We start from the raw sequence: 53,625 nt of genomic DNA, 5'->3' as shown, positions 1-53,625 counted from the left end.
CACTCCGTCAACCAGAGTGCCAACGGCGCGCCCGGAACCCTCGCATTACGGATGAGTAGTCGTACTCATGTGCGGGCGACGCCCCCTCGGACAGACTCCTGCCATGACCGACACCCCGGTACGCATCGGCCCGTCCAACGCCAAGGATGCCGCGCTCGCGCTTCTCCTGCTGCCGTTGCTGACGGCCCTTCCGCTCATCGCCTTCTGGCTCGGCGGAGCGATCGCCGACGCCGCCGGCTCCGACACGGGCGGCGACGTCCTGTACGGCGCGCTCTCCGCGGTGGTCATCGGCTACGGAGTGCCCGTCACCGCCGTCCTGCGCAGCCACCGGAGAGGCTACGAGCTCCTGCCGCTCGCCGCCGGGGTCGCGCCCTTCATGCTGCCCGTGCTGCTGTGCCTGGGGGTGTTCCGATGAGCGTGCCGCTGATCCGGGATCCCCTGCGCCCGCGTGTCCACTGGCTGACGGACCTGCTGCTGGCCCTGGTCGTGACCGTCGCACTGGTTCCGGTGCTGATCGTCGGCTGCCTCGTGACCTTCCTGATCGCGATGTCGCTGCACGCGTCCAGGCCGGTCGGCACCCTGATCCTCATCGCGGTCACGCTCCCGGTGCCCGTGTGGATCATCCGGACCAGTCGGCGGATCGGGTACCGGATCGTCCCGGTCGTCACCGGGGCGGCCCTATTCGTCGTCACGCTGTCGGGCCTGCCCGGCGTCCACCTCCTCTGACCGGTCAGAATGGGCCCGTGGACACCGAGAACCTCCAGCCCCTGCTGACCCCCGAGGGCCAGGCCCTGCTCGCCGAGTTGCGCGAGTTCACGCCCGAGGAGGAGCTGGCGCTCGCCACCCGGCTGCGGCGGGAGCATCCGGCGGAGCTGGTGTCGGCGGCGTTCGGGCAGGCGCGGTTGCGGCAGCGGGCGCGGGCGAAGTTCGGGGCGGACGCGGACCTGATGTACTTCACGCCCAACGGGGTCGAGCAGTCCACCCGGCGCAGTGTGGCCGAGTGGCGGGCGCGCCGGTTCGCCGAATTGGGGGTACGGAGGCTGGCGGACCTGTGCTGCGGCATCGGCGGGGACGTGCTGGCGCTGGCCCGGGCGGGGATCGAGGTGCTGGCGGTGGACAAGGACCCGGCGGCCTGCGCCGCGACCGCGGCCAACGCCGCCGCGCTGGGCCTGTCCGAGCTGGTCGAGGTGCGCTGCGCGGACGTCGCCGAGGTGGACGTCACCGGCTACGACGCGGTGTTCACCGACCCTGCCCGCCGGACCTCGCGCGGCCGGGTGTTCGACCCCGAGGCGTACGCCCCGCCGCTGTCCTGGGCGATCGAGGCCGGGCGGCGGACCCCGATCGGCGCGCTGAAGGTGGCACCGGGCATCCCGCACGAGGCCGTCCCGGCGGACGCCGAGGCCGAGTGGGTCTCCGACCACGGGGACGTCAAGGAGGCGGTGCTCTGGTTCGGCACCAAGGCGGCCCGCCCTCACCGCGCCACCCTGCTGCCGCAGGGCGCCAGCCTGGCCGGCGGCGACCTGCCCGACCCGCCGGCCGGACCGGTCGGGCGGTACCTGTACGAGCCGGACGGCGCGGTGATCCGGGCCCACCTGGTGGCCGAGGTGGCCGAGCGGGTCGGCGGCCGGCTGATCGACCCGAAGATCGCCTACCTGACCTCGGACGAGCTGGTCGCCACCCCGTACGCGCACGCCTTCGAGCTCACCGACGTGCTGCCCTTCCACATCAAGAAGCTGAAGGCGCTGCTGCGCGAGCGTCAGGTCGGCACGGTGGTGATCAAGAAGCGCGGGATGGCGATCACCCCGGAGGAGCTGCGCCGTCAGCTCAAGCCCTCCGGGCCGAACACCGTCACGGTGATCCTCAGCCGCACCGACCACGGACCGCTGATGATGCTCGGGCAGCCGGTCTGAGCGGTCACGACGCCGGCGCCTGGATGTAGTCGTCCAGCCGGGCCACCGAGAAGCCCTGCTCCTGGATCCGGGCCAGCAGGTCGGCGAACATCTGGGTCATCGTGGCGCCCTTGAGCTCCTTGGGGCCGCGGAAGTGCGCCAGGATGATGTCGCCGGGCTTCAGCTTCTTGTCGGCGGCCTGGTACTGCATGTCGTGGATCTGCATCGACTCGCGCCAGAGCACGATCGCGCGCGGGCCGCACTGCTGCACCGAGGTGTTGAGCATCGGGGTGTTGGCGCCGTCGCCGAACGGCGGGCGGAACAGCAGCGGGGCGGTGCCGTACTGCTGGGTGAGCGCGGCCTGGTCGTCGCAGATCTCGGCCTTCTGCTTGTCCGCCGGGAGCTTGCTCATCACCGGGTGGGTGACGGTGTGGTTCTGGATGTGGTTGCCGAGCGCCTGGAGCGGCTTGAAGTAGCCGTAGTCGTTCTTGACGATGTCCTTGGTCAGGAACATCGTGATCGGCACCTTGAGGTCGGTCAGCATCTCGACGAACTTCGGGTCCTTCTCGGCGCCGTCGTCGAGGGTGATGAAGACGACCTTGTCGCTCGTCTTCACGTCGCTGATCACCGGTACGGTGCCGGTGCGTTCGAGCTTGATCGGCTTGTCGGCGGGCGGCGCGGGGGCCGGGGCGAGCGGCTTGAGGTTCCACTTCGCCCAGGCCGCGGCGTCGCCCGCGGCCGGGGCCGCGCCCGGCGTGGTGGCCGCGGCGGTCGGCGCGGCGCCGCCGCCGGACGGCTGGGACGCGGCCGCGGCGGTCTTCGGCGCGGCACCGCCGCCGTCCCCGTTGTCGCCGCACGCGGTGGCGAAGGCCAGCAGAGCCAGCGCCCCCGCCGCGTACGTCCTGGTCCTGCTCCGCCCGTCCCTGTTCACCGCACCGCGCTCCCGATCCCGTCCGGCTTTCTCTCAGCTATGCACGGTAGCGGGCACGGCGGCGGTTCCCGATCACCGTCTACTCGACGTACTCGCTGGTGAAGGACCAGCGGTGCACCGGGCGGCCGAGCAGCTCGGCCGGCGGGTCGGCGACCGGTACCGGATCGCCGCTCCACCAGGTGATCAGCAGCACCCGCTCGCCCGGGGCGGAGAGCAGCTCAAGGCGCTCCAGGCCGGCCGCGCCGCGGACCGCGGGCAGCGCGGACTCCCGCACCCAGGCGACGAGTTCGTCGCCCCGGTGGTCCGCCGCCCGGGCCTCCCACATCGCGGCGACGGTCATGCCGCGCCACCGCCGAGGGCGTCGTAGGCCTGGCCGTGGAAGTCGCCGTGCCCGATGTCCGCAGCAGGGACGTGGACGTCGGTGACGGGCAGCGAGGAGTCGGCCGACAGGTCGAAGGCGGAAGGCGCGCGGTCGCGCCACACCATCTCGGCGCCCAGCGCGGCCACCATCGCGCCGTTGTCGGTGCACAGGCCCGGCCGGGGCACCCGCAGTCGGATGCCGGCCCGGTCACAGCGCTGCTGGGCCATCTCGCGCAGCCGGGAGTTGGCCGCGACGCCGCCGCCGATCATCAGGTGGTCGACGCCGTTGTCCCTGCACGCCTTGACGGCCTTGCGGGTGAGCACGTCGGTGACCGCCTCCTGGAAGGAGGCCGCCACGTCGGCGATCGGCACCTCCTCGCCGGCCCGGCGCTTGGCCTCCACCCAGCGGGCGACGGCGGTCTTCAGGCCGGAGAAGGAGAAGTCGTACTCCGGGTCGTTCCTGCCGCTCAGGCCGCGCGGGAAGTTGATCGCCTTGGGGTCGCCCTCGCGGGCCGTCCGGTCGACGATCGGGCCGCCGGGGAAGCCCAGGCCGAGCACCCGGGCGACCTTGTCGAAGGCCTCGCCGGCCGCGTCGTCGATGGTCGCGCCGAGCGGGCGGACGTCGCTGGTGATGTCCTCGCTGAGCAGCAGCGAGGAGTGCCCGCCGGAGACCAGCAGGGCCATCGTCGGCGAGGGCAGCCGGCCGTGCTCCAGCTGGTCGACGCAGATGTGCGAGGCGAGGTGGTTGACCCCGTACAGCGGCTTGTCCAGCGCCCAGGCGTACGCCTTCGCGGCGCTGACGCCGACCAGCAGCGCGCCGGCCAGGCCGGGGCCGGCGGTGACGGCGATGCCGTCCAAGTCGCTCGCCTTGATCCCGGCGGTGTCCAGGGCGCGTTGGATGGTCGGGACCATCGCCTCCAGGTGGGCGCGGCTGGCGATCTCCGGGACGACGCCGCCGAAGCGGGCGTGGTCGTTGACGCTGGAGGCGACCGCGTCGGCCAGCAGCGTGGTGCCGCGCACGATGCCGACGCCGGTCTCGTCGCAGGAGGTCTCGATGCCGAGGACGAGCGGTTCGTCAGCCATGGCGGGTGTCCTCAATGTCCTTCGGATCAGTGCTGTCAGTGCTCGGGTGGTCGAGGCGCATCACCAGCGCGTCGACGTTGGCGGGCTGGTAGTAGCCGCGCCGGATGCCCACCGGTTCGAAGCCGTGGCGCTCGTACAGCCGCTGGGCGCGCGGGTTGTCCACCCGTACCTCCAGCAGCAGTTCGGCGCAGCCGCGCCGGGCGGCCTCGTGGATCAGGTCGGTGAGCAGTGCCGCGCCGAGGCCGGCGCCCTGGTGGCGCTCGTCGACGGCGATGGTCTGGACGTCGCCCTCGCCGGCGATCTCCATCAGTCCGGCGTAGCCGACGATGGCGCCGTCCCCGGTGGCGGCGACGGTGTAGTGGCGGGTGCCGCCGGGGTGGGCCTCGGCGAGTTCGGACCAGTACATCCCGTGGGACCAGGCGTCCTCGGGGAAGAGCCTGAGTTCCAGTTCCATCACCGGCTCGATGTCCCACCAGCGCATCGGGCGCAGGGTGGTGCCGTGGTTCACGCCGGGAGCACCGCCTTGCCCCCTAGAACGGTCTTGTAGGCGGCGGGCACCTGGGCGTCCGGGCGGCGCAGGTACAGCGGGAGGTTCGGCAGCAGCTCCCGCCCGGCGGCCAGCTCGGCGGCGGCGAAGCCGGCGAGGGCGCCGGCCGAGACGTGCTCGGGGCCGTGGGCGCCGGGGAAGGCGTCGGGGTAGAGCAGCGCGCCGGCGCCCACCGAGCGGGCCCGGGGCGTCAGCTCGGCCGGGCGGTCCACGCCGGGGCCCTCGGTGCGGCGGCCCTCGGCGTCGTAGGAGGCCCAGTAGACCTCCTTGCGGCGGGCGTCGGTGGCCACCGTGAACGGCTGCCCGGTCAAGCCCTCGGCGCGGGCCTGGAAGGCGATCGCGTCCAGGGTGCAGACGCCGTGCACCGGCAGCCCGAGCGCGTGGCCGAGCGCGGCGGCGGTCACCAGGCCGACCCGCAGGCCGGTGTACGGGCCCGGGCCGACGCCGACGGCGATGCCGGTGAGCTGGTGCTTGTCCACCCCGGCAGCCCGCAGGACCTGGTCGATCGCGGGCAGCAGCAGTTCACCGTGGCGTCGGGCGTCGACCTGGTGGGTCTCGGCGAGGACGGCCGTGCCGTCGTGGACGGCGGCGGTGACGGCGGGGGTAGCGGTGTCGAACGCGAGCAGCAGCACGGGTCAAGGTTAGACCGACGTTGAGCCGACCAGACGATCGAGCTGGTGTCCCCATCCGGAACACACGTGCTGGGCGCTGCCGACCGGCCGGGGGGACCTGGCACGATTAGGGCGGTACGTACAGAGGACGGCGGCGGGAGCGGCACGTGGCGAAGATGGGTCCTGGAGTGGTGGTCACGGGGTTGACCCTGGGGGCCCTGGCGGTGGTGAGCCTGCTGGCCTTCCAGGCCAACGGCGCGCAGGACCGCGCGAGCGGCGCCCGTCCCACCACCGCGGCGACATCGACCGGGCCGGCCGCCTCGGCGACGCCGAGCGCCTCGGCCACCCCGACCGCCCCGGCACTGCCGGCCAGCTCGGGCAGCGGCACGCGGATCGTCTACTCGGTGGGCAGCCACTACGTCTGGTTGATCGACCCGAAGAAGAACCCGCAGGTCGCGGCCACTTTTCTGGTCACCCCGGGCACGGTCGAGCCGACGCCGGGCAGCTACTCGGTGTACAGCCGCACCCCGGTCGGCACCGGTACCGACGGCCGACAGATCGAGCACGTGGTGCGCTTCGCGCAGCAGAACGGCGTGGTGTTCGGCTTCAGCTCGGCGATGGACGGCGCGACGCCGACCGCCGACCCGAAGACCAAGACCGGCGGCATCCGCAGCGGCCGCGCCGAGGGGCAGCTGCTCTGGGACTTCGCGCCGAACGGCACCAAGGTGGTCGTGGTCGCCTGAGCCGGGCGTCAGGCAGCCCGGGGTGTCTTTGCCTCGGGCTCCTCGGCCTGCCGCGGCTGCGGTTCGGGCGGGGTGGACACCGCCTCGGCGGCCGCGCAGGCGGCCAGCAGCGCCCGCATCGGCGCTCCCGGAGCGCGGCGGGCGGACTCTCCGGTCCCGGTGCCGCGCGGGGCGCGCTCCGGGGCGGGGGTGGGGCTCGACATGGCGCCTCCCTAGTTAGGCAGACCTAACCGCAGCACCCATCCCACCACGCCCGGCGCCCCGCCCGCAACACCATGCCGACAGGCTGTCGGCAAAACGGGGGACGGCCGGGGCCCGCCCACGAACACCCCGCGGGGGGCGAAGACCGGACCTTCAGGCGAGCTTCTCCAGCTCCACACCCGCCCAGCGCTCCCCGATGCCGGTCAGCACCACCCGGCGCGGGTCGTGGTCCTCCCCGGCGGTGTCGCCGATCGCCCGCTCGATCCGTACCTCCAGCCGGTCCTCGGACAGCCGCTCGACCTTGCCCTCGCCCCACTCGACCACGATCACCGAGTCCGGCAGCGAGACGTCCAGGTCGAGGTCCTCCATCTCGTCCAGGTTCCCGCCCAGCCGGTACGCGTCCACGTGCACCAGGGCCGGGCCGCCGACCAGCGAGGGGTGCACCCGGGCGATCACGAAGGTCGGCGAGGTCACCGCCCCGCGGACCTGCAGCCCCTCCCCCAGGCCCCGGGTCAGCGTGGTCTTCCCCGCCCCCAGCTCGCCGGAGAGCAACACCAGGTCACCCGGCCGCAGCAGCGCGGCCAGCTCCCGGCCGAGCCGGCCCATCCGCTCCGGAGTGGGGACGGTGAGAGTGGCGTGCGAGCCCATGCGCGTGTCTTGCCCTTCGATCCGTAGCGGCGCGCCGACCACCGGCCGCCACCGCTACCGTGCCACATCGCCGCACCCCGGCGCGGCGGGCGGGGGGGTCAGGCGGGGTCGGCGACCGGGTTCGGCTCCGGTTCCCGGGGCCGCTCGCTGGCGAGCTCCAGGACGGCCGCCGGCAGCGGCGCGGCACCGGCGAACCCGGCGGCCCGGCACAGCAGCCGCGCCAGCTCGTGGTCGACCAGCCCGGGGCGCTCCAGCAGCACCAGGTGCCCGGCGTCCTCGACCAGCACCAGCTCGGCGCCGGGCAACCGTTCGGCCATCGCCTCGCTGTGGGTCGCGGGCGTCAGCAGGTCCTTCGTCCCGGCCAGCACCAGGGCCGGCAGGCCGCGCAGGGCGTTCAGCGCCTCGTACTTCTCGTGCGCGCCGAACACCGGGTAGAACTCGGCGACCACGTCGATCGGGGTGGCGTCCAGCAGCTGCTCGACGAAGCGCACCACACCGGGGTCGACGTCCTTTCCGCCGAAGGAGAACCTCCGGTAGAAGACGGAGGCCACGTCCGAGCCGACCCGCCTGGTCGCCTCCACCAGCTCCACCTGACGGCCCAGCAGCCGTATCACGCCGGGCGCGACCTTCTTGAACAGCTTGGCGCCGACCCTGGGCAGGCCGAGGCTCACCTCGTCCCAGTCCCCCGCCAGGGTGCCGACCAGTGCGACCCCGGCGACGCGGTCGCGGAACAGCTCCGGGTGCAGGTCGGCCAGCGCCATCACCGCCATGCCGCCCATCGAGTGGCCCACCAGCACCAGCGGTCCGGTCGGCGCGACGGCGTCCAGCACCGCCTTGAGGTCGCCGCCCAGCTGGTCGATGCCGGCCGGCTCGCCGGCCAGGTACGAGCGGGAGCGCTCGGAGCGGCCGTGGCTGCGCTGGTCCCAGAAGACCAGCCGCATGCCCTCGCGCAGCGCGGCGCGCTGGAAGTGCCAGCTGTCCTGGTTGAGGCAGTAGCCGTGGCAGAACACCACGGTCAGCGGCTCGGGGCTGTCACTCGCCCACTCGCCTCCGGGGCGCTCGGACCCGGTGTCGACGGTCGTCGCTCCGATGCCCTCGTTCCTCGGGCCGCCTCGCTCGCCCTCCTTGCCCGCCGACGGGCAGGAGGGGCCCACCCTTTCGACGCCGGCGCGCCCCTTCGGCTCGGGGCGGAGCCCGTCCGGCTCGGCCCAGCCGGTGCCGTCCAGCTCCACGTACAGCTCGGTGCCGTCCGGCGCGGCCACCGTGAGCGGGCGCCCGCGCAGCGAGCCGTACGGGGCGGCCGCGTCCAGCTCGGCGCGCGCCCGGTGGCGCATCGCCCGGCCGACCGTCAGCCGCTCGATCGCCACGCCCGCGGCCGCGCCGGCCGCCAGCACGCCGACGGAGATCCCGATCACCCCGGCCCGGCTCACCCCGGTGGCCGCGCCGGCCGCCTTGGCCACCGCGGCGACCGGGGTGCGCTCGGCCGGCGTGTCGGTCATGCCGACAGGCCCTCGGCGTGGCTGCCGCCCAGGTAGCGGCGGGGCACCCGGGCGCCGATCCGGGTGACGATCTCGTACGAGATGGAGCCGCAGGCGCGGGCCCAGTCCTCGGCGGTCGGCTCGCCGTGCTCGCCGTTGCCGAACAGCAGCACCTCGTCACCGATCCCGGGGGTGTCGCCGCCCAGGTCCACCACGAACTGGTCCATCGCGACCCGGCCGGCCACCGTGCGCCACTTGCCGCCGATCTGCACCGGGCCGGTGCCGCTGGCGTGGCGCGGGATGCCGTCGCCGTAGCCGACCGGGACCAGCCCCAGGGTGGTCGGGCCGGGCGTCACGTAGTGGTGGCCGTAGCTGACCCCGTGCCCGCCGGGGACGTGCTTGACCAGCGCCAGCCGGGCGGTCAGCGTCATCACCGGGCGCAGGCCGAAGTCGGCCGGGGAGCCCACCTCGGGCACCGGCGACAGCCCGTACGCGGCCAGGCCGGTGCGGACCAGGTCGAAGTGCGACTGCGGCAGCAGCAGGGTGGCCGGGGAGTTCGCCAGGTGCCGCACCTCGGGGCGCAGCCCGGCGGCCTCGGCGTGCGCCAGCGCGGCGTGGTAGGAGTCCAGCTGGGCCTGGATCGACGGGTGGCCGGGCTCGTCGGCGGCGGCGAAGTGCGACCAGATGCCGATGACCTTCAGCAGTCCCTCGGCCTCGGCGCGCCGGGCGTTCGCCACCAGCTGCGGCCAGTCGTGCGGCTGGCAGCCGTTGCGGCCCAGTCCGGTGTCGGCCTTCAGGTGGACCCGCGCCGGGATGCCGGTCTCCCGGACGGCCGACAGCAGCTCGTCCAGCGCCCACTGGCCGCTGACCGAGATGTCCAGGTCCGCGCGCAGCGCCTCGCGCCACGGCCCGCCGGGCGTCCACAGCCAGCACAGGATGCGGGCGTGCTCCGGACGGATGCCACCGGCCCGCAGCGCCAGCGCCTCGTCGGGCGTCGCGCAGCCGAGCCAGCCGACGCCGTTCGCGACCGCCTCCCGGGCGCACTCGAGCGCGCCGTGGCCGTAGGCGTCCGCCTTGACCGCGAGCATCACGGCAGAGCCGCCGACGCGCTCGCGCAGCGCGGCGAGGTTGCCGCGCAGGGCGGCGAGATCGATGGTCGCCTCGGCCCGTACGCCGTCGGTGAGGGTGGCTGTGCCGGTCGTGTTCGCAGTTGTCATCAGGGTCAGTCTCCCAGACGTCCCGGAGTCCTCGCCGAACGGCCCATCGGCGCGGCGGTCGGCACCGGGGCACCGGGCACCCCGTCGACCTGCGGCGGACGGCTCGTCCGCCCTGTCTGGGACGCCTGGAACGGATGGTCCGGTTCCGATCGGACTGTAGGGCCCGTCTTCGAACTCCCGCCTGCGGGAGACGGGCCCTACCCCTGACGCACCGCCCGCCAGACCGTCGGGAGCGCCTGGGCGACGCCCGTCGCGGTCACCGGCGCCCCCGGGTCACCCGCCGCCGCACGGCCCGCCAGGCCGTGCAGATAGGCGGCCACCGAGGCGGCGTCCAGCGGCGACAGGCCCGAGGCGAGCAGCGAACCGGCCAAACCGGACAGCACGTCCCCGCTGCCCGCGGTGGCCAGCCAGGAGGTACCGGTGGGGTTGACCCGGACGGCCCCGCCCGGATCGGCCACCACGGTGGTGGAGCCCTTCAGCAGCACGGTGGCCCGGTAGGCGGCCGCCAGCCGCCGGGCGGTGGCCAGCCGGGTGGCGGCCAGGTCCCCGGCGGCGGGCGGCGCGGTGCCCTCGACGCCCGCGAGCAGCCGGGCGGCCTCGCCGGTGTGCGGGGTGAGCAGGGTCGGCGCGGTACGGCCGGCCAGCGCCTCGGGGCCGAGCCGGCCCAGCTCGGTCAGCCCGTCCGCGTCCACCAGCACCGGGACGTCACCCGCCAGCGCCTCGGCCAGCGCCTGCCGCGCCCCCTCGCCGCCGCCCGGCCCGACCACCCAGGCCTGCACCCGCCCGGCCCCGGCCGGTCCGCCTTCGGTGACCAGCGTCTCCGGGAAACGCCGGACCACCTCCTCGGCCGCCGTGCCGACGTACCGGACGGCGCCCGCGCCGCCCCGCAGCGCCCCGGCGACCGCCAGCAGCGCCGCCCCCGGGTACGTCGCCGAGCCGGCCGCCACCCCGACCACGCCGCGCCGGTACTTGTCGCTCTCCGCGCCCGGCAGCGGCAGCAGCGCCGCCACGTCCGCGTGCTGCAGGGCCGTCACGTCCGGCTCCGGCAGCTCCAGCCCGATGTCCACCAGTTGCACCGCGCCCGCGTACGAGGCCCCGGGGTCGATCAGCAGCCCGGGCTTGTACGTGCCGAAGCAGACCGTGACGTCCGCGCGCAGCGCCGCCCCCGGCACCTCGCCGGTGTCCGCCTCGACCCCGCTGGGCAGGTCCACCGCCACCACCGTGCCGCGTCGTTCGGCCCGCGCGTACGGCTCCGCCTCGGGGCGCAGCCCGCCACGGCCGCCGATGCCGACGATCCCGTCCAGCACCAGGTCCGCGCGCGAGAAGTCGGCCAGGCCGACTTCCCGCTCCGCCGTCACCCGTCCGCCGTAAGCGCGCAACGCGGCCAGCCCGCCCCGGTGGGCCTTCTGCGGCGCGAGCAGCACCGCCGTCACCCGCGCCCCGCGCCGGGCCAGCGCGGCCCCGGCGTACAGGGCGTCACCCCCGTTGTCCCCGCTGCCCGCCAGCACCACCACCCGGCTGCCGTACACCCGCCCGCGACACCGCGTCAGCAGCCGCGCGCAGGTCGCCGCCAGCCCGGCCGCCGCCCGCTGCATCAACGTCCCCTCCGGCAACCGCGCCATCAGCGCGGCCTCGGCGGCCCGGACGACTTCCACCCGATGGGCGTGACGCATGGCAGGACTCCTTCGGCGGTCGGCTACCGCCGACGCTATCCCGCACCGAACACAACGGCGCCCCTGCGGCAGGACGCAGCCGCCGCAGGGACGCCGTGAGAGGCCGAGCGGTTACTCGACGGTGACCGACTTCGCCAGGTTGCGCGGCTGGTCGACCTCGTGGCCCTTGGCCGTGGCGAGCTCGCAGGCGAAAACCTGGAGCGGGACGGTGGAGACCAGCGGCTGCAGCAGGGTCGGGGTCACCGGGATGCGGATCAGGTGGTCCGCGTACGGGACGACCGCCTCGTCGCCCTCCTCGGCGATCACGATGGTGCGGGCGCCGCGGGCCCGGATCTCCTGGATGTTGGAGACGATCTTGTCGTGCAGGATCGAGCGCCCGCGCGGCGAGGGCACGACCACCACGACCGGCAGCCCCTCCTCGATCAGCGCGATCGGCCCGTGCTTGAGCTCGCCCGCCGCGAAGCCCTCGGCGTGCATGTAGGCGAGCTCCTTGAGCTTGAGCGCGCCCTCCAGGGCCACCGGGAAGCCGACGTGGCGGCCGAGGAACAGCACCGAGCGGGCGTCGGCCAGCGAGCGGGCCAGCTCGCGCACCGGCTCCATGGTCTCCAGGACCTGCTCGACCTGCTTCGGCGCGTCGCCGAGCTCCTTGATGACGGCGAAGATCTCGTCGCCCCACTTGGTGCCGCGCACCTGGCCCAGGTACAGGGCGACCAGGTAGCAGGCGACCAGCTGGGTCAGGAACGCCTTGGTGGACGCGACCGCGACCTCCGGGCCGGCGTGAGTGTACAGCACCGCGTCCGACTCGCGCGGGATGGTGGAGCCGTTGGTGTTGCAGATCGCCAACACCTTGGCGCCCTGCTCCCGGGCGTGCCGCAGGGCCATCAGGGTGTCCATGGTCTCGCCGGACTGCGAGATGGCGATGACCAGCGTGCCCGGGCCCATGATCGGGTCGCGGTAGCGGAACTCCGAGGCGACCTCGACCTCGCAGGGGATGCGGGTCCAGTGCTCGATCGCGTACTTGGCGATCATGCCCGCGTGGAACGCGGTGCCGCAGGCGACGATGACGACCTTGTCCACCGAGCGCAGGTCCGCGTCGGAGATGCGCAGCTCGTCCAGGGTCAGCCGGCCGTCGGTGCCGATGCGGCCCAGCAGGGTGTCCGCGACGGCCTTCGGCTGCTCGGCGATCTCCTTGAGCATGAAGTAGTCGTAGCCGCCCTTCTCGGCGGCGGAGGCGTCCCAGTCGACGTGGTACTCGCGCACCTCGGCCGGGGTGCCGTCGAAGTTGGTCACCGTCACGGCCTCGTGACGCAGCTCGACGACCTGGTCCTGGCCCAGCTCGATCGCCTCACGGGTGTGCGCGATGAACGCGGCGACGTCCGAGGCGAGGAAGTTCTCGCCCTCTCCGCGGCCCACCACCAGCGGCGAGTTGCGGCGGGCGCCGACCACCACGCCGGGCGCGTCCGCGTGCACGGCGACCAGGGTGAAGGCGCCGTCCAGACGGCGGCAGACCACGCGCATGGCCTCGGCGAGGTCGCCCTCGTACGCCTCACCCAGCAGGTGGGCGACGACCTCGGTGTCGGTCTCGGACCGGAGGGTGTGGCCGCGCTCGGCGATCTCGGCGCGCAGCTGGGCGAAGTTCTCGATGATGCCGTTGTGGACCACGGCCACCCGGCGGTCGTCGTCCAGGTGGGGGTGGGCATTGGCGTCCGTCGGGCCGCCGTGGGTGGCCCAGCGGGTGTGGCCGATGCCGGTGGTGCCGCCGGGCAGAGGGGACTCGGCGAGTGACTTCTCCAGGTTGCCGAGCTTTCCGGCACGCTTGTCCGTGACCAGACTCCACTGCCCCTCGGAGTCCTGCGTCTGCACCGCGACACCGGCCGAGTCGTAGCCCCGGTACTCCAGCCGCCGCAGACCGGCGATTACTACGTCGAGGGCGGACTGCGCGCCCACGTATCCAACAATTCCGCACATGCGTGCCAGCATAAGGGCGGTTCTGCGGCCGTATGCCCGCCGCGGGCCAACGCTGCGTGACCGACACCACAGCCACCGTGAACACCGCTACGGCTCACAATGGAGCATGTGCTGACCGAACTCTGTACGCGGGGCGCCGCCACGCCCGGCCCGTCGCCGTCCCCTTACGTGGACCTCAGCCGGGCCGAGTGGAGCGCGCTGCGCGAGCGTACGCCGCTGCCGCTGACCGCCGAGGAGGTGGAGCAGCTGCGCGGCCTCGGCACAGCGCTCGACCTGGACGAGGTCCGCGACGTCTACCTGCCGCTGTCCCGGTTGCTGAACCTGTACATCCACGCCACGCACGAGCTGCGCGGCGCGCTGGGCACCTTCCTGGACACCCCGGACACCGAGCGCACCCGCACCCCGTTCATCATCGGCGTGGCCGGCTCGGTCGCGGTGGGCAAGTCCACCACCGCCCGCCTGCTGCAGGCCCTGCTGGCCCGCTGGCCCGAGCACCCCCGGGTCGAACTGGTCACCACCGACGGCTTCCTGCTGCCCAACGCCGAGCTGCGCCGCCGCGGCCTGATGGCCCGTAAGGGCTTCCCGGAGTCGTACGACCGCCGGGCCCTGATGCGCTTCGTCGCGGACGTCAAGGCGGGCAAGGAGCGGGTCACCGCGCCGGTGTACTCGCACCTGGTGTACGACATCGTGCCGGACCAGCGGCTGACCGTGGAGCGCCCGGACATCCTGATCGTCGAGGGCCTGAACGTGCTCCAGCCGGCCCTGCCCGGCACCGACGGCCGCACCCGCCTCGCGGTGGCCGACTACTTCGACTTCTCGATCTACGTCGACGCCCGTACCGACGACATCGAGCACTGGTACCTGGACCGCTTCCGCAAGCTGCGGCAGACCGCCTTCCAGGACCCGAACTCCTACTTCCGCCGCTTCACCGAGGTGCCGGAGGAGGAGGCGATGGAGTACGGCCGCCAGGTCTGGCGCACCATCAACAAGCCCAACCTGCTGGAGAACGTGCTGCCCACTCGCGGCCGGGCCACCCTGATCCTGCAGAAGGGCCAGGACCACAAGGTCCGCCGGGCGCTGCTGCGCAAGCTCTGACACACTCCGGAAACGACTCCAGGCCCCCACTGGTCCAGTGGGGGCCTTCGCCGTACCGGGGGCTCAGCCCAGGTGGGTGCGCACCGCCTCGGCCAACCGCTGCGCGACCGCCTCGGCCTGCGCCGGGTCGGCGGCCTCGACCATGACCCGGACCAGCGGCTCGGTGCCGGACGAGCGCAGCAGCACCCGGCCGGTGGAGCCCAGCTCGGCCTCGGCCGCGGCGACCGCCCCGGTCAGCTCGACGCTGGTCTTCACCCGGCTCTTGTCGACGCCCTTGACGTTGATCAGCACCTGCGGCAGACGGGTCATCACGGCGGCCAGGTCGGCCAGCGGCTGCTTGGTGGCGGCCAGTCGGGCGCCCAGCATCAGGCCGGTCAGGGTGCCGTCACCGGTGGTGGCGTGGTCCAGCAGGATGACGTGGCCGGACTGCTCGCCGCCCAGCGCGAAGCCGTGCTCCTTCATCGCCTCCAGCACGTAGCGGTCGCCGACCGCGGTCTCCACCAGGTCGATGCCCTCGCGCTCCATCGCCAGCTTGAAGCCGAGGTTGGACATCACGGTGGCCACCGCGGTGTTGCGGCGCAGGGTGCCGGCCTCCTTCATGGCGACGGCGAGGATGGCGATGATCTGGTCGCCGTCCACCTCGTTGCCCTCGGCGTCGGCGGCCAGGCAGCGGTCGGCGTCGCCGTCCAGGGCGATACCGAGGTCGGCCCGGTGCTCCTTCATGGCGACGCGCAGCCGGTCCAGGTGGGTCGAGCCGACACCGTCGTTGATGTTGAGGCCGGTGGGCTCGGCCCCCAGGGTGTGGACGACCTCGGCGCCGGCCCGGGCGAAGGCCTCGGGGGCGACGTACGCGGCCGCGCCGTGGGCGCCGTCGATGACGACCTTGATGCCGTCCAGGCGGTTGGGCAGCACGCCGATCAGGTGGGCGACGTACTTGTCGAAGCCCTCGGTGTACTCCCGCACCCGGCCGACGGCCGCGCCGGTGGGACGGTTCCAGTCCTCGCCGCCGACCGTGTGCTTGCGGTAGTGCGCCTCGATCGCGTCCTCGATCCGGTCGTCCAGCTTGTGGCCGCCGCGGGCGAGGAACTTGATGCCGTTGTCCGGCATGGCGTTGTGGCTGGCGGACAGCATCACGCCGAAGTCGGCGCCGAGCGCGCCGGTGAGGTAGGCCACGGCCGGGGTGGGCAGGACACCGACCCGCAGGACGTCGACGCCGGAGCTCGCCAGACCGGCGATGACGGCGGCCTCCAGGAACTCGCCCGAGGCACGCGGGTCACGGCCGACGACCGCCACCGGCCGGTGACCGTCGAAGGCGCCGGCCTCGCCGAGCACATGCGCGGCCGCGACCGACAGGCCGAGCGCCAGCTCCGCCGTCAGGCCCTCGTTCGCCACCCCGCGTACGCCGTCCGTACCGAAGAGTCGTCCCACTGTCCCGTCCTCCATCACCATGCTCGGAACCCACCGATGATCCCGGCCGCCGCACGTTAGCCGGGGAACACGTCGCCCCGGAGTACGCGAGGTACTCCGGGGCGACGGTTTGCGCAACCAGGGGGTGCGCCGCCAGGGCGGACCGCACCCCCGGGGCGCGACTAGCGCTTGCTGTACTGCGGCGCCTTGCGGGCCTTCTTCAGACCGGCCTTCTTGCGCTCGACGGCGCGGGCGTCACGGGTCAGGAAGCCGGCCTTCTTGAGGGCGCCGCGGTTGTTGTCCACGTCGGCCTCGTTCAGGGCACGGGCGACGCCGAGGCGCAGCGCGTAGGCCTGGCCGGAGACGCCGCCACCGCTGATGCGGGCGACGACGTCGTAACGGCCGTCCAGCTCGAGGAGCTTGAAGGGCTCGTTCACGGTCTGCTGGTGCACCTTGTTGGGGAAGTAGCCCTCAAGGGTGCGACCGTTGATCTTCCACTGGCCGGTGCCGGGGACGATGCGCACGCGGGCGATCGCCTCCTTGCGACGGCCGAGGCCGGCGCCGGGGACGGCCTCGCCGAAGCGGCCGGCCAGGGACTCGGAGGTGTAGGTCTCCTCGGAGGTGTACTCGCCCTCGACGACGGTCTCGTCGAAGTCGACCTCAAGGGTTTCAGTGGTCTCGGCCACGGTGTTCCTCAGCTCTTTTCAGTGATGGGGGGCTTGGTGGCCGGAATTACTGCGCGACCTGGGTGATCTCGAACGGCACCGGCTGCTGGGCAGCGTGGGGGTGCTGGTCGCCCGAGTAGACCTTCAGCTTCGAGAGCATCTGACGACCCAGGCTGTTCTTGGGGATCATGCCCTTGATGGCCTTCTCGACGGCCTTCTCCGGGTTCTTGTCCAGGAGGTCGTCGTAGCGCACCGAGCGCAGACCGCCCGGGAAGCCCGAGTGGCGGTAGGCCATCTTCTGGGTCTTCTTGTTACCGGACAGGTGCACCTTGTCGGCGTTGATGATGATGACGAAGTCACCAGTGTCAACGTGCGGCGCGTAGATCGCCTTGTGCTTGCCCCGGAGGAGGTTGGCGGCCTGGGAAGCCAGGCGGCCGAGCACGACGTCGGTCGCGTCGATGACGTGCCACTGACGCTGGACGTCGCCGGGCTTGGGGCTGTACGTACGCACGGTCGTAGCCTTCGCTTTTCAGTGAGTGAGTCCTGACAGGAGCACCCGGACGGAAGAGCAGCCTGGCCAACCTTGGACGCAATTCAAGGGGGACCGCTGGTCGTCGACCTGATGTCTCCGGCGTACCGACCTCTCACGTGAGATAGAGCGAGCCAATACGCACATCAAGCGTCCAGGTTACCGGGCGGGCGGGGAGGGGTCAAAAATCGCCTGCCGCCCACCCCGTCATCACTCAGCGTTCGCGCTCCACCCGGGTGACGTCCCACACCGGTTCGGGCGACTCGTACACCCGCCCGTCCGCGCCGAACACCAGGAAGCGGTCGAAGGTCTTGGCGAACCAGCGGTCGTGGGTGACGCACAGCACCGTGCCGTCGAAGGCCTCCAGCCCGGCCTGCAGCGCCTCGGCGCTCTCCAGGTCCAGGTTGTCGGTCGGCTCGTCGAGCAACAGGGCCGTCACGCCGGAGAGTTCGAGCTTGAGGATCATCAGTCGGGCCTGCTGACCACCGGACAGCGACTCGAACTTCTGCTCCTCCTGGCGGTCCAGCTCGTACCGGCGCAGCGCGCCCATCGCGGCGCCGCGGCTGAGCGCGTGCTCCTCCTCGATGATCGAGCGGACGGTCCGGCCGAACAGCTCCGGATGGGCGTGGGTCTGCCGGAAGTGGCCGGGCACCACCCGGGCGCCGAGCTTCCAGTCACCCGTGTGCGCCACGGTCCCGTCGCCGGCCAGCAGCCGCAGGAAGTGCGACTTGCCGGAGCCGTTGGAGCCGAGCACCGCGACCCGCTCGCCGTAGAAGACCTCCAGGTCGAAGGGCTTCATCAGACCGGTGAGCTCCAGCCGCTCCATGGTGAAGGCGCGCACGCCGGTGCGCCCGCCCTTGAGCCGCATGGTGATGGTCTGCTCGCGCGGCGGCGCCTCCGGCGGGCCGGCGTCCTCGAACTTCTTCAGCCTGGTCTGGGCGGCGGCGTAGCGGGAGGCCATCTCGTGGCTGACGGCGGCGGCCTGACGCAGGGTGACGACCAGCTTCTTGAGCTTGGCGTGCTCCTCGTCCCAGCGGCGGCGCAGCTCCTCGAAGCGCTCGAAGCGGGCCTTGCGGGCCTCGTGGAAGGTGTCGAAGCCGCCGCCGTGCACCCAGACGCTGCTGCCGGCCGCGCCGGACTCGACACTGATGATCTTGTCGGCGGTGCGGGAGAGCAGTTCGCGGTCGTGCGAGATGAACAGGACGGTCTTGGAGGTGGCCTTGATGGCCTCCTCCAGCCAGCGCTTGGCCGGTACGTCCAGGTAGTTGTCGGGCTCGTCGAGCAGCAGCACCTCGTCCGGGCCGCGCAGCAGCGCCTCCAGCACCAGCCGCTTCTGCTCACCGCCGGAGAGGGTGTTCAGGCCGCGCCACTGGGACTTGTCGAAGGGCATGCCGAGGGCCGCCATGGTGCAGACGTCCCAGTCGGTCTCGTAGTCGTAGCCGCCGACGTCCGCCCAGTCGGAGAGCGCCTGGGCGTAGGACATCTGCGTCTTCTCGTCGTCCTGGGCGATCATCGCCAGCTCTGCGGCGTCCACCGCGCGGGCGGCCTCGGCGATCCGCTCGGGGGCCACCGAGACCAGCAGGTCGCGCACCGAGGCGTCGGCCGCCAGCGCGCCCGGGGCGGACTGCCGGTCCTCGCGGCCGGTGGTGCCGACGAACTGGCGCATCACGCCGAGCCCGCCGCTGATCGTCACGGTGCCGCCGTGCGGCTGGACGTCCCCCGCGATCATGCGCAGCAGCGTCGTCTTGCCGGCGCCGTTGGCCCCGACCAGGGCGACCGCGGCGCCCTCGCCGACCCGGAAGGACGCGTCGTCGAACAGCACCCGCCCGTCCGGCAGGTAGTACTCCAGGTGCGAAATCTCGACGTGTCCCATGGGAGCGATTGTCCCAAGCGGACGCCCCCGGCCAAAACGGATTACCCGGCGGCGGGCTGCCCGGGCAGGGTCCGCATCCGCCTGGCCTGGCGGTTGCGCTCGGCGAGCTGGTCGTCCGGCGGGTAGCCGACCTCCTCGAGGGTGAGCCCGTACGGCCGGATCACGTTGACGGCCGAGTTGCGCACTCCGCCGGCCAGCACCTCGCCGGGGAACTCCACCGGCCGGTGCCCGTCGCCGACCAGCAGCATCGCGCCGACCAGCGCCCGGACCATGTTGTGGCAGAAGGCGTCGGCCCGGACGGTGGCGACCGCCAGCGAGCCCTCCTGGGCGGCGTAGGTGTCCACCGGGACGCGGTCCCAGTGCAGCTCCAGCAGGGTGCGGATGGTGGTGGCGCCCTCGCGCTTCTTGCAGTACGCGGCGAAGTCGTGCTCGCCGAGCAGCAGCTTCGCGGCCGCGTTCATCTTCTCCAGGTCCAGCGGCCGGTCGTGCCAGAGCACGTGCCCGCGCAGCAGCGGGTCCACCCCGCCGGGGTGGTCGGCGACCCGGTACGCGTACCGGCGCCAGATCGCCGAGAAGCGCGCGTCGAACCCGGCCGGCGCCTCGCCGACCCGGTAGATCCGGACGTCCCCGGGCAGCCGCCCGGCCAACCGGCGCAGCAGCTTCTCCCGGTGCGCCTCCCACAGCTCGGCCGGCAGGTCGACGTGGGCGACCTGGCCGCGGGCGTGCACCCCGGCGTCGGTGCGGCCGGCCACGGTGAGCGGGAAGAGCTCCTGGCTGCGGGTGACGATCTGCAGCGCGCTCTCGATCTCCTCCTGGACCGTCCGGCGGCCGCCCTTCTGGCGGGCCCAGCCGGAGAACTCGGCGCCGTGGTAGGCGAGGTCGAGCCGGACCCGGACGTACCCGTCGGCCGGGCCGTCCTTCACCGGCGGCTGCTCGGCGCAATCACTGACCACTGCTTCTCTTCTCCCAGGGACCTCGAAGACAAGGAACGGGCCCGCTCCCCCATCGCTGGGAAAGCGGGCCCGCGGCACACCTAGAGGTGTCAGGCCTGCTCGGCCTCGGCGGCCTCGTCAGCCTTGCTGGCCTCATCAGCCTTGGGGGCCTCGACCTTGGCCTCCTCGGCCTCCTTGACGGCGCGCTTGGTGGCGGCCTCGGCCTCGCCGACGGCGGTCTGCGCGACGGTCAGCGCCTCGACCAGCTCGATCACGGCCATCGGGGCGTTGTCGCCACGACGGGGACCGATCTTGGTGATGCGGGTGTAGCCACCCGGGCGGTTCTCGTAGCGCGGCGCGATCTCGGTGAAGAGGGTGTGCAGCACGGCGATGTCGGTGATCGTCTTGCGAACCAGGCGACGGTTGTGGATGTCGCCCTTCTTCGCCTTGGTGATCAGCTTCTCCGCCAGCGGGCGCATCCGACGGGCCTTGGCCTCGGTCGTGGTGATGCGGCCGTACTGGAACAGCTCCCGGCACAGACCGGCGAGCAGCAGCGGCTCGTGGTGCGGGCCGCCGCCGAGGCGGGCACCCTTGGTGGGACGCGGCATGGATTACTCCTCGAATCTCCGACTGCGGCCGTACCAGGTACCGCAGCGGGCGTACGGGCACTGTGCCCGTACGGCTTTCATGACGACGGGGGCGGCTCCGTGGAACCGCCCCCGCGGCCAAATCTCTTAGTACTGCTCGGTCTCGGCGAAGTGCGAGTCGTCGAGGTCGTCGGCGCCGAAGGCGTCGGCGGCAGCGGTCGGGTCGAACCCGGGCGGGCTGTCCTTGAGGGCCAGGCCCATACCGGCCAGCTTCGCCTTGACCTCGTCGATCGACTTCGCGCCGAAGTTGCGGATGTCGAGCAGGTCGGCCTCGGAGCGGGCGACGAGCTCACCCACGGTGTGGATGCCCTCGCGCTTGAGGCAGTTGTAGGAGCGGACGGTGAGCTCCAGCTCCTCGATCGGCAGCGCCAGGTCGGCGGCCAGGGCGGCGTCCGTCGGGGACGGGCCCATGTCGATGCCCTCGGCGTCGATGTTCAGCTCGCGGGCGAGGCCGAACAGCTCCACCAGGGTCTTGCCGGCCGAGGCCATGGCGTCGCGCGGACGCATGGCGGGCTTGGTCTCGACGTCGACGATCAGCTTGTCGAAGTCGGTCCGCTGCTCGACACGAGTGGCCTCGACCTTGTAGGTGACCTTCAGCACCGGGCTGTAGATCGAGTCGACCGGGATGCGGCCGATCTCCTGGCCGGAGGCCTTGTTCTGGACGGCGGAGACGTAGCCGCGACCGCGCTCGACGGTCAGCTCCATCTCCAGCTTGCCCTTGCCGTTCAGCGTGGCGAGGACCAGCTCGGGGTTGTGCACCTCGACACCCGCCGGCGGGGCGATGTCGGCGGCGGTGACGACACCCGGGCCCTGCTTGCGCAGGTACATCACGACCGGCTCGTCGTGCTCCGAGGAGACGACCAGCTGCTTGATGTTGAGGATGAGGTCGGTCACGTCCTCCTTGACGCCCGGCACGGTGGTGAACTCGTGCAGGACGCCGTCGATGCGGATGCTGGTGACAGCGGCACCCGGGATCGACGACAGGAGCGTGCGGCGCAGGGAGTTGCCGAGGGTGTAGCCGAAGCCCGGCTCCAGCGGCTCGATCACGAACCGCGAGCGGAACTCGTCGACGACCTCTTCGGTCAGCGAGGGACGCTGAGCGATAAGCATGGGGAGGTTCCTCCAGTTGTCTTCGGCACCCACTATTTGATGCCGACAGGACCAAGCGTACGGGGTCCCGCAAGCAGTGACGGTTCACTACGTGGGACCCCGTACGAGGTTTACAGCAGAGACTGCGTGCCCGAAGGCGCTGCGTCAGACGCGGCGGCGCTTCGGCGGACGGCAGCCGTTGTGCGGGGTGGGGGTGACGTCCTGGATCGAGCCGACCTCCAGGCCGGTGGCCTGGAGCGAACGGATCGCGGTCTCGCGGCCGGAGCCCGGACCCTTCACGAAGACGTCAACCTTGCGCATGCCGTGCTCCTGCGCGCGACGGGCAGCGGCCTCGGCGGCCATCTGCGCGGCGAACGGGGTGGACTTGCGCGAGCCCTTGAAGCCGACGTGGCCGGCGGAGGCCCAGGAGATCACGTTGCCCGCGGGGTCGGTGATCGAAACGATGGTGTTGTTGAACGTGCTCTTGATGTGCGCGTGGCCGTGAGCGACGTTCTTCTTTTCCTTGCGGCGGATCTTCTTCGCGCCGGCAGCCTGACGACCCTTGGGGGGCATAAGTCTGTTCTCCTACTGAGGTGGTCGGTCCGCTGACCCGCGGGCCGGAGGGATGTCCGGTTACGGGACGGACTACTTCTTGCCCGGCTTCTTCTTGCCGGCGATCGCGCGACGCGGGCCCTTGCGGGTACGCGCGTTGGTGTGGGTGCGCTGGCCACGGACCGGCAGGCCACGGCGGTGACGCAGACCCTCGTAGCAGCCGATCTCGACCTTGCGGCGGATGTCGGCGGCCACCTCGCGGCGGAGGTCACCCTCGACCGTGAAGTTGGCGTCGATGTACTGGCTCAGCTTGACCAGGTCGTCCTCGGAGATGTCGCGAACGCGGACATCCGGGTTGACACCGGTCTCGGCGAGGGTCTGCTGGGCGCGGGTACGGCCGATGCCGTACACGTAGGTGAGGGCGATCTCGATCCGCTTCTCACGGGGGAGATCAACGCCAGCGAGGCGTGCCATTCAAGGCTCCTGTGGTTCTTCAGAGGTCTTGCGTGCTACCTACTCCGGACACCTCACGGTCCTGCGGACGGTGAGTGGGGAGCCCCGGCCTCTGACCGGGGGCGGCAGTCCGTCCGTTCCGGGACGGATCGGGTAGCCCGCTTATGACGTTTTCGCGTCGCGCGAAGTACTACGAGAAATGCTGGGGAGAGATCAGCCCTGGCGCTGCTTGTGGCGCAGGTTGTCGCAGATCACCATGACCCGGCCGTGACGGCGGATCACCTTGCACTTGTCGCAGATCTTCTTGACGCTCGGCTTGACCTTCATGTTCAGGTTCTCCGGGTCTAGATCTGACGTTCTTACTTATAGCGGTAGACGATCCGGCCGCGCGTGAGGTCGTAGGGGCTGAGCTCCACGACGACCCGGTCGTCCGGCAGGATGCGGATGTAGTGCATGCGCATCTTGCCACTGATGTGCGCGAGGACCTTGTGACCGTTCTGCAGCTCGACCTTGAACATCGCGTTCGGAAGAGACTCGATCACGGTGCCCTCGATCTCAATGGCGCCTTGCTTCTTAGCCATGAACTGCGAGATCCACCTTCCGGGACCGGCTACCGTATGCGGAACGCTCGTGCGAACCTGGGTTCACCCCACCCCCGAGGGGAAGAGGGCGTGCTGAAGCACGCTACGAGTGAGCCGACGGTCCATCCTACGCCAGCGCGTCCGATGGGCCAAAACCGGGACCCGGAAGGCGGTACACGTCACACCCGTACGTCAGATCCCGGTGGAGACGACCAGCGGCTCCACGTGGGCGGTGCAGGCCGAGCAGCGGCGGGCGGCCACGGGGATCTCGGTCAGGCATTCGGGGCAGGGGCGCTTCGGGGCCTTCGGCTTCTTCGGCAGGTAACGCTCGGTGGCCTTGGTGATCGGCAGCACCACGCAGAAGTACAGCACCGCGGCGGTCATGACGAACGCGATCAGCACGTTCAGGAACTGGCCGTACGGGAACGTGACCCCGGCGACGGTCGCCTTGTACGAGCTGAAGTCGCCGGCCGCGCCGACCACCACACCGACCAGCGGGGTGAGGAAGGCGGACACGAAGCCGGTCACCACGGCGGTGAACGCGGCACCGATGACCACACCGACCGCCATGTCGACGACGTTGCCGCGCATCATGAAGTCGCGGAATCCCTTGAGCACGTGCTCTCTCCTGCATCGATCGAAGGCCGGCCGAGCCGCATTGTGCCACTGCCGACCCTTAAAAAATAGGACAAAGCCCCGGAGGTCCAAACCTCCAGGGCTCTGATCCCTTGTCAGGAGCGGCGGTCGGGCGCCGCGGCGACTACGCCAGCGGGTCCGGAGCCGCGGTGATGCCCAGCTTGGCGAGCCCGGCCTTGCCGCCGTCGAAGGCGGTCAGCACCAGCGGGCCCTGCTCGGTGACGGCCACCGAGTGCTCCCAGTGCGAGGCCCAGGTGCCGTCGTTGGTGACGACCGTCCACTCGTCGTCCAGCACGGCGGTGTGCGGGGTGCCCAGCGAGACCATCGGCTCGATCGCCAGCACGGTGCCGGGGATCAGCTTCGGGCCCTTGCCGCGGCCGCGCTCGACGTAGTTCAGCACGTGCGGCTCCATGTGCATCGCGGTGCCGATGCCGTGGCCGCCGTAGCCCTCGGTGATGCCCCACTTGCCCTTGGGCGGCAGCGGCTGGCGGCGGATGTAGCCCTCGATCGCCTTGGAGACGTCGACCAGGCGGTTGTTCTTCTTCATCTGGGCGATGCCGGCCCACATCGAGCCCTCGGTCACCCGGCTCAGCATCTCGACCTCGGGGCGGACCTCGCCGACCGCGACGGTGATCGCCGAGTCGCCGTGCCAGCCGTCCAGAATGGCGCCGCAGTCGATCGAGATGACGTCGCCCTCCTGCAGCACCCGCTCGCCCGGGATGCCGTGGACGACCTCGTTGTTCACCGAGGCGCAGATCACGCCGGGGAACCACAGGCCGCCGTGGTGGGCGCGGAAGTTCGAGGTGGCGCCGTGGTCGGTGATGACCTTGTCGGCGATGTCGTTGAGCTCCTGGGTCGTCACCCCAGGAGCGACCGCCTCACGGCAGGCCTTGAGCGCCTCGGCGACGACCAGCCCGGCCGCTCGCATCTTCGCGATCTGCTCGGGGGTCTTGATCTCCACCATCAGGTCACGCCTTCCAAGTCCGGATTACCACTGCCTACCACCGTACGACGCCGAAACGGCCGGGCCGCCCGCTCCACGGGCGCCCCGGCCGTACACGCGTACTCCGCTGAGGAACTCAGCCGTTCTGCTTCAGCGCCTCGATCGCGCGCTGGGTGACCTCGTCCACCTTGCCGAGGGCCGGGATGGTCACCAGGAGGTCCTGCTCCTTGTAGTAGCCGATGATCGGCTCGGTCTTGGAGTGGTACTCCTCCAGCCGGACCCGCACGGCCTCCTCGGTGTCGTCCGAGCGCTGGTACAGGTCGCCGCCGCACTCGTCGCAGACGCCCTCGACCTTCGGCGGGTTGTAGACCACGTGGAAGACGTGGGTGTCGTGCTTGCGGCACAGGCGACGGCCCGCGATCCGCTTGACGACCTCGTCCTCGGGGACCTCCAGGTCCAGCACACCGTCCAGCTTGATGCCCTGCTCGGCGAGGAACTCGTCCAGCGCCTCGGCCTGGCCCAGGTTGCGCGGGAAGCCGTCCAGCAGGAAGCCGTTCGCGGCGTCCTCCTGGAGCATCCGGTCCTTGGCCATCCCGATGGTCACCTCGTCCGGGACCAGACGGCCGCTGTCGATGTACGACTTCGCCTCGAGCCCCAGCGGGGTGCCCTGGCTGATGTTCGTACGGAACAGGTTGCCGGTGGAGATGTGGGGGATGGACAGGGTCGCGGCGAGCAAGTGCGCCTGAGTACCCTTCCCGGCCCCGGGAGGTCCGACGAGGACGATACGCATCAGCGGAGGAACCCTTCGTAATTGCGCTGCTGGAGCTGGCTCTCGATCTGCTTCACAGTTTCGAGTCCGACGCCGACGACGATGAGAACGCTGGTGCCGCCGAACGGGAAGTTGGTCTGCTGTCCGAAGGCGACCAGGGCGATCATCGGGATCAACGCGATCAGGCCCAGGTAGAGCGAACCCGGCCACGTGATTCGGGTCAGCACGTAGTTCAGGTACTCGGCCGTCGGCCGGCCGGCCCGGATGCCCGGGATGAAGCCACCATACTTCTTCATATTGTCGGCAACTTCTTCGGGGTTGAAGGAGATGGCGACGTAGAAGAAGGCGAAGAAGACGATCAGCAGGAAGTAGGTGGCCATGTAGATCGGGTGGTCACCCTTGACGAAGTTCTGCTTGATCCACACCGCCCAGCCGGCCTGGCTGTTGGTCAGCTGGACCACCAGAGCGGGGATGTACAGCAGCGACGAGGCGAAGATGACCGGGATGACACCGGCCTGGTTCACCTTGAGCGGGATGTAGGTCGAGGTGCCGCCGAACGCCCGGCGGCCGATCATCCGCTTCGCGTACTGGACCGGGATCCGGCGCTGGGCCTGCTCGACGAAGATGACCAGCATCACAACGATGACGCCGACCGCGACCACGGAGAGGAACTCGACCCAGCCACCGCCGATGGTGCCGGACTGCTTGATGGCCCACATCGAGGAGGGGAACTGCGCGGCGATCGAGGTGAAGATCAGCAGCGACATGCCGTTGCCGATACCGCGGTCGGTGATCAGCTCGCCCAGCCACATGATGACGGTGGTGCCGGCGGTCATCGTGATGACCATGACGGCGATCCGGAACACCGAGGTGTCCGGCACGATCTGGTTGGCCAGCGGGCAACCCGAGAACAGCGCGCCGCTGGAGGCCGTCGCCACGATGCCGGTGCCCTGGAGCACGGCGAGGGCGATGGTCAGGTACCGGGTGTACTGGGTGATCTTCGCCTGGCCGGCCTGGCCCTCCTTCTTCAGCATCTCCAGTCGCGGGATCACGACGGTGAGGAGCTGGAGGATGATGCTCGCCGTGATGTACGGCATGATGCCGAGGGCGAAGATCGTCAGCTGGAGGAGCGCGCCACCGCTGAACAGGTTGACGAGCCCGAAGAGGCCGTTGTTCTTGGTCTCCTTCACACACTCGTTCACGGCCGTGAAGTTCACGCCCGGCATCGGAATGTGCGAGCCCAGCCGGAACAGCACCATGATGCCCAGCGTGAACAGCAGCTTCTTGCGCAGGTCGGGCGTCTGGAACGCCCGCGCGAACGCACTGAGCACGGTGCCTCCTGCGCCTCCCGCGCGTCGTCGGCGGGAGGGTCGGTCCTGAATGGGGAGTTTGCGGTTCGGGCTCCCGTACAGACGGCACAGGCGAGCCTACGCGCAGCCTACAAGGGAACTCCACGGACTCTAACAGTGCGCAGCCACTCGGAAGAAGCGCATACGGTCCCTCCCCCACTCACGGGGTACGGGATGCCCGGGTTTGCCACACAAAAGAACGAGCGCCCCCGCGGGTCGGAACGTCGAATACGGGAATGGCCCGAAAAGGCGCGAGCCCCGCACCTCCCGAAGGAAGTGCGGGGCTCGAAGCCGGGTGTCAGCGGGCTCAGACGAGCTCGGTGACCGTACCGCCGGCGGCCTTGATCTTCTCGGCGGCCGAGCCGGAGACGGCGTCGACCGTCACCTGCAGGGCGACCGAGATCTCGCCGGTGCCGAGCACCTTGACGAGGGAGTTCTTGCGAACCGCGCCCTTGGCGACCAGGTTCTCGACGGTGACCTCGCCACCCTGCGGGTAGAGCTCGGCCAGCTTGTCGAGGTTGACAACCTGGAACGTGATCTTGAACGGGTTCTTGAAGCCCTTCAGCTTCGGCAGACGCATGTGGAGCGGCATCTGGCCACCCTCGAAGCGCTGCGGAACCTGGTAGCGGGCCTTGGTGCCCTTGGTACCACGACCGGCGGTCTTACCCTTGGAGCCCTCGCCACGACCCACGCGGATCTTGTCGGTCTTGGCACCCGGGGCGGGCCGCAGGTTGTGGATCTTGATCGGGTTGTCGCCCATGATCAGTCCACCTCCTCAACCGTCACCAGGTGACGGACCGTGTGGGCCATCCCGCGGATCTCGGGACGGTCCTCCTTCACCACGACGTCGTGCATGCGCTTGAGACCAAGCGAACGCAGGGTGTCACGGTGGTTCTGCTTGCTGCCGATGTACGACTTGGTCTGCGTGATCTTCAGGCGAGCCATCAGGCGCTCACCCCAGCAGCACGCGCCCGCAGGAGGGCGGCCGGAGCCACGTCCTCCAGCGGCAGACCACGACGGGCGGCGATCTCCTCGGGGCGCACGAGGCCCTTCAGAGCAGCCACGGTGGCGTGCACGATGTTGATCGCGTTGTCCGAGCCGAGCGACTTCGACAGGATGTCGTGGATGCCGGCGCACTCCAGGACGGCGCGCACCGGACCACCGGCGATAACACCGGTACCGGGGGCGGCGGGCTTCAGCAGCACGACGCCGGCGGCCTTCTCACCCTGGATCGGGTGCGGGATGGTGCCCTGGATACGGGGAACCTTGAAGAAGTTCTTCTTGGCCTCCTCAACACCCTTGGCGATGGCGGCCGGAACCTCCTTCGCCTTCCCGTAACCGACACCCACGGTGCCGTCACCGTCGCCCACCACGACCAGCGCGGTGAAGGAGAAGCGACGACCACCCTTGACAACCTTGGCGACACGGTTGATCGCGACAACGCGCTCGACGTAAGCGGTCTTCTCGACGGGGGCGCTGCCCCGGTCGTCACGCTTACGGTCGCGCCGCTCGCCACCGGTGCCGCCACCGGCGCCGCTACCGCGGCGCTGGGGTCCAGCCATTGGATTTACCTCTCTCGTTTACGTCCGCCGACAGAGTCGACGAGCGGCTTAGAAGTCGAGCCCGGCCTCACGGGCCGCGTCCGCCAGGGCGGCGATGCGGCCGGCGTACCGGTTGCCCGCGCGGTCGAAGACGACCGCCTCGATGCCGGCGGCCTTGGCGCGCTCGGCGACCAGGCTCCCGACCTTCTTGGCCAGCTCGGTCTTGTCGCCCTCGACGCCCTTGATGGACACGTCGAGGGTGGACGCCGACGCCAGGGTGTGACCCTTGGCGTCGTCGATGACCTGGGCGACCATGTGACGGTTCGAGCGCGTCACAACGAGGCGCGGACGCACCTCGGTGCCGACGACGCGCTTGCGAACGCGGATCGCGCGGCGCTTGCGAGCGGCGCTCTTGTAGGCGTTGCCCTTGCCGATCTTGACAGAGACGCTCATCGCTTACTTACCACTCTTTCCGACCTTGCGGCGGATGACCTCGCCCGCGTACTTGACACCCTTGGCCTTGTACGGGTCGGGCTTGCGCAGCTTGCGGATCTTCGCGGCGACCTCGCCGACCTTCTGCTTGTCGATGCCGTCCACGTGGAACTTGGTGGCCGACTCGACGACGAAGGAGATGCCCTCGGGGGCCTCGACCAGGATCGGGTGGCTGTAGCCCAGCTGGAACTCCATGTCGGAGCCCTTCGCCAGAACTCGGTAGCCGACACCGCTGATCTCCAGCGACTTGCGGTAGCCCGCGGTCACGCCGGTGATCATGTTCGCCACCAGCGTGCGGGAAAGGCCGTGCAGGGCCTTCGACAGACGCTCGTCGTTGGGGCGGGTCACGAGCAGCGTGCCGTCCTCGCCCTTACCGATCTCGATCGGCGCGGCGACAACGTGGGTGAGGGAGCCCTTGGGGCCCTTCACCGAGACCGCCTGGCCATCGATGGTGACGTCCACGCCAGCGGGGACCTGGATGGGCAGCCGTCCAATGCGCGACATTGCTGTACCTCCGTTTCCCGAATTACCAGACGTAGGCGAGAACTTCTCCGCCTACGCCCTTCTTGGCGGCCTGCTTGTCGGTCAGGAGGCCGGACGACGTGGAGATGATCGCCACGCCCAGGCCGCCGAGAACCTTCGGCAGGTTGGTGGACTTTGCGTAAACGCGCAGACCCGGCTTGCTGATGCGCTTGATGCCGGCGATGGAGCGCTCACGGTTGGGGCCGAACTTGAGCTCGATGGTCAGCTTCTTGCCGACCTCGCCCTCGACGGGCTCCTCAACCTTGTAGGAGGAGATGTACCCCTCCTGCTGCAGGATCTGGGCGACGTGCGCCTTGATCTTGCTGGCCGGCATCGCCACGGTGTCGTGGTACGCCGAGTTCGCGTTACGCAGACGCGTGAGCATGTCTGCGATGGGGTCGGTCATGGTCATGATGGCCTCAGGCCTCTCTCGCCGTGGTTTCTCCGCGCCAGGTCCCCCCGCCGCACTCCGAGGAGTTCGGCGGGGGCACAGACGCAGGGGACCTGCGGCGTCGTAAGACTGGGTGCGAGCCCTCCGAAGAGGGTCAACGGCGGCTATGGAGCCGCCGCGACAGGGGGCCCGACCTCACTACCCTACGGGATTCCGTACGCAGCCCCAAAAGAGGAGCTCTGTGGGGTCGGGCACACCTGCTTCGCTATGGCGTTACCGCGAGGTCCTGGACTACCAGGAGCTCTTGGTCACGCCCGGCAGCTCGCCGCGGTGCGCCATCTCACGGAGGCACACACGGCAGAGGCCGAACTTGCGGTACACCGAGTGCGGACGGCCGCAGCGCTGGCACCGGGTGTAGGCCCGGACGCCGAACTTCGGCTTGCGCTCGGACTTCGCGATGAGGGACTTCTTCGCCATTGGCTCACGCCTCCTTGAACGGGAAGCCCAGAGCGCGCAGGAGCGCCCGGCCCTCGTCGTCGGTCTGAGCGGTGGTCACGACGGTGATGTCCATACCGCGCTGACGGTCGACCTTGTCCTGGTCGATCTCGTGGAACATAACCTGCTCGGTCAGACCGAAGGTGTAGTTGCCACGGCCGTCGAACTGCTTCGGGGAGAGGCCACGGAAGTCACGGATTCGCGGCAGGGCCAGCGAGACCAGACGGTCCAGGAACTCCCACATGCGGTCACCGCGGAGGGTGACGTGCGTGCCGATCGGCTGGCCCTCGCGCAGCTTGAACTGCGCGATGGACTTGCGAGCCTTGGTCACGGCCGGCTTCTGACCGGTGATCGCGGTCAGGTCGCGGATCGCGCCCTCGATCAGCTTGCTGTCACGGGCGGCCTCGCCGACACCCATGTTGACGACGACCTTGACCAGGCCGGGCGTCAGCATGACGTTCTCGTACGAGAACTGCTCCTGCAGCTGACCCTTGATCTCGGAGTTGTAACGCTCCTTGAGACGGGGGGTCACCTTCTCAACAGTCGTCTCAGACATCAGATGTCCTCACCGGTTCGCTTGGCAACGCGGATCTTGTTGCCCTCGTCATCGAAGCGGTAGCCAACGCGGGTGACGACCTTCTTGCCGTCCTTCTCCACGACCAGCTGGACGTTGGAGACGTGCACCGGGGCCTCGACGGTGACGATGCCACCCTGAGTGCCCGGGCCCGGCTTGGTGTGCTTCTTGACCCGGTTCACACCCTCGACCAGGACCTTGTTCTCGGCGGGCATGGCCTGGATGACCTTGCCCTGCTTGCCGCGGTCCTTGCCGGTGATGACCTGAACCAGGTCACCCTTCTTGATCTTCATGCTGTTCGCCATGGGTTAGAGCACCTCCGGCGCCAGCGAGATGATCTTCATGAACTTCTTGTCGCGCAGCTCGCGGCCCACCGGGCCGAAGATGCGGGTACCGCGGGGGTCACCCTCGGTGTTCTTGAGGACGACGGCGGCGTTCTCGTCGAACCGGATGTACGAACCGTCGGGACGACGGCGCGACTTCACGGTACGGACGACGACGCACTTGACGACGTCACCCTTCTTCACCGAACCGCCGGGGATCGCGTCCTTGACGGTGGCGACGATGACGTCCCCGATACCGGCGTAGCGGCGACCGGAGCCACCGAGAACGCGGATGCAAAGGATTTCCTTCGCGCCCGTGTTGTCGGCGACACGCAGTCGCGACTCCTGCTGGATCACAGCTTTCTCCTGATCGTCAACGAGAGCTGACGGGCCGGCCGCTGCTCACACCAGCGCCCGCAAGGGGCCTGATGCACATACGGCCGTACCGCATCAACTTCGTTACTTGGCCTTCTCGAGGATCTCGACGACGCGCCAGCGCTTCGTCGCGGACAGCGGGCGGGTCTCCGCGAGGAGGACCCGGTCGCCGATGCCGCAGGCGTTCGCCTCGTCGTGCGCCTTCAGCTTGTTCGTACGGCGGATGACCTTGCCGTACAGAGCGTGCTTGACGCGGTCCTCGACGGCGACGACGACGGTCTTGTCCATCTTGTCGCTGACGACGAGACCCTCACGGGTCTTGCGGAAACCGCGCGTCTCGTTGGTGTTCTCAGTCATCAGGCGTTCTCCACCGTCTCGATGCCCAGCTCGCGCTCGCGCATCAGGGTGTAGATCCGCGCGATGTCCTTACGGACCAGCTTGAGCCGTCCGTGGTTGTCGAGCTGCCCGGTCGCCGCCTGGAAGCGGAGGTTGAACAGCTCCTCCTTGGCCTCACGGAGCTTGGCAACGAGACCCTCGTTGTCCAGCTCGCGGAGGTCAGCAGCCTTGGTGCCGGCCGACATCAGCTCTCACCTGCCTCGCGCCGGATGATCCGGCACTTCATCGGGAGCTTGTGAGCAGCGCGGGTCAGCGCCTCACGAGCCACCTTCTCGTTGGGGTACGACAGCTCGAACATGACCCGACCCGGGTGCACGTTCGCGATCCACCACTCGGGCGAACCCTTACCGGAACCCATGCGGGTCTCGGCCGGCTTCTTGGTGAGCGGACGGTCCGGGTAGATGTTGATCCAGACCTTGCCGCCACGCTTGATGTGACGGGTGACGGCGATACGAGCGGACTCGATCTGCCGGTTCGTCACGTAGGCCGGGGTGACGGCCTGGATGCCGTACTCGCCGAAGGCGAGCTCGGTGCCACCCTTGGCAGCGCCGCGGCGCTTCGGGTGGTGCTGCTTGCGGTGCTTGACCCGACGGGGGATCAGCATTGGGGTCAGGCCTCCGTTCCGGTGTTCTCGGCAGCCGGAGCCTCGGCGGCCGGGGCCGCGGGGGCCTCGGCAGCGGCGGGGCGACGGCCACGGCCACCGCGCTCGCCACCACGGCGCTCGCCACCGCGGGCGGGACGACCACCCTCGGGACGGGCCGGGCGGTTGCCCGAGCGGGCAGCGGCGTTCTCAGCGCGGACCTCGGCGATGTTCTTGACGTCGCCCTTGTAGATCCAGACCTTCACGCCGATGCGGCCGAAGGTCGTCTTGGCCTCGAAGAAGCCGTAGTCGACGTTCGCGCGCAGGGTGTGCAGCGGCACACGGCCCTCGCGGTAGAACTCCGAACGGCTCATCTCGGCGCCGCCGAGACGACCGGAGCACTGCACCTTGATGCCCTTGGCGCCGGACTTCATGGTGCCCTGCATCGACTTGCGCATGGCACGACGGAAGGAGACGCGGGAGGACAGCTGCTCCGCGACGCCCTGAGCCACGAGCTGGGCGTCCAGCTCGGGGTTCTTGACCTCGAGGATGTTCAGCTGGACCTGCTTGCCGGTCAGCTTCTCGAGGTCGCCGCGGATGCGGTCGGCCTCGGTGCCACGGCGGCCGATGACGATGCCGGGGCGAGCGGTGTGGATGTCAACGCGGACGCGGTCGCGGGTGCGCTCGATCTCGACCTTGGAGATGCCGGCGCGCTCCATGCCCTTCGTCATCATGCGACGAATGGCGACGTCTTCCTTGACGTAGTCCTTGTACAGCTTGTCGGCGTACCAGCGGGACTTGAAGTCCGTGCTGATGCCGAGGCGGAACCCGTGCGGGTTAACCTTCTGGCCCATTACCGGGTCCCTTCCTTGCTGCTGACGACCACGGTGATGTGGCTGGTCCGCTTGCGGATCCGGTAGGCACGACCCTGGGCACGCGGACGGAACCGCTTCAGGGTCGGGCCCTCGTCAACGTACGCCTCGCTGATGACGAGGTCGTCCACGTTGGAGTGGTTGTAGTTGTGCGCGGCGTTGGCGATGGCGCTGTCGAGCACCTTGCCGACGGGCACGGTGGCGGCCTGCGGAGCGAAACGCAGGACGGCCTGGGCCTCCGTGGCCGGCAGGCCACGGATGAGGTCCACCACGCGGCGGGCCTTCATGGGCGTGACGCGGATGTACCGCGCCTGGGCCCTGGCTTCCATGGTTGTCCCCTTGCTGGTGTAAGTCATTGAGTCGGTAATCTCGCTGGCGACTAGCGACGCTTCGACTTGCGGTCGTCCTTGACGTGACCGCGGAAGGTACGCGTCGGCGCGAACTCGCCGAGCTTGTGGCCGACCATCGACTCGGTGACGAACACCGGGATGTGCTTACGGCCATCGTGCACCGCGATCGTGTGGCCGAGCATGGCCGGGAAGATCACGGAGCGACGGGACCAGGTCTTGATGACGTTCTGGGTACCCGCCTCGTTCTGAGCGTCCACCTTCTTGAGAAGGTGGCCGTCGATGAAGGGGCCCTTCTTGAGACTGCGCGGCATCTGACCTGCTCCTAGCGCTTCTTGTTGGTCTTGCGGCGGCGCACGATGAGGGCGTTCGAAGCCTTCTTCGGGCTACGAGTGCGACCCTCCTTCTGGCCCCACGGCGAGACCGGGTGGCGGCCACCAGAGGTCTTACCCTCACCACCACCGTGCGGGTGGTCGATCGGGTTCATGGCGACACCACGCACGGTCGGGCGGACGCCCTTCCAGCGCATACGGCCGGCCTTGCCCCAGTTGATGTTCGACTGCTCGGCGTTGCCGACCTCGCCGACGGTGGCGCGGCAACGCGCGTCCACCAGGCGGATCTCACCGGAGGGCATGCGCAGGTGCGCCATCTTGCCCTCACGCGCCAGCAGCTGGATGCCGGAGCCGGCGGAGCGGGCCATCTTGGCACCGCCACCCGGACGCAGCTCCACCGCGTGGATGGTGGTACCGACCGGGATGTTGCGAAGCGGCAGGTTGTTGCCCGGCTTGATGTCGGCGCCAGCGCCGTTCTCGATCCGGTCACCCTGCGTGATGCCGCGCGGCGCGATGATGTAGCGCTTCTCGCCGTCCGCGTAGTGCAGGAGCGCGATGCGCGCGGTGCGGTTCGGGTCGTACTCGATGTGCGCGACCTTGGCCGGCACGCCGTCCTTGTCGTGACGACGGAAGTCGATCACGCGGTAGGCGCGCTTGTGGCCGCCACCCTGGTGGCGAACGGTGATCCGACCGGCGTTGTTACGGCCGCCCTTGCTGTGCAGGGGGCGAACCAGCGACTTCTCCGGCGTGGACCGCGTGATCTCTACGAAGTCGGCCACGCTGGAGCCACGACGGCCCGGCGTAGTCGGCTTGTACTTGCGGATGCCCATTTGGCTCTCTCGTCCTCGTCCTTATCGACGATCACGATCTCCGTTAGGAGACCGGACCGCCGAAGATGTCGATGCGGTTGCCCTCAGCCAGCGTCACGATGGCGCGCTTGGTGTCCTTGCGCTTGCCAAAGCCCGTCTTGGAGCGCTTGCGCTTGCCCTGACGGTTGAGCGTGTTGACGGACTCGACCTTGACCGAGAAGACCGTCTCGACGGCCTGCTTGATCTGGGTCTTGTTGGCACCGGGCGACACGACGAACGTGTACTTGTTCTCGTCGAGGAGCGAGTAGCTCTTCTCCGAGATGACCGGCTTCACCAGGACGTCACGCGGGTCCGTGAACGTCTTGCTCGTGATCTCTGCAGCCATCAGGCGGCGCTCCCTTCGAGCTCGCCCTCAGCAGCCACGGCCTTGGCGGACGCGGCCGGACCGGCCACGAAACGCTCGAAGGCGGCCTGGGTGAAGACCACATCGTCGGAGACGAGCACGTCGTAGGTGTTCAGCTGACCGGCGTCCAGGATGTGCACGTTCGGCAGGTTGCGAGCGGACTTGAGGCCCAGCTCGTCCGAACGCTCGACGACCAGGAGGACGTTCTTGCGGTCGGTGATCTTGCCGAACAGGCTCTTGGCGGCCTTGGTCGACGGCGCCTCGGTCGCGGTCACGTCGGTGACGACGTGAATGCGGTTGTGGCGGGCCCGGTCGGTGAGCGCACCGCGCAGGGCGGCGGCGATCATCTTCTTCGGGGTCCGCTGCGAGTAGTCGCGCGGCACGGGACCGTGCACAACGCCACCGCCGGCGAACTGCGGGGCGCGGGTCGAGCCCTGACGGGCGCGGCCGGTGCCCTTCTGGCGGTACGGCTTCTTGCCGCCACCGCGGACCTCGGCACGAGTCTTGGTCTTGTGGGTGCCCTGACGGGCCGCAGCGAGCTGCGCCACGACGACCTGGTGCATCAGCGGAACGCTGACCTTCGCGTCGAAGATCTCGGCCGGCAGCTCAAGGCTGCCGGTCTTGTCGCCCGAGGGCGACAGGATGTCAATGGTGCTCATATCCTCACAGCCCCTTCGCCGCGGTGCGGACGAGGACGAGGCCGCCGTTCGGGCCCGGGACGGCGCCCTTGATCAGGAGCAGCCCCTTCTCCGCGTCAACGGCATGGATGGTCAGGTTCTGGGTGGTCACACGCTCGTGGCCCATCCGGCCGGCCATCCTCACGCCCTTGAACACGCGACCCGGGGTGGCGCAGCCACCGATCGAGCCGGGCGAGCGGTGCTTGCGCTGCACACCGTGACCGGCGCCGAGGCCCCGGAAGTTGTGGCGCTTCATGACACCGGCGAAGCCCTTGCCCTTGGAGGTGCCGGTCACGTCGACCTTGACACCCGCCTCGAACAGCTCCGCGGTGATCTCCTGGCCCAGGGTGTACTCGGACGCGTCCGAGGTACGGAGCTCGACCAGGTGGCGGCGCGGGGTGACACCGGCCTTGGCGAAGTGGCCCGCGAGGGGCTTGTTCACCTTGCGGGGGTCGATCTCGCCGAAGCCGATCTGGACGGCGTCGTAGCCGGCCGGGCTGTCGGCGGTGTGGACCTGGGTCACGACATTGGGCCCAGCCTTGACGACGGTCACCGGAACGATCCGGTTGTTCTCGTCCCAGACCTGGGTCATGCCGAGCTTCTCGCCCAGGATGCCCTTAATCTGCTTAGCCATCTTCGGTGCGCCTCTCAGAGCTTGATCTCGATGTCGACGCCCGCCGGCAGGTCGAGACGCATCAGCGAGTCAACCGTCTTCGGCGTGGGGTCGAGGATGTCGATCAGACGCTTGTGAGTACGCATCTCGAAGTGCTCGCGCGAGTCCTTGTACTTGTGCGGCGAGCGGATGACGCAGTACACGTTCTTCTCAGTGGGCAGCGGCACCGGGCCCGCGACCTGCGCACCAGTACGGATCACCGTCTCGACGATCTTCTTCGCCGAGGAGTCGATGACCTCGTGGTCGTAGGCCTTGAGCCGGATGCGGATCTTCTGTCCCGCCATGGCTACTCAGTAGTCCTTTGTCCTTAGTTGCCGCACGACTTCCCCTCCGACCCCCGCGCTCGGGCGTGTCGCACTCGCGCTTGCAAAAAACCGGCGAAGAACTCGTCGGTTTCGAACTTTCAGGGTGGGGGGAGCCGGGCCGAGGCCCCGCATACGCTTCCCGGAAGATTCCCGTACGTCCGCCCCGCAGCTGCCGTGGCGTAGAACTCACGCTTGACGGCCATCACGGGAACGACGAGTACATGGGACTCGCTTCCGGTCCTCCCGGCGGGAGGCGCGCAGCATCGGCACTCAACCGAGCAACTTGGACATACTGCCACATGGAGCAGCCCGGATGCCAATCGGGGCCGGTGAGGTGTCCCTCACCGGCCCCGATCGGGTAGTCCCGCTGCTCAGCCCTTGCGCCAGAGCACCCAGCCGCGGTCCTTGTTGTACTTCGCGACGTGCCAGCCCGGAAGCGGCTTCTCCCAGCTGGACTCCGGCTTCGCGTCCTTGGAGACGGTCAACAGGATCGCGGTGGCCTTCTCCGGCGGGGTGTTGCCTTGCTTCACGTTGCTGGTCCAGACCCGGCCCCAGTAGACCTCGTAGGCCAGCGACATCCGGGCGCCGAAGTCGAGGTCCCAGTCCAGGACCACGCTGTCGCCCTTGCCCAGACCGGCCTCCTTGACCAGGTCGACCGCCTCGTACTTGCGGAACTGGGAGTGCGGCTCGGCGATGTTGTTGGTGACGGCGACCGTCGCGTACGCGGCGAAGATCGCCAGGCAGCCCACCACGGCCGCGGCGATCCGGCGACCGCCGGCCACCCGCAGCAGCACGCAGGCGGCCAGCACGGCGAGCGCGCCGAACGTCGTACGGCCCATGTGCAGGCCGTCATAGGCCGAGGAGAGGAACTGCGCGTCCGGCACGGTCCACGGGATGATCCAGGCCTTGATCTCGGAGCCCGCGTACTCGGTGACCGACAGCCCGGTGATCCCGACGACCACCACGCCGGCCACGGCCAGCCGCAGCAGCGGGCGCGTCCCGGCCCGGACCAGTGCGGCCAGGCCGACCACCAGGAACACCGGCACCAGCACGGCGCAGTACCTGGCGTACACCCAGTTGTCGATGCGGTCGTTGTCCGCGAGGCCGGCGGCGGAGGCCAGCGCGGTGCCGCACAGCATGGCGATCATGCAGAAGGCCACCACCCGCTCGGCCACCGAGAACCGGCGGTGGAACACGGCCACCACGCACAGCACGAAGGCGACCGCCCCGAGGCCGTACGTGGAGGTCATGAAGTACCACAGCTCGCCCAGGGTGCGGACGATGATCGTGCCGGTGAGCTTGCTGTTCCCGAGGTTCTCGAAGACCTTGTTGCCCACGCCGGCCCCGGGCACGTCCTTGAACTGGCTCTCGACGAAGTTGGCCAGCAGCTTGACGCCCAGGTAGGCCACCCCGAGCCCGCCGATCCCGACCAGCGAGGAGAGCCGCGGCGCCCAGCCGAAGGCCAGCACCACGACCAGGGCCAGCGCCGTCAGCGCCACGACCACGCCGCCGCGGTCATGGGTGGCCATCGAGTAGCCGGCGGCCAGGCTCATCGCCACCGCGTAGAGCGAGCGGCGGCGCGGCGATCCGGGCGAGAGCCAGCCGTGCATCGAGATCAGCCAGGCCAGCAGGAGCACCGGGAGGACGGTGTCCGTCATGACGAACTGGGAGTAGAAGATCACCGGCGGCACCAGCGCGACGGCGGTCCCCGCCAGGAACGCGTGCGGCCGAGCCAGGCCCAGGCGGCGCGCCGCCACGAAGGCCAGCGGGAAGACCAGCGCGTTGAGCACCGCGTTGATGCCCATGATCAGGTGGTACGCGGTCGCGGGGTTGTCGGCGATCCGCAGCGCCGGCGAGATCAGCAGCGAGTAGCCGCCGGGGATGATCACGCCGGTGGGCATCTCGGTGGTCGGCCTACCGGCCAGCACCCGCGCGATCGCGAGGTACCCGTCCTCGTCCGCGTGCACCGAGGGGTAGTAGTTGTGGATCGACAGCGCCAGCCGGAACGCCGTCTGCCCGAGGTAGCCGAGCAGCAGGGCCGCCGGCCAGAACCAGCGGTGGGCGGCAAGGGCCCTCAGTCGGATCAGTGCGGCCGGAGGTGTCGTCGTCTCGGCGGCCCCGGTCGTGTTCCCGTCACCGCCCTCCCTCAATGTCTGCCCGTCGGACGCATGGGCAGAATCGATCAGCGGCTGCACCGGGACACTTCCCTACTTGTTGGAACCAGCACTTGTCATGTCCTACTCGCAGGTGCGTCGCGAGCCTGCACGCACCCCCACTCGTTGGATCGCACGGGAAGTCTGCCATGCGGCCCGATGTCGAGCCAGCGCGGCCATTCGGCGGATCGTGTACATGCGAATGGCCTAGGGCACCTGAGCTGCCGCATCCGCCCTCTTGTCGCCTCTTGACCGTCCGTCCTTCGCCCGTCGCTCCGGCGACGCAGGCTCGGCTGCCCGACGATCAACCCGTGCCCGGCACGCGGAGCCGACCTGATCGGCCGGCCGCCGCGAGCCCGGAGCGGCGGGTTGACGTCGTGACAGGTGGCGACGTCCCGCCGCGCCCCGCTCCGGGCCGGGTCAGCTGCTGCGGACGGCGCGGCCGACCATGGCTCCGGCGTGGGCGAAGTCACCCGCGCCGAGGCGTCCGGCGGCGACCATCAGGGCGTGCAGGCGGGACGAGAGGTGCAGGTCGGCCGAGCGGGCCGCCGCGTTCCAGCCCTTGGCGCGCAGCTCCTTGGCGATCAGCCCGTAGTAGCGCAGCTCCTCGTCGAAGCGCTTGCCGTCCTTCACCCGGGTCGAGGAGTCGCTGGCCTGGTGACGGCGGTAGCGGAACACCTCGCGCTCGTCGACCAGCAGGTTGCCGCCCTCCATCAGCATGTCGACCATGAAGGCCAGGTCGTGGACGGCGTCGATGTCCGGGCGGTACGGGATCTTCGACAACGCGGACTGCCGGTAGAGGAGCGACGGGGTGTACAGCCAGTTGCCGGACAGCAGGCTCTTCACCGCCTCCTCGCCGCCGATGACGCCGGCCTTGCGGGCCGGGGCGGCGATCCGGCGCTTGACCTTGTCGCCGATGCCGAGCGAGGGCACCAGGTTCCCGTCGCTGTCCATCACCTTCACGCCCGGCTGGACCGCGATCGCGTTCGGGTCGGCCTTCATGCGCTCCAGGACGACGTCCAGGTAGTCCGGCTCCAGCAGGTCGTCGGCGCCCATCATCGAGACGAACTCGCGCTCGGCCAGGGTGGACGCCTTGTAGGTGTTGCCGTTGGGGCCGAGCCGCTCCTCGTTGCGGACGTAGCGGATCCGCTCGTCGTCCAGGCTCTCGATGTACTGCAGCGCGCGGAAGCCCGGGTACTGGTCATCCACGACGGTCAGCCGCCAGTCCTGCTGGTTCTGAGCCCGGATGCTGTCGATGGTGGCGAACAGGTACTCCGGGTCGCCGTAGTACGGGATGACGAAATCGACGCTCATGACGGCGCCGCACCTCCTGGTCCTGGATCACGCTTCGGTGCCGCCCGGCCGCGGCCGCCGGGCGAGCCAAGTCAACCAGCTTTTTCGAACGACTGCGTCGGCCGGGTTGTCCGCCACCACCAACCGCTGAGGGCCGGCCCCCGTCAGTGGTGCCGGCCCTCAGCCGTTGGTACTGCGCCGTTGTGACCGCTCGGGATCAGCGGTCGGAACCGACCGGAGCGTCCAGGCGGTCGTTGTTGTGGCGGACGCCCTCGGTGATGGCCACGGTACGGGCCAGGTCGGTGAGCTTCTTCTCCAGCGAGCGGAAGCGCAGGTAGGTGTTGAGGGTGAGGAAGCCCATGGCGATCACCATCAGGTAGAGCACCAGGTCCGTGCCGCGGCCGACGCCCAGCGCGGTGGCCAGCTTGGTCACACCGGCCGGCCACAGGATGGCGACGACGTTGGCGATCACGAACAGCGCGAAGGCGATGCGCTTCCACGCCCGGGTGTTCGCGGCGTCCCAGCGCCGGACGAACAGGAGGGCCATGGCCACCGCGGCCACGACCAGGATCAGCTGGATCCAGAGGTGATTCATCGGCGGTTACGCTCCCGCAGCGAGATGTCGAAGAGGATGTTGACGCCGTTGATCAGGGACTGGCCCTTGGCGCGCGAGTAGTCGGTGTAGAGGATGTCCACCGGGACCTCGGCGACCCGGAGGTCCGAGCCGGCGAGGAAGGAGACGATCTCCGAAGCGTGGGCCATGCCGTTCATGGTGATCTTGATCCGGCTGGCGGCCTCACGGTTCATCACGCGCAGACCGTTGTGCGCGTCGGTGAGCTTGAGCTTGCGGGCGGTCGGGCTGACCGCGGCGGCGGTGCGGAGCACGACCCGCTTGATCCACGGCACCTGGCCGGTCTGCTCGATGAAGCGGGAGCCGAGCACGATGTCGGCCTCGTCCTGGCGCAGCAGAGCCACCATCTTCTCGACGTCCGCGGTCTGGTGCTGGCCGTCCGCGTCGAAGGTCGCGAAGTACTCGGCGCCCTCCTGCTCCAGCGCGTACCTCAGGCCGGTCTGGAGCGCGGCGCCCTGCCCCAGGTTGACCGGGTGCCGCACCAGGTGGGCTCCGGTCGACATGACGTGCTGGGCCGTGTCGTCGGTGCAGCCGTCGTCGATCACCACGATGTTCGGGAAGGTCTTGCGTGCCCCCTCCACGACGTCGGCGATCACCTGGCCTTCGTTGTAGGCCGGGATCACCAGCCAGACGTTGTCATACTCGGACACAGCTGCTCCATGCTTGGCGAACGGCACGGCGTCGCGTGCCTCGGGTCTGTCTATCGGTGATGATCACGGGCGTCGGCCGATCACAGTCCGTCCCCCGCCCTCAGGAAGTCCGCAGCGGCTCTGCTGCGGTCCGGTCGGCCGGCACGGCGGCGGGGCGGGAGGGGAAGGCGCGGTACAGCGACCACAGCATCAGGACGGCACTGACCAGCGAGCCCGCCAGGTACGCGAGCTCCGCACGGAGACCGACGTTGCCCGGAGTGAGCGCGACAGCCACCAATGCTACGGAACCGGCGGTCCAGCCCACCAACTGACGGCGGTGCTGGGCGCTCGACATCAGCGCCTGGCCGAAGACCGTCGCCAGGACGTAGCAGAGCGTTCCGAACACCAGCCAGACGAAGTCCAGCGGCCCGAGCACGTCCTTGGCGTTGAACAGCAGCGGGTTGAGCTTGGAGCCGAGCACGATCACCGGCAGGCCGCCGCCGATGCACATCGCGGCGACGATCGCGGTGGTGCGGGTCAGCACCTTGCGGAACTCGGCGTGGTCGCCGGCCGCGGCGGCACCGGAGAGCGCGGACACCATCGAGGCCTGCAGGGCGCTGTAGGCGAACAGCGGAGCCCGGGCCATCACCACGGCCTGGCCGACCGCGAAGACCAGCGCGTCGGAGGCCTCGGAGTGCTTCGGCGCGAGCAGGCGTACGCAGACCACGGTCGCGTTCACCACCAGCTGGCTGAGCATCACCGAGGCGATCAGCAGGCCGAGGCCGCCGGTGAGCTGCCTCCAGGACACCTCCGGCCCGGGGGCGCGGTCGGCGAGGGTGCCGCGCAGGCCGATCAGCGAGGCGGCCAGCGGGGAGACGAACAGGATCAGGCCGAAGGCCAGCGCCGAGTGCAGTCCGACCACCGCCGCCAGCGCGGCCAGGCCGATGCGCAGCCCGCCGTCGACGGCCAGCTGGCTGCCGTACGGGCCGAACAGCCCGAGGCCGGCCAGCGCGCCGCGGGCGACCGAACTCACCGCGAGGCCGGCCAGGCCGCCGGCCAGGGCCAGCACCAGTGACTTGTCGCCGCCGAACAGCAGGTCGGCGATCGGGCCGGCGGCGGCGGCCAGAACCGCGCAGACCGCGACCAGGATCGCCATGGCGAGCAGCAGCATCCGCCGTACCGCGGGTAGCGCCCCGTGCCCGGCCACCTTGCGGGCGGCCACCAGCCGGGTCAGCTCCAGCTCGACGGGCTGGAACAGTCCCCACCCCACGGACATCACGATGGTCCAGAGCATCGTCACCCTGGCCGCGCCGGCGGTGCCCAGGCTGTAGCCCACGAGCGCCATGTAGACGTACGCCGAGGCTCCGAGCACGACTGTGCCACCGACCACGAGCCGCGCCCCCGGGGGAAGCACCCCAAGCAGCTTGGCGATCGGGTTCTTCATCACATGACCACCGAATTCACCGGCCGGCCTTGCCACACGCCTCCGCACGAGGCCGGCCAGGCCGTGCGATTGCTGTGAATAGTAGCGGGTGGCCGTGAATGCTCAGTGCGCACGGGCATCCCCTCGGACGTCATCTCAGAGCCCGGGGAAGGTACGGCCCCACGGCTGGGTCCAGAGCAGCCCCTGATCGCTCAGCACATTGACCGCCAAGCCGTGCTTGGCCAGGTCCCGCTTGATCCGGTCACCCACGGAACGGTCGGCGGTCAGGATGGTCGGCGTCGGGTGCGGCGCGGGGAGCTTCTCGATGGCACCCTTGAGCCTGCCGAAGGAGCGCTGGTAGTCCTCCTCCTTCGCCTGCGGACCACCGATGTCCACCCAGTGGATCTCGTACAGCGCCTTCATGTCGCCGCCGCGCCGGTTCATCAGCGAGGCGAGCCAGGTGGCCTTCAGGTTCTTGACGTCGTCGTTGGAGACCAGCGCGATCACCGGTCCGTCGCCGCGCAGGACCTTCAGCGCGTCCATGCCCTTGGGGCCCATGTCGGTCTCGAACTCGCCGCGGCCCCAGGCCACCAGCGGGTTGTTGGACCATGCGGACGGGGCGTCTTTGGTCGCCAGGAAGCCCCACTGCACGTTGGCGAAGAGGCTCAGTGCGGCGGCGACGGTCAGCCCGGAGAGCGCCAGCTCGCCCAGGCGCCGGGTGAGCACGTTGCCGGTGCCCCGGTGGGGCGTCTGCAGGACCGCCCCGACCGCGCCGATCGATATCAGGGCGACCACGACGCCCACGGCCGTCATCTTGTGGAAGTAGTACGAGTACTTGCCGATGCTGTGCAGCTGGTAGACCGCGAAGGCACTGAGCAGGCCGCCGGTGCCGAGCAGCACTGCCAGGTGCGCCTGGCCGGTGGCGGTGCGGCGGTTGCGCGGCATGGCCGCCGCCAGCAGCCCGAGCAGGCCGCCGCCGATCAGGATCGAGCGGTCCGCGCTGACGCTCGGGCCGCTCATGTTCGAGGCGCTGGCCACGTCCAGGTCGCCCAGCACCGAGAGGACGCTCGGCAGCGCGGCCACGCCCAGCGCGCACGCCAGCGCGCCGAGGGTCCACCACCAGCGCCCGGCGAACCTGCGCCGGTGCACCACCAGCGCGCCCAGCAGCGCCACGCCGACGAACGCGCCGTAGATGTTGTACGTGTAGGTGACGGCGATCAGCCCGGCGGAGGCGACCAGCAGGAACTCGGTGAGGCCCATCGCCGGCCGGATCAGCACCGCGAGCGCGAGCGCGACCAGCAGCAGGCCGATGAAGGTCGAGTCGAAGCCGTGGACCAGCAGGTCCAGGTAGTTACTGGCGAACATGATCGCGCCGACGGTCGCGCAGACCGCCGCCGACCGCCAGCCGCGCAGCCGCGGCCCGCCGATCCAGCGAGCCGCCCAGACCAGCGAGGTGCAGAACAACGCGTACGCCACCAGCAGGTACAGGAAGTACCGGTTCATGGTGTGGACCATGTCGCCGGGGTCGGCGGCGGAGTGGACCAGCCCGTCGGTCCAGGCCAGCAGGAAGTGCGAGCCCTGCGGGTAGGTCACCTCGGACGGCGGGATCAGGTAGGACCTGGCGGCTTCCTGGTGGAGGAAGTCGAAGCCTCCGACACCCTGGATGCCGGAGAAGAAGGAGAAGTGCGAGAGCCGGTCCTCCGCCGTGGCGAAGTAGGCGACCCGCTCGGCCGCCGACGCGCCGTCGACGGGGTGGAACAGGTAGTGCCAGATCCCGGCGAAGGTGCCCAGCACCAGCAGGTCGGACCAGCGGAAGCGCAGCGGCAGCCGGGGGGCGCGCCTGGCGGCCCATGCGGCCGTGGTCAGCACGCTGAACATCACGCCGGTGGTGACCGTCGGCGACAGGCCCCAGGGCCAGAGCGAGAAGACCAGGCCGAAGGTCAGAACCGAGCCGGCCAGGATCAGCCCGGCGACGAAGAGCCGGTCGAGCAGCACACCGCCGACCCGGATCACGGCGGCGGTCGCGAGCAGCAGCAGCGGCAGCAGCACGACGCCCAGGTGCAGCGCGACCAGGCCGGCCGGCACCAGCCAGGACAGGCCGAGCCCGCCTGCCAGGACGAGCGGGTTGCGCCGCGGCCGTCTACCGTCGGCGGCCGAGGGCGGCGGCCCCGGCGGCACGGTCGGGCGCTGGATCTCGCTGTCGGGCGAGCTGTATATGGTCGACACGGTGCCGTGCCCCTCCGGTTAAGTCCTGCCGCCCGTCTCCCCCCTACCGGGTCCGGACTTCCGCTACCGTCTGCGGGCAGGTTGCAAGCGCTCAGCATACCGAGGGTGGTATGGGCCCAGACGGCTCAGGGGCCCCATGGGCTGGCGGCGAACCATCGCGCGCGAACGCTGTCCGCCCGCCGAGCGGCGCCGGCCAGCCGGCGGTGGAGCTGATCCGCTGGTCAGGACTCGGACGGGCCCGATTCCCCGCCCCGGAACACCCAGACCTTCAGCAGCACGAACCGGGCCACCGTGGCCAGGCCGTTGGCGACGATCAGTCCGGCCACCTCCACCGGCCGGGAGGCGTCCGGCACCACCCGGTCCAGCAGGGCGAGTGCCCCCGAGCTGAGGCCGAGCCCGATCAGGAAGGCCACCGCACCCTGCAGCTGGTGGCGGACCATCCCCTGGGAGCCGACCACTCCGAAGGTGAAGCGGCGGTTGGCCGCGGTGTTGGCCACCGCGCTGACCGCCAGCGCGATCAGGTTCGCCGCCTGCGGGTTGGTGAACCACCGCGCGGCGACGAAGAGGCCCAGGTAGAAGAGGGTGCTCAGAACGCCGATGACCAGGAAGGACGGCAGCTGCCGCCGGGTCTTCGGGGTGGGCTCGGCGGGCTCCTCGGTCAGCGTCACCGGCCCCGGCCCCGCTCGTCGTCCTCAGCCGAGTCGTAGCCGACGAAGTAGGTCGGGCGGGCCTGCACCGCGGAGTAGATCCGGCCGATGTACTCCCCCAGCAGCCCGACGCAGATCAGCTGCACGCCGCCGATGAAGAGCATCCCGATGTACAGGGAGGACCAGCCGGGGACGGTCGACCCGACCGCGTACGAGATGGTGGTGTAGACGGCGAGGGCCATGCAGACCACGAAGCTCACCAGGCCCAGCCAGGTGGCCAGCCTCAGCGGGGCGGCCGAGAAGTTGGTGATGCTGTCCAGCGCGAGCCGCACCATCTTGGACAGCGGGTAGTGGGTGCCGCCGGCCACCCGCTCCTCGCGGACGTACACCACCTCGCCGCTGGGGAAGCCGAGCCACGGCACCAGCAGCCGGTAGACCGGCTGGTGCTCGGGCAGCTGCTTGAGGGCGTCCACCGCCGCGCGGCTGAGCAGCCGGAAGTCGCCGGCCTGGTTGGGCATCCGCTTGCCGACCAGCTTGCGCATCAGCCAGTAGTACGCGCCGGCCGAGCGGCGCTTGAAGACGGTGTCGGTGCCGCGGTCCCCGCGCACGCCGTAGACGACGTCGAGGTTCTGCTCGCGGGCCAGGTCGAGCATCTCCGGGATCTTCTCCGGCGGGTCCTGCAGGTCGGCGTCGATGCTCACCACGTAGTCGCCGAGCGCCCGGTGGATGCCCGCGGTGAGCGCGGCCTGGTGCCCCGAGTTGCGGGCGAAGCGGACGATGCGGAACTCCGGCCAGTCCTGCCGGATCTTCTGCATCAGCACGGGTGTGGCGTCCCGGCTGCCGTCGTCGACACCCACGACCTCGTAGTCGACCCCCAGCCCGTCCAGGATCGGCCGCAGCCGCTCGACGGTCAGCGGGAGCGCCTCCTGCTCGTTGTAGATCGGCATCACGACCGAGAGCAGCGGTGCCGTAGACATGCGTTGGGTCCCACTTTCCGCGACGGCGGGGCTGGATGGTGAGCCGACCATAACAGTCGGCCATGAGCTGCCCGTGAGAGGAAGGGCGCCCAGGTGAGGGCCGGGTGAGACGCCGAAGGGCCCCACGCACCGCAGGGGTGCGTGGGGCCCTTCGGACTGGCCTGTGCGAGGCAGGTCAGAGCATCAATTACTTGATGATCTTGGTGACCTGGCCGGCGCCGACGGTGCGGCCACCCTCACGGATGGCGAACTTCAGGCCCTCCTCCATGGCGATCGGCTGGATCAGCGCGACCGTCATGCCAGTGTTGTCGCCCGGCATGACCATCTCGGTGCCCTCGGGGAGGGTCACGACGCCGGTCACGTCCGTGGTACGGAAGTAGAACTGCGGGCGGTAGTTGTTGAAGAACGGGGTGTGACGGCCACCCTCGTCCTTCGACAGGATGTAGGCCTGGGCCTCGAAGTCGGTGTGCGGGGTAACCGAACCCGGCTTGATGATGACCTGGCCGCGCTCGACGTCCTCGCGCTTGATGCCACGGAGCAGCAGACCGACGTTCTCACCGGCCTGGCCCTCGTCGAGCAGCTTGCGGAACATCTCGATGCCGGTGACCGTGGTGGTGGTCTTGGTCTCCTTGATGCCGATGATGTCGACAGTCTCGTTGACCTTGAGGATGCCACGCTCGATACGACCGGTGACGACGGTGCCACGACCGGTGATCGTGAAGACGTCCTCGATCGGCATCAGGAACGGCTGGTCCACGGCGCGGGCCGGGGTCGGGATGGCCTCGTCGACGGCGTGCATCAGGCCGAGGAGCTTCTCGCCCCACTCCTTGTCGCCCTCCAGCGCCTTCAGCGCGGAGACGCGGACGACCGGCAGGTCGTCGCCCGGGAACTCGTACTCGGAGAGCAGCTCACGGACCTCGAGCTCGACGAGCTCCAGGATCTCCTCGTCGTCCACCATGTCGGCCTTGTTCAGGGCGACGACGATGTAGGGGACGCCGACCTGGCGGGCCAGGAGGACGTGCTCCTTGGTCTGCGGCATCGGGCCGTCGGTGGCGGCGACGACGAGGATCGCACCGTCCATCTGGGCCGCACCGGTGATCATGTTCTTGATGTAGTCCGCGTGACCCGGGCAGTCGACGTGGGCGTAGTGACGCGCCTCGGTCTGGTACTCGACGTGCGCGATCGAGATGGTGATACCGCGCTGCCGCTCCTCCGGCGCCTTGTCGATCTGGTCGAACGGCGTGAAGGGGTTGATCTCCGGGTACGCGTCGTGCAGCACCTTGGTGATGGCCGCGGTAAGGGTCGTCTTACCGTGGTCGATGTGACCGATGGTGCCGATGTTGACGTGGGGCTTCGTCCGCTCGAACTTCGCCTTCGCCACTGCAGTCCTCCTGAGGACAGTTCCTGTACGCCGTGCTGACGTCAGTTGGTCTTGATCGGGCTGGGTCCGTGGTGCCGGAAGCACCTCGCACCGTCCCGCGGGGTGGGGGCCGGAGGCCCCGGGAGAATCCGTTCGGATCCTCCCGGGTCGCCTCCTAATAGCCTAAGGGGTCGGAATCATCCCGAATGTCGGACTGATTCTGAAGCCGGCAGAGCCGGACCTCACTCGCCCTTGGACTTGGCGATGATCTCCTCAGCCACGGCCTTGGGGACCTCGGCGTACGAGTCGAACTGCATCGAGTAGCTGGCGCGACCAGAGGTCTTGCTGCGCAGGTCACCGACGTAGCCGAACATCTCGGAGAGGGGCACCAGCGCCGTGACGACGCGGGCACCGTGACGCTCGTCCATGGACCGGATCTGGCCACGGCGAGAGTTGATGTCACCGATCACGTCGCCCATGTAGTCCTCGGGCGTGGTGACCTCGACGGCCATCATCGGCTCAAGAAGAACCGGCTTGGCCTTCCTGGCGCCTTCCTTGAAGGCCATCGAACCGGCGATCTTGAACGCGAGCTCGGAGGAGTCGACGTCGTGCGACTGGCCGTCGAGCAGCTTCACGCGGACACCCTGCAGCGGGTAGCCGGCGAGAACACCGAACTCCATGGCCTCCTGGCAACCGGCGTCGACCGACGGGATGTACTCCCGCGGCACGCGGCCACCGGTGACCAGGTTGACGAACTCGTAGCCCTCGGCCTGCTCGAGCGGCTCGATCGCGATCTGCACCTTGGCGAACTGACCGGAACCACCGGTCTGCTTCTTGTGGGTGTAGTCGATGCGCTCGACGGCCTGACGGATCGTCTCGCGGTACGCGACCTGCGGCTTGCCGACGTTGGCCTCGACCTTGAACTCACGGCGCATACGGTCGACGAGCACCTCGAGGTGCAGCTCGCCCATACCCGCGATGATGGTCTGGCCGGTCTCCTCGTCCGTGTTGACCTGGAAGGACGGGTCCTCCTCGGCGAGACGCTGGATGGCGACACCCAGCTTCTCCTGGTCACCCTTGGACTTGGGCTCGATGGCGACGCGGATGACCGGGGCCGGGAAGTCCATGGACTCCAGGATGACCGGGTTCTTCTCGTCGGCCAGCGTCTCACCGGTGGTGGTCTGCTTCAGGCCCATGACGGCGACGATGTCGCCGGCGCCCACCGACTCGATCTCCTCACGCTTGTTCGCGTGCATGCGGTAGATCTTGCCGATGCGCTCCTTCTTGCCCTTCACGGCGTTCAGCACCGAGGTGCCGGACTCCAGGCGGCCGGAGTAGATCCGGACGAAGGTGAGCTTGCCCAGGTGCGGGTCGGACATGATCTTGAACGCCAGCGCGGCCAGCGGCTCGTCGTCCGAAGCCTTGCGGGAGATCTTGGTCTCCGGGTCGTTCGGCTTCGTGCCCTCGATGGACTCGATGTCCAGCGGCGACGGCAGGTACTTGACGACCGCGTCGAGCAGGGGCTGAACGCCCTTGTTCTTGAAGGCGGTACCGCAGAAGATCGGGGTGAAGTCCGAGTTCAGGGTGCCCTTGCGGATCGCGTCCTGCAGCAGCTCGACCGGGATCTCGGCCTCTTCGAGGGCGAGCTCCATGATCTCGTCGCTGACGTTCGACACGGTGTCGATCAGCTGGGTGCGGTACTCGTCGGCCTGCTCCTGCAGCTCGGCCGGGATGTCGACGATGTCGTACATCTCGCCCTTGGCGGCCTCGGCGGACCAGACCAGCGCCTTCATGCGGACCAGGTCGACAACGCCCTGGAAGTCCGCCTCGGCACCGATCGGGAGCTGCATCACCAGCGGGGTGGCGCCGAGGCGCTCCACGATGGTGTCGACGCAGAAGAAGAAGTTCGCGCCCGTGCGGTCCAGCTTGTTGATGAAGCAGATGCGCGGGACGCCGTAGCGGTCAGCCTGCCGCCACACGGTCTCGGACTGGGGCTCGACACCAGCGACACCGTCGAACACCGTCACGGCACCGTCGAGGACGCGCAGCGAACGCTCCACCTCGACGGTGAAGTCGACGTGACCCGGGGTGTCGATGATGTTGATGGTGTTGTCGACGCCGTCGACCGTCCAGTGACAGGTCGTCGCGGCCGACGTGATCGTGATGCCGCGCTCCTGCTCCTGCTCCATCCAGTCCATGGTGGCAGCGCCATCGTGGACCTCACCGATCTTGTACGAGACACCGGTGTAGAACAGGATCCGCTCGGTGGTGGTGGTCTTGCCCGCGTCGATGTGCGCCATGATCCCGATGTTGCGGACCCTGGCGAGGTCAAGGGAGGTTGCAGCCATGGTGGCTCGTTCTCTCTCTGTCTAGTGACGGGGTACGGACTACCAGCGGTAGTGCGCGAAGGCCTTGTTGGACTCGGCCATCTTGTGGGTGTCCTCGCGACGCTTCACGGAAGCGCCCAGGCCGTTGCTGGCGTCGAGGATCTCGTTCATCAGGCGCTCGGTCATGGTCTTCTCGCGACGGGCGCGGGAGTAGCCGACCATCCAGCGCAGCGCCAGGGTGCTGGCGCGGCCCGGGCGGACCTCGACCGGAACCTGGTAGGTCGCGCCACCGACACGGCGGGACTTGACCTCGAGGGCCGGCTTGACGTTCTCCAGCGCGCGCTTCAGCGCGACGACCGGGTCCGAGCCGGTCTTCTCGCGAACGCCCTCGAGGGCGCCGTACACGATCCGCTCGGCGGTGGAGCGCTTGCCGTGCAGCAGGATCTTGTTGACCAGCTGGGTGACGACCGGGGAGCCGTAGACCGGGTCGATGATGACCGGGCGCTTCGGGGCGGGGCCCTTACGAGGCATTCTTACTTCTCCTTCTTGGCGCCGTAGCGGCTGCGGGCCTGCTTGCGGTTCTTGACACCCTGGGTGTCAAGCGAGCCGCGGATGATCTTGTAGCGGACACCAGGAAGGTCCTTCACACGACCACCGCGCACCAGCACGATGGAGTGCTCCTGCAGGTTGTGGCCCTCGCCCGGAATGTAAGCGGTGACCTCGATCCCGCTGGTGAGGCGCACACGGGCGACCTTACGGAGAGCCGAGTTCGGCTTCTTCGGGGTGGTCGTGTACACACGCGTGCAGACCCCACGACGCTGCGGGGAGCCCTTCAGCGCGGGAGTCTTGTTCTTCTCGACCTTGTCCTGCCGGCCCTTTCGGACCAGCTGCTGGATCGTAGGCACCGTTTCTCCGTTTTCTGTGTGCCAAGGCTTGGTGGAACTAACCTGCGGTGTTCCCTCGCACACGACCCCGTGGTCGACCCACGCGGTCGGGTGTGTTGGGCTATTCCGACACGGAATCCCATGAGCTGATGCAGCGACGGCGCTCTACGCGCGGCGCGCTGGGAGGCGCTCCGGCTCGGCGCGGCGACCGGTGTGCATGCACGCACAAGGACCCGGGGACACCCCAGGCACAAGGTCAGAGCGTACCTAGCGCATGGGGCGCGGTCAAAACAAATGCAACGCCGCAGGTCGCGGCCTTCGGCCGGGTGTCGCCACGGTGTCCCGTACGCGACCGGCCGGTGTCGGGCCGCCCTGCAACCGCTCTACCACAGTCGACGGCCGCCTGCCACCGGAGCGGCGGGCGGGGACGGCGGGCAGGGAGCCAGGTGCGCTACGCGGCGAGGCCGAACAGGAACATCAAGGTCCAGAAGGCGGTACCCAGGTAGCCGAGGACCAGGCCGAGGACGGCCATGCCGTCCCCGTTCATGTCGCGCTCGCGGATCTGTGCCCGGGCGGTGTGGCCGGTGACCACCGCGACCACCGCCGGCAGCGCCAGGAAGCCGGTCAGGCCGCACACCACGGAGACCACGGCCAGCGCGCTGGTGGGTCGGACCTGCGGCGCCGGAGGCGGCGGCAGGAACGTCGCCGGGACCGGCTGCACGGCCTGCAGCGGCGGCGTCACCATCGGCCCGGCCGGCAGGTCGGCCACCAGGGCCGCCAGCTCGCCGTAGGTGAGCGCCCGGGCCGCCGCCTCGTGGCGCTGCTCGTACTCGTCCGCGGAGAGCCGGCCCTCGGCGAAGCCGGCCTTCAGCACGTCCACCGTCCGGTCACGGTCCGCGTGGCTCGCCCGCATCGCCGCCTGCGGGGAGGGCGCGGGCTGCCAGCCGGGGCCTCCCGGCCGATGGCCGTGCCGATGGGAGGGACGGTACTCGCCCCACGGTTGAACGGACATCCGCCACCTCCCGGCACCGCGGAACCCCCGCGCGCGCTCACTGGTCCTCATAGTGCAGGACGAACAGTGGAGCTGAGTAGTTGCCAAATCGGCCCACCGGCCGCCGGAACAGGTTTCCGGGCGGCGAGCCTCACCCGTTCGGCGGACACGCTCAGGGGATGCTCAAAGTGGGCGACAGTCTGATCGGGCAGTGACAGGCTGAAGGCTCGGAAAGCCGCTCGACCAGCACTCACCAGTAGAGACGGAAGGCCGCCATGCAGGTGTCAGCGCCGCCGCCCTTTGAACCGCCCCCCTCCGGCCGCCCCGGACCGGGCACCCCGTCCGCCGTCAGCATCCAGGGCCTGTGGAAGCACTTCGGCAACCAGGCCGCCGTGGCCGGGCTCAGCCTCGAACTGCCCGCCGGGGCGTTCATCGGCCTGGTCGGACCGAACGGCGCGGGCAAGACCACCACGCTGTCCATGGTCACCGGCCTGCTCCGGCCCGACCAGGGCACCGTGCTGGTGCACGGCACCGACGTGTGGGCCGACCCGGTCGCGGTCAAGGCCCGGATCGGCATCCTGCCCGAGGGCCTGCGGATGTTCGAGCGGCTCAGCGGGCGCGAGCTGCTGCAGTACACCGGCCGGCTGCGTGGCCTGCCCGGCGCCGAGGTGGACCGCCGCGCCGAGGAGCTGCTGGCCGTCCTGGACCTCGGCCGGGACGCCGACAAGCTCGTCGCCGACTACTCCACCGGCATGCGCAAGAAGGTCGGCCTGGCCGCCGCGCTGCTGCACAACCCCGACGTGCTGTTCCTGGACGAGCCCTTCGAGGGCGTCGACCCGGTCTCCGCCCAGACCATCCGCGGCGTGCTCAAGCGGTACGCGGCGGCGGGCTCCACGGTGGTCTTCTCCAGCCATGTGATGGAGCTGGTCGAGCAGCTCTGCGACTGGGTCGCGGTGGTCAACGCCGGCCGGGTGATCGCCCAGGGCCCGCTGGACTCCGTCCGGGGCGGGAGCAGCCTGCACGCGGCCTTCCTCGACCTGATCGGCGTCCGCGAGGACGACGGCCAGGCGCTCGGCTGGCTCGGCGGGAACACCCGGTGAGCGAGCGA

At 69.9% G+C, this 53,625-nt stretch carries 66 protein-coding genes; 6 read left to right on the top strand and 60 right to left on the bottom strand.

The window, feature by feature from the left end; translation table 11 throughout:
* Positions 1-103 precede the first annotated feature (103 nt).
* Genes ABZW30_RS05295 through ABZW30_RS05285 form a run of 3 tightly spaced genes read left to right on the top strand, consistent with a single transcriptional unit; the run spans position 104 to position 1,910 of the window.
* Positions 104-415, top strand: coding sequence for a hypothetical protein (locus tag ABZW30_RS05295; RefSeq protein WP_355669676.1), 312 nt, complete (start codon positions 104-106; stop codon positions 413-415).
* Positions 412-726 carry a hypothetical protein gene (locus ABZW30_RS05290; protein WP_355669675.1) on the top strand — a complete coding sequence of 105 codons (315 nt, stop codon included), beginning with the start codon at positions 412-414 and terminating at the stop codon, positions 724-726. The genes ABZW30_RS05295 and ABZW30_RS05290 overlap by 4 nt, the downstream gene beginning before the upstream one ends.
* A complete protein-coding gene (locus ABZW30_RS05285; protein ID WP_355669794.1) occupies positions 723-1,910 on the top strand; it encodes a class I SAM-dependent methyltransferase in 1,188 nt (395 codons plus the stop codon). The genes ABZW30_RS05290 and ABZW30_RS05285 overlap by 4 nt, the downstream gene beginning before the upstream one ends.
* Before the next feature lie 4 nt (positions 1,911-1,914).
* Here ABZW30_RS05285 and ABZW30_RS05280 read toward each other — a convergent pair whose 3' ends face one another.
* The 5 genes from ABZW30_RS05280 to tsaB form a co-directional block, all read right to left on the bottom strand.
* On the bottom strand, positions 1,915-2,820 hold the full coding sequence (locus ABZW30_RS05280) for a polysaccharide deacetylase family protein (RefSeq protein ID WP_355669674.1): 906 nt from the start codon (positions 2,818-2,820) through the stop codon (positions 1,915-1,917).
* A 79-nt stretch (positions 2,821-2,899) separates the two neighbouring features.
* Positions 2,900-3,160, bottom strand: a complete 261-nt coding sequence (locus tag ABZW30_RS05275) for a hypothetical protein (RefSeq protein WP_355669673.1) — start codon at positions 3,158-3,160, stop codon at positions 2,900-2,902.
* Positions 3,157-4,263 carry a tRNA (adenosine(37)-N6)-threonylcarbamoyltransferase complex transferase subunit TsaD gene (gene tsaD, locus ABZW30_RS05270; protein WP_355669672.1) on the bottom strand — a complete coding sequence of 369 codons (1,107 nt, stop codon included), beginning with the start codon at positions 4,261-4,263 and terminating at the stop codon, positions 3,157-3,159. The genes ABZW30_RS05275 and tsaD overlap by 4 nt, the downstream gene beginning before the upstream one ends.
* Complete coding sequence (gene rimI, locus ABZW30_RS05265; protein ID WP_355669793.1) at positions 4,256-4,744, bottom strand: ribosomal protein S18-alanine N-acetyltransferase; 489 nt, start codon at positions 4,742-4,744, stop codon at positions 4,256-4,258. The genes tsaD and rimI overlap by 8 nt, the downstream gene beginning before the upstream one ends.
* A gap of 23 nt (positions 4,745-4,767) precedes the next feature.
* A complete protein-coding gene (tsaB, locus tag ABZW30_RS05260; protein WP_355669671.1) occupies positions 4,768-5,442 on the bottom strand; it encodes a tRNA (adenosine(37)-N6)-threonylcarbamoyltransferase complex dimerization subunit type 1 TsaB in 675 nt (224 codons plus the stop codon).
* A 155-nt stretch (positions 5,443-5,597) separates the two neighbouring features.
* Between tsaB and ABZW30_RS05255 the strand changes: the two genes are divergently transcribed.
* Positions 5,598-6,164, top strand: a complete 567-nt coding sequence (locus ABZW30_RS05255; RefSeq protein WP_355669792.1) for a hypothetical protein — start codon at positions 5,598-5,600, stop codon at positions 6,162-6,164.
* Positions 6,165-6,172: 8 nt separating this feature from the next.
* On the opposite strand, the gene ABZW30_RS05250 is transcribed toward ABZW30_RS05255, so the two are convergent.
* The 6 genes from ABZW30_RS05250 to glmS all read right to left on the bottom strand — a co-directional run bounded on the left by ABZW30_RS05250 (position 6,173) and on the right by glmS (position 13,349).
* Positions 6,173-6,367: a hypothetical protein gene (locus ABZW30_RS05250; protein ID WP_355669670.1), complete on the bottom strand. Its 195-nt coding sequence runs from the start codon at positions 6,365-6,367 to the stop codon at positions 6,173-6,175.
* A 151-nt stretch (positions 6,368-6,518) separates the two neighbouring features.
* Positions 6,519-7,013 (bottom strand): tRNA (adenosine(37)-N6)-threonylcarbamoyltransferase complex ATPase subunit type 1 TsaE, encoded by a 495-nt coding sequence (gene tsaE / locus ABZW30_RS05245; protein ID WP_355669669.1) that lies wholly within the window; start codon positions 7,011-7,013, stop codon positions 6,519-6,521.
* 98 nt (positions 7,014-7,111) lie between these two features.
* The gene (locus tag ABZW30_RS05240; protein WP_355669668.1) at positions 7,112-8,512 is read right to left on the bottom strand and encodes an alpha/beta hydrolase; all 1,401 of its coding nucleotides are present in this window, start codon (positions 8,510-8,512) and stop codon (positions 7,112-7,114) included.
* Positions 8,509-9,708, bottom strand: a complete 1,200-nt coding sequence (gene alr / locus ABZW30_RS05235) for an alanine racemase (RefSeq protein ID WP_355669667.1) — start codon at positions 9,706-9,708, stop codon at positions 8,509-8,511. The genes ABZW30_RS05240 and alr overlap by 4 nt, the downstream gene beginning before the upstream one ends.
* A 197-nt stretch (positions 9,709-9,905) precedes the next feature.
* Entirely contained in the window at positions 9,906-11,381 is a 1,476-nt protein-coding gene (locus tag ABZW30_RS05230; RefSeq protein ID WP_355669666.1) for an NAD(P)H-hydrate dehydratase, read from the bottom strand.
* A gap of 111 nt (positions 11,382-11,492) precedes the next feature.
* Positions 11,493-13,349, bottom strand: a complete 1,857-nt coding sequence (gene glmS, locus ABZW30_RS05225; protein WP_355669665.1) for a glutamine--fructose-6-phosphate transaminase (isomerizing) — start codon at positions 13,347-13,349, stop codon at positions 11,493-11,495.
* Between the two features lie 99 nt (positions 13,350-13,448).
* Between glmS and coaA the strand changes: the two genes are divergently transcribed.
* The gene (coaA, locus tag ABZW30_RS05220; RefSeq protein WP_355669664.1) at positions 13,449-14,444 is read left to right on the top strand and encodes a type I pantothenate kinase; all 996 of its coding nucleotides are present in this window, start codon (positions 13,449-13,451) and stop codon (positions 14,442-14,444) included.
* Between the two features lie 63 nt (positions 14,445-14,507).
* Here the strand turns inward: coaA and glmM are convergent, their stop codons facing one another.
* From glmM to ABZW30_RS04975, 49 genes are all read right to left on the bottom strand, one after another.
* Complete coding sequence (gene glmM / locus ABZW30_RS05215) at positions 14,508-15,872, bottom strand: phosphoglucosamine mutase (RefSeq protein ID WP_355669663.1); 1,365 nt, start codon at positions 15,870-15,872, stop codon at positions 14,508-14,510.
* 161 nt (positions 15,873-16,033) lie between these two features.
* The gene (rpsI, locus tag ABZW30_RS05210; protein ID WP_355669662.1) at positions 16,034-16,537 is read right to left on the bottom strand and encodes a 30S ribosomal protein S9; all 504 of its coding nucleotides are present in this window, start codon (positions 16,535-16,537) and stop codon (positions 16,034-16,036) included.
* 46 nt (positions 16,538-16,583) lie between these two features.
* Positions 16,584-17,027, bottom strand: a complete 444-nt coding sequence (gene rplM, locus ABZW30_RS05205; RefSeq protein WP_030263432.1) for a 50S ribosomal protein L13 — start codon at positions 17,025-17,027, stop codon at positions 16,584-16,586.
* A 232-nt stretch (positions 17,028-17,259) separates the two neighbouring features.
* Positions 17,260-18,918, bottom strand: coding sequence for an ATP-binding cassette domain-containing protein (locus ABZW30_RS05200; RefSeq protein ID WP_355669661.1), 1,659 nt, complete (start codon positions 18,916-18,918; stop codon positions 17,260-17,262).
* A 41-nt stretch (positions 18,919-18,959) separates the two neighbouring features.
* Positions 18,960-19,871, bottom strand: a complete 912-nt coding sequence (truA, locus tag ABZW30_RS05195; protein WP_355669660.1) for a tRNA pseudouridine(38-40) synthase TruA — start codon at positions 19,869-19,871, stop codon at positions 18,960-18,962.
* A gap of 89 nt (positions 19,872-19,960) precedes the next feature.
* Positions 19,961-20,458 (bottom strand): 50S ribosomal protein L17, encoded by a 498-nt coding sequence (gene rplQ, locus ABZW30_RS05190; RefSeq protein WP_355669659.1) that lies wholly within the window; start codon positions 20,456-20,458, stop codon positions 19,961-19,963.
* Between the two features lie 126 nt (positions 20,459-20,584).
* Positions 20,585-21,607 carry a DNA-directed RNA polymerase subunit alpha gene (locus ABZW30_RS05185; RefSeq protein WP_049649049.1) on the bottom strand — a complete coding sequence of 341 codons (1,023 nt, stop codon included), beginning with the start codon at positions 21,605-21,607 and terminating at the stop codon, positions 20,585-20,587.
* A gap of 144 nt (positions 21,608-21,751) precedes the next feature.
* On the bottom strand, positions 21,752-22,159 hold the full coding sequence (rpsK, locus tag ABZW30_RS05180) for a 30S ribosomal protein S11 (RefSeq protein WP_030232513.1): 408 nt from the start codon (positions 22,157-22,159) through the stop codon (positions 21,752-21,754).
* Between the two features lie 72 nt (positions 22,160-22,231).
* Positions 22,232-22,612 (bottom strand): 30S ribosomal protein S13, encoded by a 381-nt coding sequence (gene rpsM, locus ABZW30_RS05175; protein WP_313764182.1) that lies wholly within the window; start codon positions 22,610-22,612, stop codon positions 22,232-22,234.
* 192 nt (positions 22,613-22,804) lie between these two features.
* Positions 22,805-22,918, bottom strand: coding sequence for a 50S ribosomal protein L36 (rpmJ, locus tag ABZW30_RS05170; protein ID WP_003956441.1), 114 nt, complete (start codon positions 22,916-22,918; stop codon positions 22,805-22,807).
* Positions 22,919-22,950: 32 nt separating this feature from the next.
* The gene (gene infA, locus ABZW30_RS05165; protein WP_003956442.1) at positions 22,951-23,172 is read right to left on the bottom strand and encodes a translation initiation factor IF-1; all 222 of its coding nucleotides are present in this window, start codon (positions 23,170-23,172) and stop codon (positions 22,951-22,953) included.
* Between the two features lie 192 nt (positions 23,173-23,364).
* Positions 23,365-23,790 (bottom strand): large conductance mechanosensitive channel protein MscL, encoded by a 426-nt coding sequence (gene mscL / locus ABZW30_RS05160; protein WP_355669658.1) that lies wholly within the window; start codon positions 23,788-23,790, stop codon positions 23,365-23,367.
* A 142-nt stretch (positions 23,791-23,932) separates the two neighbouring features.
* On the bottom strand, positions 23,933-24,772 hold the full coding sequence (gene map, locus ABZW30_RS05155) for a type I methionyl aminopeptidase (protein WP_355669657.1): 840 nt from the start codon (positions 24,770-24,772) through the stop codon (positions 23,933-23,935).
* 115 nt (positions 24,773-24,887) lie between these two features.
* Positions 24,888-25,541 (bottom strand): adenylate kinase, encoded by a 654-nt coding sequence (locus ABZW30_RS05150; protein ID WP_355669656.1) that lies wholly within the window; start codon positions 25,539-25,541, stop codon positions 24,888-24,890.
* Complete coding sequence (gene secY / locus ABZW30_RS05145) at positions 25,541-26,851, bottom strand: preprotein translocase subunit SecY (protein WP_355669655.1); 1,311 nt, start codon at positions 26,849-26,851, stop codon at positions 25,541-25,543. The genes ABZW30_RS05150 and secY overlap by 1 nt, the downstream gene beginning before the upstream one ends.
* A gap of 325 nt (positions 26,852-27,176) precedes the next feature.
* On the bottom strand, positions 27,177-27,632 hold the full coding sequence (gene rplO / locus ABZW30_RS05140; protein WP_355669791.1) for a 50S ribosomal protein L15: 456 nt from the start codon (positions 27,630-27,632) through the stop codon (positions 27,177-27,179).
* Positions 27,632-27,814: a 50S ribosomal protein L30 gene (rpmD, locus tag ABZW30_RS05135; RefSeq protein WP_030055835.1), complete on the bottom strand. Its 183-nt coding sequence runs from the start codon at positions 27,812-27,814 to the stop codon at positions 27,632-27,634. Before rpmD ends, rplO begins: the two co-directional genes overlap by 1 nt.
* Positions 27,814-28,431, bottom strand: a complete 618-nt coding sequence (gene rpsE / locus ABZW30_RS05130) for a 30S ribosomal protein S5 (RefSeq protein WP_355669654.1) — start codon at positions 28,429-28,431, stop codon at positions 27,814-27,816. Before rpsE ends, rpmD begins: the two co-directional genes overlap by 1 nt.
* A gap of 48 nt (positions 28,432-28,479) precedes the next feature.
* On the bottom strand, positions 28,480-28,863 hold the full coding sequence (gene rplR, locus ABZW30_RS05125; RefSeq protein ID WP_355669653.1) for a 50S ribosomal protein L18: 384 nt from the start codon (positions 28,861-28,863) through the stop codon (positions 28,480-28,482).
* 3 nt (positions 28,864-28,866) lie between these two features.
* Positions 28,867-29,406, bottom strand: a complete 540-nt coding sequence (rplF, locus tag ABZW30_RS05120; RefSeq protein ID WP_030055832.1) for a 50S ribosomal protein L6 — start codon at positions 29,404-29,406, stop codon at positions 28,867-28,869.
* Between the two features lie 22 nt (positions 29,407-29,428).
* On the bottom strand, positions 29,429-29,836 hold the full coding sequence (rpsH, locus tag ABZW30_RS05115; RefSeq protein ID WP_030232489.1) for a 30S ribosomal protein S8: 408 nt from the start codon (positions 29,834-29,836) through the stop codon (positions 29,429-29,431).
* A 270-nt stretch (positions 29,837-30,106) separates the two neighbouring features.
* Positions 30,107-30,292: a type Z 30S ribosomal protein S14 gene (locus ABZW30_RS05110; protein ID WP_030055830.1), complete on the bottom strand. Its 186-nt coding sequence runs from the start codon at positions 30,290-30,292 to the stop codon at positions 30,107-30,109.
* 4 nt (positions 30,293-30,296) lie between these two features.
* Positions 30,297-30,866 (bottom strand): 50S ribosomal protein L5, encoded by a 570-nt coding sequence (rplE, locus tag ABZW30_RS05105; RefSeq protein WP_030393302.1) that lies wholly within the window; start codon positions 30,864-30,866, stop codon positions 30,297-30,299.
* Positions 30,866-31,177 (bottom strand): 50S ribosomal protein L24, encoded by a 312-nt coding sequence (rplX, locus tag ABZW30_RS05100; protein WP_030055828.1) that lies wholly within the window; start codon positions 31,175-31,177, stop codon positions 30,866-30,868. The genes rplE and rplX overlap by 1 nt, the downstream gene beginning before the upstream one ends.
* A gap of 15 nt (positions 31,178-31,192) precedes the next feature.
* Positions 31,193-31,564, bottom strand: a complete 372-nt coding sequence (gene rplN / locus ABZW30_RS05095; protein WP_030055827.1) for a 50S ribosomal protein L14 — start codon at positions 31,562-31,564, stop codon at positions 31,193-31,195.
* Positions 31,565-31,666: 102 nt separating this feature from the next.
* The gene (gene rpsQ / locus ABZW30_RS05090; RefSeq protein WP_030055826.1) at positions 31,667-31,939 is read right to left on the bottom strand and encodes a 30S ribosomal protein S17; all 273 of its coding nucleotides are present in this window, start codon (positions 31,937-31,939) and stop codon (positions 31,667-31,669) included.
* Positions 31,939-32,163, bottom strand: a complete 225-nt coding sequence (rpmC, locus tag ABZW30_RS05085; RefSeq protein ID WP_063348970.1) for a 50S ribosomal protein L29 — start codon at positions 32,161-32,163, stop codon at positions 31,939-31,941. Before rpmC ends, rpsQ begins: the two co-directional genes overlap by 1 nt.
* On the bottom strand, positions 32,163-32,582 hold the full coding sequence (gene rplP / locus ABZW30_RS05080; protein ID WP_030055824.1) for a 50S ribosomal protein L16: 420 nt from the start codon (positions 32,580-32,582) through the stop codon (positions 32,163-32,165). The genes rpmC and rplP overlap by 1 nt, the downstream gene beginning before the upstream one ends.
* A 5-nt stretch (positions 32,583-32,587) precedes the next feature.
* Positions 32,588-33,412 carry a 30S ribosomal protein S3 gene (rpsC, locus tag ABZW30_RS05075; protein WP_030263494.1) on the bottom strand — a complete coding sequence of 275 codons (825 nt, stop codon included), beginning with the start codon at positions 33,410-33,412 and terminating at the stop codon, positions 32,588-32,590.
* Positions 33,412-33,759, bottom strand: coding sequence for a 50S ribosomal protein L22 (gene rplV, locus ABZW30_RS05070; RefSeq protein WP_030055822.1), 348 nt, complete (start codon positions 33,757-33,759; stop codon positions 33,412-33,414). Before rplV ends, rpsC begins: the two co-directional genes overlap by 1 nt.
* A gap of 50 nt (positions 33,760-33,809) precedes the next feature.
* The gene (gene rpsS / locus ABZW30_RS05065) at positions 33,810-34,091 is read right to left on the bottom strand and encodes a 30S ribosomal protein S19 (RefSeq protein WP_355669652.1); all 282 of its coding nucleotides are present in this window, start codon (positions 34,089-34,091) and stop codon (positions 33,810-33,812) included.
* Positions 34,092-34,102: 11 nt separating this feature from the next.
* Entirely contained in the window at positions 34,103-34,939 is an 837-nt protein-coding gene (rplB, locus tag ABZW30_RS05060) for a 50S ribosomal protein L2 (RefSeq protein ID WP_355669651.1), read from the bottom strand.
* A gap of 43 nt (positions 34,940-34,982) precedes the next feature.
* Positions 34,983-35,306, bottom strand: coding sequence for a 50S ribosomal protein L23 (gene rplW, locus ABZW30_RS05055; RefSeq protein WP_352286400.1), 324 nt, complete (start codon positions 35,304-35,306; stop codon positions 34,983-34,985).
* Entirely contained in the window at positions 35,303-35,980 is a 678-nt protein-coding gene (gene rplD / locus ABZW30_RS05050; RefSeq protein ID WP_355669650.1) for a 50S ribosomal protein L4, read from the bottom strand. The genes rplW and rplD overlap by 4 nt, the downstream gene beginning before the upstream one ends.
* Positions 35,981-35,984: 4 nt before the next feature.
* Positions 35,985-36,632, bottom strand: a complete 648-nt coding sequence (rplC, locus tag ABZW30_RS05045) for a 50S ribosomal protein L3 (RefSeq protein WP_355669649.1) — start codon at positions 36,630-36,632, stop codon at positions 35,985-35,987.
* A 14-nt stretch (positions 36,633-36,646) separates the two neighbouring features.
* A complete protein-coding gene (rpsJ, locus tag ABZW30_RS05040; RefSeq protein ID WP_012785157.1) occupies positions 36,647-36,955 on the bottom strand; it encodes a 30S ribosomal protein S10 in 309 nt (102 codons plus the stop codon).
* A 392-nt stretch (positions 36,956-37,347) separates the two neighbouring features.
* Positions 37,348-39,171 carry a hypothetical protein gene (locus tag ABZW30_RS05035; RefSeq protein ID WP_355669648.1) on the bottom strand — a complete coding sequence of 608 codons (1,824 nt, stop codon included), beginning with the start codon at positions 39,169-39,171 and terminating at the stop codon, positions 37,348-37,350.
* Between the two features lie 378 nt (positions 39,172-39,549).
* Positions 39,550-40,443 (bottom strand): glycosyltransferase, encoded by an 894-nt coding sequence (locus tag ABZW30_RS05030; RefSeq protein ID WP_355669647.1) that lies wholly within the window; start codon positions 40,441-40,443, stop codon positions 39,550-39,552.
* Positions 40,444-40,639: 196 nt separating this feature from the next.
* Positions 40,640-41,017: a DUF2304 domain-containing protein gene (locus ABZW30_RS05025; RefSeq protein WP_355669646.1), complete on the bottom strand. Its 378-nt coding sequence runs from the start codon at positions 41,015-41,017 to the stop codon at positions 40,640-40,642.
* Positions 41,014-41,703: a glycosyltransferase family 2 protein gene (locus tag ABZW30_RS05020; RefSeq protein ID WP_355669645.1), complete on the bottom strand. Its 690-nt coding sequence runs from the start codon at positions 41,701-41,703 to the stop codon at positions 41,014-41,016. The genes ABZW30_RS05025 and ABZW30_RS05020 overlap by 4 nt, the downstream gene beginning before the upstream one ends.
* Before the next feature lie 100 nt (positions 41,704-41,803).
* Positions 41,804-43,126 (bottom strand): hypothetical protein, encoded by a 1,323-nt coding sequence (locus tag ABZW30_RS05015; protein WP_355669644.1) that lies wholly within the window; start codon positions 43,124-43,126, stop codon positions 41,804-41,806.
* A 135-nt stretch (positions 43,127-43,261) separates the two neighbouring features.
* On the bottom strand, positions 43,262-45,331 hold the full coding sequence (locus ABZW30_RS05010; RefSeq protein ID WP_355669643.1) for a hypothetical protein: 2,070 nt from the start codon (positions 45,329-45,331) through the stop codon (positions 43,262-43,264).
* Between the two features lie 221 nt (positions 45,332-45,552).
* Positions 45,553-45,999: a GtrA family protein gene (locus tag ABZW30_RS05005; RefSeq protein WP_355669642.1), complete on the bottom strand. Its 447-nt coding sequence runs from the start codon at positions 45,997-45,999 to the stop codon at positions 45,553-45,555.
* Positions 45,996-46,955, bottom strand: a complete 960-nt coding sequence (locus tag ABZW30_RS05000; protein ID WP_355669641.1) for a glycosyltransferase family 2 protein — start codon at positions 46,953-46,955, stop codon at positions 45,996-45,998. Before ABZW30_RS05000 ends, ABZW30_RS05005 begins: the two co-directional genes overlap by 4 nt.
* Before the next feature lie 187 nt (positions 46,956-47,142).
* The gene (gene tuf, locus ABZW30_RS04995) at positions 47,143-48,336 is read right to left on the bottom strand and encodes an elongation factor Tu (RefSeq protein ID WP_326846505.1); all 1,194 of its coding nucleotides are present in this window, start codon (positions 48,334-48,336) and stop codon (positions 47,143-47,145) included.
* Between the two features lie 221 nt (positions 48,337-48,557).
* Positions 48,558-50,663, bottom strand: coding sequence for an elongation factor G (gene fusA, locus ABZW30_RS04990; RefSeq protein ID WP_355669640.1), 2,106 nt, complete (start codon positions 50,661-50,663; stop codon positions 48,558-48,560).
* Between the two features lie 39 nt (positions 50,664-50,702).
* On the bottom strand, positions 50,703-51,173 hold the full coding sequence (gene rpsG / locus ABZW30_RS04985; protein WP_148644378.1) for a 30S ribosomal protein S7: 471 nt from the start codon (positions 51,171-51,173) through the stop codon (positions 50,703-50,705).
* A gap of 2 nt (positions 51,174-51,175) precedes the next feature.
* Entirely contained in the window at positions 51,176-51,547 is a 372-nt protein-coding gene (gene rpsL / locus ABZW30_RS04980) for a 30S ribosomal protein S12 (protein WP_014144289.1), read from the bottom strand.
* A 430-nt stretch (positions 51,548-51,977) separates the two neighbouring features.
* Positions 51,978-52,538: a DUF1707 and DUF4190 domain-containing protein gene (locus ABZW30_RS04975; RefSeq protein WP_355669639.1), complete on the bottom strand. Its 561-nt coding sequence runs from the start codon at positions 52,536-52,538 to the stop codon at positions 51,978-51,980.
* A 254-nt stretch (positions 52,539-52,792) separates the two neighbouring features.
* Between ABZW30_RS04975 and ABZW30_RS04970 the strand changes: the two genes are divergently transcribed.
* Positions 52,793-53,617: an ABC transporter ATP-binding protein gene (locus tag ABZW30_RS04970; RefSeq protein WP_355669638.1), complete on the top strand. Its 825-nt coding sequence runs from the start codon at positions 52,793-52,795 to the stop codon at positions 53,615-53,617.
* The last annotated feature ends 8 nt before the right edge of the window (positions 53,618-53,625 follow it).

The sequence above is a fragment of the Kitasatospora sp. NPDC004669 genome (assembly GCF_040609455.1).
GTDB lineage: Bacteria > Actinomycetota > Actinomycetes > Streptomycetales > Streptomycetaceae > Kitasatospora.
This window is presented reverse-complemented; position numbering and strand designations above follow the sequence as displayed.

Coding starts and splice junctions, on each gene's coding strand:
- ABZW30_RS05295 (WP_355669676.1), top strand. CDS start 104: ATGACCGACACCCCGGTACGCATCGGCCCGTCCAACGCCAAGGATGCC.
- ABZW30_RS05290 (WP_355669675.1), top strand. CDS start 412: ATGAGCGTGCCGCTGATCCGGGATCCCCTGCGCCCGCGTGTCCACTGG.
- ABZW30_RS05275 (WP_355669673.1), bottom strand. CDS start 3,160: ATGACCGTCGCCGCGATGTGGGAGGCCCGGGCGGCGGACCACCGGGGC.
- tsaD (WP_355669672.1), bottom strand. CDS start 4,263: ATGGCTGACGAACCGCTCGTCCTCGGCATCGAGACCTCCTGCGACGAG.
- rimI (WP_355669793.1), bottom strand. CDS start 4,744: ATGCGCTGGTGGGACATCGAGCCGGTGATGGAACTGGAACTCAGGCTC.
- ABZW30_RS05255 (WP_355669792.1), top strand. CDS start 5,598: ATGGGTCCTGGAGTGGTGGTCACGGGGTTGACCCTGGGGGCCCTGGCG.
- ABZW30_RS05250 (WP_355669670.1), bottom strand. CDS start 6,367: ATGTCGAGCCCCACCCCCGCCCCGGAGCGCGCCCCGCGCGGCACCGGG.
- tsaE (WP_355669669.1), bottom strand. CDS start 7,013: ATGGGCTCGCACGCCACTCTCACCGTCCCCACTCCGGAGCGGATGGGC.
- ABZW30_RS05240 (WP_355669668.1), bottom strand. CDS start 8,512: ATGACCGACACGCCGGCCGAGCGCACCCCGGTCGCCGCGGTGGCCAAG.
- alr (WP_355669667.1), bottom strand. CDS start 9,708: ATGACAACTGCGAACACGACCGGCACAGCCACCCTCACCGACGGCGTA.
- ABZW30_RS05230 (WP_355669666.1), bottom strand. CDS start 11,381: ATGCGTCACGCCCATCGGGTGGAAGTCGTCCGGGCCGCCGAGGCCGCG.
- glmS (WP_355669665.1), bottom strand. CDS start 13,349: ATGTGCGGAATTGTTGGATACGTGGGCGCGCAGTCCGCCCTCGACGTA.
- coaA (WP_355669664.1), top strand. CDS start 13,449: ATGGAGCATGTGCTGACCGAACTCTGTACGCGGGGCGCCGCCACGCCC.
- ABZW30_RS05200 (WP_355669661.1), bottom strand. CDS start 18,918: ATGGGACACGTCGAGATTTCGCACCTGGAGTACTACCTGCCGGACGGG.
- rplQ (WP_355669659.1), bottom strand. CDS start 20,458: ATGCCGCGTCCCACCAAGGGTGCCCGCCTCGGCGGCGGCCCGCACCAC.
- ABZW30_RS05185 (WP_049649049.1), bottom strand. CDS start 21,607: ATGCTTATCGCTCAGCGTCCCTCGCTGACCGAAGAGGTCGTCGACGAG.
- rpsK (WP_030232513.1), bottom strand. CDS start 22,159: ATGCCCCCCAAGGGTCGTCAGGCTGCCGGCGCGAAGAAGATCCGCCGC.
- rpsM (WP_313764182.1), bottom strand. CDS start 22,612: ATGGCACGCCTCGCTGGCGTTGATCTCCCCCGTGAGAAGCGGATCGAG.
- rpmJ (WP_003956441.1), bottom strand. CDS start 22,918: ATGAAGGTCAAGCCGAGCGTCAAGAAGATCTGCGACAAGTGCAAGGTG.
- infA (WP_003956442.1), bottom strand. CDS start 23,172: ATGGCTAAGAAGCAAGGCGCCATTGAGATCGAGGGCACCGTGATCGAG.
- map (WP_355669657.1), bottom strand. CDS start 24,772: ATGGTGGAGATCAAGACCCCCGAGCAGATCGCGAAGATGCGAGCGGCC.
- ABZW30_RS05150 (WP_355669656.1), bottom strand. CDS start 25,541: ATGCGTATCGTCCTCGTCGGACCTCCCGGGGCCGGGAAGGGTACTCAG.
- rpmD (WP_030055835.1), bottom strand. CDS start 27,814: ATGGCTCGCCTGAAGATCACGCAGACCAAGTCGTACATCGGCAGCAAG.
- rpsE (WP_355669654.1), bottom strand. CDS start 28,431: ATGGCTGGACCCCAGCGCCGCGGTAGCGGCGCCGGTGGCGGCACCGGT.
- rplR (WP_355669653.1), bottom strand. CDS start 28,863: ATGAGCGTCTCTGTCAAGATCGGCAAGGGCAACGCCTACAAGAGCGCC.
- rplF (WP_030055832.1), bottom strand. CDS start 29,406: ATGTCGCGCATTGGACGGCTGCCCATCCAGGTCCCCGCTGGCGTGGAC.
- rpsH (WP_030232489.1), bottom strand. CDS start 29,836: ATGACCATGACCGACCCCATCGCAGACATGCTCACGCGTCTGCGTAAC.
- ABZW30_RS05110 (WP_030055830.1), bottom strand. CDS start 30,292: ATGGCGAAGAAGTCCCTCATCGCGAAGTCCGAGCGCAAGCCGAAGTTC.
- rplE (WP_030393302.1), bottom strand. CDS start 30,866: ATGTCTGAGACGACTGTTGAGAAGGTGACCCCCCGTCTCAAGGAGCGT.
- rplX (WP_030055828.1), bottom strand. CDS start 31,177: ATGAAGATCAAGAAGGGTGACCTGGTTCAGGTCATCACCGGCAAGGAC.
- rpsQ (WP_030055826.1), bottom strand. CDS start 31,939: ATGACTGAGAACACCAACGAGACGCGCGGTTTCCGCAAGACCCGTGAG.
- rpmC (WP_063348970.1), bottom strand. CDS start 32,163: ATGTCGGCCGGCACCAAGGCTGCTGACCTCCGCGAGCTGGACAACGAG.
- rplP (WP_030055824.1), bottom strand. CDS start 32,582: ATGCTGATCCCCCGTCGGGTCAAGCACCGCAAGCAGCACCACCCGAAG.
- rpsC (WP_030263494.1), bottom strand. CDS start 33,412: ATGGGCCAGAAGGTTAACCCGCACGGGTTCCGCCTCGGCATCAGCACG.
- rplV (WP_030055822.1), bottom strand. CDS start 33,759: ATGGAAGCCAGGGCCCAGGCGCGGTACATCCGCGTCACGCCCATGAAG.
- rpsS (WP_355669652.1), bottom strand. CDS start 34,091: ATGCCGCGCAGTCTCAAGAAGGGCCCCTTCATCGACGGCCACCTTCTC.
- rplB (WP_355669651.1), bottom strand. CDS start 34,939: ATGGGCATCCGCAAGTACAAGCCGACTACGCCGGGCCGTCGTGGCTCC.
- rplD (WP_355669650.1), bottom strand. CDS start 35,980: ATGAGCACCATTGACATCCTGTCGCCCTCGGGCGACAAGACCGGCAGC.
- rplC (WP_355669649.1), bottom strand. CDS start 36,632: ATGGCTAAGCAGATTAAGGGCATCCTGGGCGAGAAGCTCGGCATGACC.
- rpsJ (WP_012785157.1), bottom strand. CDS start 36,955: ATGGCGGGACAGAAGATCCGCATCCGGCTCAAGGCCTACGACCACGAG.
- ABZW30_RS05030 (WP_355669647.1), bottom strand. CDS start 40,443: ATGAGCGTCGATTTCGTCATCCCGTACTACGGCGACCCGGAGTACCTG.
- ABZW30_RS05025 (WP_355669646.1), bottom strand. CDS start 41,017: ATGAATCACCTCTGGATCCAGCTGATCCTGGTCGTGGCCGCGGTGGCC.
- ABZW30_RS05015 (WP_355669644.1), bottom strand. CDS start 43,126: ATGAAGAACCCGATCGCCAAGCTGCTTGGGGTGCTTCCCCCGGGGGCG.
- ABZW30_RS05000 (WP_355669641.1), bottom strand. CDS start 46,955: ATGTCTACGGCACCGCTGCTCTCGGTCGTGATGCCGATCTACAACGAG.
- fusA (WP_355669640.1), bottom strand. CDS start 50,663: ATGGCTGCAACCTCCCTTGACCTCGCCAGGGTCCGCAACATCGGGATC.
- rpsG (WP_148644378.1), bottom strand. CDS start 51,173: ATGCCTCGTAAGGGCCCCGCCCCGAAGCGCCCGGTCATCATCGACCCG.
- ABZW30_RS04975 (WP_355669639.1), bottom strand. CDS start 52,538: ATGTCCGTTCAACCGTGGGGCGAGTACCGTCCCTCCCATCGGCACGGC.
- ABZW30_RS04970 (WP_355669638.1), top strand. CDS start 52,793: ATGCAGGTGTCAGCGCCGCCGCCCTTTGAACCGCCCCCCTCCGGCCGC.